The sequence below is a fragment of the Psychrobacillus sp. OK028 genome, from assembly GCF_900103605.1.
Classification (GTDB): Bacteria; Bacillota; Bacilli; order Bacillales_A; family Planococcaceae; genus Psychrobacillus.
The window spans coordinates 230,685-288,355 of record NZ_FNHY01000002.1; the positions used below are offsets into that span (position 1 = coordinate 230,685).

Below are 57,671 nucleotides of genomic sequence, written 5' to 3' on the forward strand. Positions count from 1 at the left end.
GGAGAGGGTATTAGAGTACCTGGCTGTAAGGCAGTTAACGAAATCCTTGAGAGGTCCGATACTATGTTTAGCAGGTCCTCCTGGTGTTGGTAAAACTTCCTTGGCTAAATCTATTGCTGAGTCTTTAGGACGCAATTTTGTTCGTATTTCACTTGGAGGAGTCCGTGATGAATCCGAAATTCGCGGTCATCGTAGAACTTATGTGGGTTCGATGCCTGGGCGTATCATTCAAGGGATGAAGAAAGCTGGAACGATCAATCCGTTGTTTTTACTAGATGAAATTGATAAAATGTCAAATGATTTCAGAGGGGATCCATCTGCAGCAATGCTAGAGGTGTTAGATCCTGAGCAAAATAATTCATTTAGTGATCATTATATTGAGGAGACTTATGATTTATCTAATGTCCTATTCATCGCTACAGCAAATGATTTAAGCACTATTCCAGGACCATTACGTGACCGTATGGAGATTATCTCAATTGCTGGCTACACGGAATTAGAGAAGCTTTCTATTGCAAAAAATCATCTGTTACCAAAACAGTTGAAAGAGCATGGTTTAACGAAAAGTCAGCTGCAGCTGAAAGATGATGCGTTACTAGATGTAATCCGTCATTATACGAGAGAAGCTGGAGTACGTAGCTTAGAGCGCGTTATAGCCAATCTTTGTCGTAAAGCTGCACTTCAAATTGTATCTGGTGATAAAAAACGAGTATCCATTACGACAAAAAGTCTAGAAAATATTATTGGTAAACGTAAATTCAGGTATGGACAGGCTGAAACCGAAAATCAAATAGGAGTGGCAACAGGTCTTGCTTATACTTCTGTAGGTGGAGATACGCTTCAAATCGAAGTGTCATTATCTGCAGGTAAAGGCAAACTCCAATTGACTGGTAAGCTCGGAGATGTGATGAAGGAATCCGCACAAACGGCATTGTCTTATGTACGATCCAAGGCGGAGGATTTTGGAATTGATCCATCTTTTTACGAAAACAAGGATATTCATATTCATGTTCCAGAAGGTGCTGTTCCAAAAGATGGTCCTTCAGCAGGGGTTACGATAGTTACAGCCCTCGTTTCGGCGCTTGCTAGGCGTCCAATAAAACGGGAAGTCGGTATGACGGGTGAAGTTACTTTAAGAGGTCGAGTTTTACCAATAGGTGGTTTAAAAGAAAAGACACTAAGTGCACATCGTGCAGGTTTGACGACAATTATTTGTCCGGCAGACAACGAGCGCGATATTGAAGATATACCAGAAAGTGTTCGCGAAGTATTAACATTCCATTTTGTTTCCGATGCTGAAGAGGTGCTTCAACTGGCTCTAGAGGAGGCAAAATAATGAAAATCCATAATGTAGAATTACTAATCAGTGCCGTAAGACCAGCTCAATATCCAGAAGGTGATTTACCTGAAATAGCATTGGCAGGACGTTCCAATGTCGGGAAATCATCGTTCATCAATAAAATGATTGGTCGAAAAAGCATGGCTAGGATTTCATCTAAACCAGGTAAGACGCAAACATTGAACTTTTATCAACTAGAGGAAGCTTTAATATTTGTTGATGTACCTGGTTACGGATACGCAAAAGTTTCTAAAACAGAACGAGCTGCTTGGGGTAAAATGATTGAAACTTATTTTACCTCTCGCAACATCTTAAAAGCAGTTGTGCTAATCGTTGATCTAAGACATCCACCAACAGGTGATGATTGTATGATGTATGATTTCCTGAAGCACTATAATATCCCTTGTATCGTTATTGCTACAAAAGCAGACAAAATCCCTAAAGGGAAATGGGATAAGCATAAAAAGATAGTAAGAGAAGAATTACAAATGGACAAAGAAGATCCATTAATCGTTTTTTCGTCTGAAACAGGATTAGGGATCGATGCAGCCTGGAAAGAAATCGAAAGTAGAATATAATTCTCCTTTGATATGAATAGAATAATATGAACAATTCTTGGTGAGCTCTTGTGCGATAAATCGTTCAAGAGCTCGTTTTTTTAATGATTTCCCTATAAGTTAGTGCTTTATAAAATTGCTCGTTAGACAAGGTTAAAAACATATTCATCAGGGAATAACAACCTTATGCTCAATTTTTATTTTTTGAATAATTCTACTTTTATTAATTCAACCAGAATGTTTGAAATCGACAATGTTGTTTGGTATTATTATTTTATAATCATTCTAAATAATATTTCATATGTTGTTCACAAATAAGCAAGGTACTAGCGTAAAGCTATGATATAATTGGACTTATGAAATGAACGTGAAGGGGAGACATATTCCATGCATACAATCGTGGTTGGTGTCAATTATCGTACTGCTCCTGTCGAAATTCGTGAAAAACTGTCGTTTGTGGAAACAGAGCTTCCGAATGCGATGCAAGCACTACAAGACCAAAAAAGTATATTAGAAAATGTCATCGTATCTACATGTAACCGTACAGAGATCTACGCTACTGTAGACCAGCTACATACAGGTAGATACTATGTGAAGCAATTTTTAGCAAATTGGTTTGATATACCATTAGAAAACTTATCTAACTACTTATTTGTTCACGAAGATGACCAAGCGAATAATCATTTGTTCCGTGTAACAGCGGGAATCGATTCGATGGTACTTGGTGAAACACAAATATTAGGGCAAGTGAAGAAAAGCTTTCTAAATGGACAAGAAAATGGTACGACAGGTACTGTATTCAATCAATTATTCAAACAGGCAGTTACATTTGCAAAAAGAGCACATGCGGAAACTGCAATCGGTGAAAATGCTGTATCGGTTTCATACGCGGCAGTAGAGTTAGGGAAGAAAATATTCGGCTCCTTGAAGCATAAGCACGTTGTTATTTTAGGTGCTGGTAAGATGGGTGAGTTAGCAATTCAAAATCTACATGGTAGTGGAGCTGAAAAGGTTACGGTTATCAATCGTACTTTTGAAAAAGCAAAAGAGCTTGCTGCTAAGTTCGATGGCGATGCTAAACCAATGGACGAGCTTCAATGTGCATTGTTAGAGGCAGATATACTTATTAGTTCAACGGGCGCAACAGAGTTTGTTATAGATTTTGAATTGATGCAGTTTGTAGAACGCCTACGTAAGGGTAAACCATTGTTTATGGTGGATATAGCTGTGCCACGTGATTTAGATCCGCGTATCGGCGATCTCCCGAATATCTTCCTGTACGATATTGATGATTTACAAGGAATCGTGGAAGCTAACTTAGCGGAAAGAGAACGTGCGGCTAATCAAATCAATCAAATGATTGAAACAGAAATAGAGCAGTTTAATGATTGGGTGACGACACTTGGTGTGGTACCTATTATTACAGCACTTCGTCAAAAGGCGAATACGATCCAAGCTGAAACAATGGCCTCAATTGAAAATAAAATGCCTAATTTAACAGATCGTGAACGCAAAATTTTAAATAAGCATACAAAATCGATTGTCAATCAGCTTTTAAAAGAGCCGATTTTACAAGTAAAAGAGTTATCTGCAGCTAAAGATCCTGCAACTCAGCTTCAACTATTCCAGCAAATATTTGGAATAGAAGAGGATGTACAAAAGGAAGTAGCATTACAAGCAGAAAAAACTAAAATCAATTTAAAGCAAACATTGATTGAATCACAGAATTTAAAAGAAAATTTGTTATTTAACTAAGTAAAGGAGGCGTTTTTATATCTGTATGGAAACAAATAGATATAATGAACGCCTTTTTACTATGTAAAGGGAGAATGTTATGACTGATCTGACGATGACAAGGCTTCATGAGATTATGGTCATTCTTCAAGCTATAAGCCTTGTCTTTTATTTTATCGATTACTTACAGAAGGATCGACGAGCACATCGACTAGCTGTGTGGCTACTTTTTACCGTTGGTACTTTGCAAACAATTTTTTTAATCATGTCTATGTTGGAGATGAAGCGATTTCCAATACTCTCGTTGTTTGAGGGTATATATTTTTATGCTTGGTTGATCATTATGCTTTCTCTTGTTTTACAGCTAGTATTTAAATTGGATCTTCCTGCATTCTTTTTGAACTTGATTGGATTTATTTTTATGTCAATTCATACGTTTGCACCAAATCCAATGGCGCAGTCACTGGTAGGGGAAAACCTTAAATCAGAGTTACTATTCATTCATATTATGTTCGCGCTACTCGCTTATACAGCTTTTGCTTTATCATTTGTTTTTTCGACCTTATATTTAATCTTGTATAAAGTTTTAAAAAAGAAAAAGTGGACGAAACAATTCACTAGATTACCGTCTTTACAACAAGCTGAAAACGGAATGAGCCTATCCATTCTTACGGGTATTCCGTTATTGTTTGTAAGTTTAGTTCTTGGGTTAGAATGGGCATATATAGCTTTAGATGCCTTTTCACTCTATGATATAAAGATAGTCAATTCTTTTATAGTATTAGTGATTTATATTCTTGTATTATTGATCAGAAAATCGGCAAAGATTAAAGGAACAAATTATGCATGGATACACATTTATGCGTTCCTTTTTGTACTGATTAATTTCTTATTAGGTAGTCAATTATCTCAATTCCATATTTGGTATTAAAGAAAGGACGCGGTCATGTTATGCGTAAAATTATTGTAGGATCTAGAAGAAGTAAGTTAGCTTTAACTCAAACAAATTGGTTTATTCAACAAATGAAAGATATGGGAGCACCCTTTGAGTTCGAAGTAAAAGAAATTGTAACAAAGGGTGACCAGATTTTAGATGTTACACTTTCCAAAGTTGGCGGAAAGGGTCTTTTTGTTAAAGAAATAGAACAAGCCCTTTACGATAAAGAAATCGACTTTGCTGTGCATAGTATGAAGGATATGCCATCTGTATTACCAGAGGGCTTAGTAATGGGATGTACACCTAAACGTGTAGATGAGCGTGATGCATTTATATCGACTGGTCATGTGAAGTTTACTGATCTTCCAAAAGGTGCAGTAGTGGGGACTAGTAGCTTGAGAAGAAGTGCTCAGTTATTATTGTTACGTCCAGACATTGAGATAAAATGGATTCGTGGGAATGTAGACACTCGTCTACAAAAATTGCAAGACGGTGAGTATGATGCGATTATTTTAGCAGCAGCAGGTTTAAAACGCTTGGGCTGGAGTGAAGAAGTCGTAACGGAATACTTATCTCCTGAGGATTGCGTACCAGCAGTTGGACAAGGGGCTCTAGCGATTGAGTGTCGTGCAGATGACCAAGAACTGATTGATGAGCTAGCCAAACTATCTGATCATGATACTTGGGTTGCAGTAGAAGCAGAACGTTCATTTTTAGCTGCTATGGATGGTGGATGTCAGGTGCCGATTGCTGGACATGCAACAATTAGCGGAGATAAAATTACAATGACTGGATTAGTTGCAGCGCCAGACGCATCAGTCGTTTATAAAGAAATAGTAACTGGTACAGATGCGGACGCTCTAGGTAAGGAACTAGCACGTATTGTGACGGAACAAGGAGCATACGATTTAATCCAACAAGTGAAGGCAGATTTGAATGTTTAATAATGCTCCTTTGTCAGGAGAGAATGTCATTTTCACAGGCATTCTAAGGTCACCGGAAGCACCAGAACTTGTTAAAAAACTTGGTGGAAATATGGTAATTGCTCCGATGATTGCTACAAAGGAGATAGTCAGTTCTGATGATTTACATCAACTACAAAGCTGTAACTTATATGAATGGCTTATCTTTACAAGTCAAAGTAGCGTGAAGGCATTTCATTCGAAGATGGTAAAATATCAGCTGGATGCAAGTTTTTTTACAGCTAAAATTGCAGTTGTAGGAATAAAAACAGCACATGCCATTGAAAGCTTAGGATTCTCAGTAAATTTTACCCCAACAATATTTAGTGCGGACATATTCGTTCAGGAATTTCCGAAAGTTGCATTATCTACGGATCGTTGTTTATTTGTAAAAGGAAATCTTGCAAAAGATACAATAACAGACGGCCTGTCTAATGATGTGAAGGAATGGACTATTTACGAAACTGTGGAATTAGAAGAAAACAAGGAAAATGTGAAGGAGATATTGAAGAGCGGAGAAAGATGTTCTATTATCTTCACAAGTCCCTCTACAGCCGAGGTTTATCATAGAAGTATTGGGATTTGCTTCGGATATGAACATGTCACAGTATGTGCAATTGGACATATAACCAAGAACTTTTTAGAATCTATGAATGTTCCTGTGCAAGTTATGCCAGATATTTATACACTAAAAGATGTGATTGTTAAATTAGCGGAATGGAAAGGAAGAGTGCAATGACTGAATTATTTTTTCAACGTCATCGTCGTTTAAGACAATCAGCAGGAATTAGAGCAATGGTAAAGGAAACTTATTTACATAAAGAAGATTTAATCTATCCTATATTCGTGATGGAAGGCGACAACATTAAAAACGAGGTTTCTTCCATGCCAGGCGTTTTCCAATTCTCTCTTGACCGTTTAAATGAGGAAGTAGATGAAGTAGTGGATTTAGGAATTCCATCTGTTATCTTATTCGGACTTCCGGCTGAAAAAGATGCAGTTGGAACTGGTGCATACCATAATCACGGAATTGTACAAAAAGCAATTCGTCAAATTAAAGCACGTCATCCCTATTTAGTTGTAATAGCGGATACTTGCCTTTGTGAATTTACGGACCATGGTCATTGTGGTGTCGTGGATGAAAATGAACGTATTTTAAATGATCCTTCCCTTGATTTGTTGGCAAAAACAGCGATAAGTCAAGCTGAAGCTGGAGCAGATATTATTGCACCTTCTAATATGATGGATGGATTTGTAGCTGCAATTCGTCTTGGTTTAGATGAAGCAGGGTATAAGGATATACCAATCATGTCATACGCAGTAAAATATGCTTCTGCGTACTATGGACCTTTCCGTGAAGCAGCAGACGGAGCGCCAAAATTCGGTGACCGCAAAACATATCAAATGGATTATTCCAATCGTATGGAAGCAATACGTGAAGCTTCATCAGATGTACAAGAGGGAGCAGACTTCCTGATCGTAAAACCAGCATTATCTTACCTAGATATTATTCGCGATGTTAAGAACACATTTGCTACACCTATTGTTGCTTACAATGTGAGCGGTGAATATGCAATGGTAAAAGCAGCAGCGATTAATGGTTGGATCAACGAAAAAGAAATAGTACTTGAATCACTAACAGGAATGAAACGTGCAGGTGCAGATATGATCTTAACATATCATGCTAAAGATGTTGCCCGTTGGTTGGAGGAGAAATAATGACAAAATCATATGAGCAGTCCAAACAAGCATTTACAGAAGCGAAAGAGTTAATGCCAGGTGGCGTTAACAGTCCTGTTCGTGCATTTAAATCAGTTGATATGGATCCTATTTTCATGGAGAGTGGAAAAGGCGCAATTTTAACTGACATCGATGGTAACGAGTACATTGACTACGTTTTATCATGGGGTCCTCTAATTTTAGGGCATACAGAACCAAACGTTGTGAAAGCAATTCAACAGGTTGCTGAAACAGGTACAAGCTTCGGTGCTTCTACTTTAATCGAAAATAAATTAGCTAAACTTGTGGTGGACCGCGTTCCTTCTATTGAGATGGTTCGTATGGTTTCTTCTGGTACAGAGGCAACAATGAGTGCACTTCGTTTAGCTCGTGGTTATACAGGACGCAACAAAATATTGAAATTCGAAGGTAGCTATCATGGACACGGCGACAGCCTGCTTATCAAAGCTGGATCTGGTGTTGCAACACTTGGTTTGCCAGATAGCCCAGGTGTACCTGAATCTATTGCTAAAAACACGATAGCTGTACCCTACAATGATATTGAAAGCGTTCGCCATGTATTTGAGAACTTTGGAGAAGATTTAGCAGCAGTTATCGTTGAACCTGTAGCGGGTAATATGGGTGTTGTTCCTCCAGTTGAAGGATTCCTTGAAGGATTACGTGAGTTAACTGAGAAAAATGGAACATTGTTAATATTTGATGAGGTAATGACAGGTTTCCGTGTAGGCTATAATTGTGCACAAGGATATTACGGAATTACACCAGACTTAACTTGTCTAGGAAAAGTAATAGGTGGAGGACTACCTGTAGGTGCCTTTGGTGGTAAACGTGAAATTATGGAAATGATTGCACCTGCCGGGCCTGTATACCAAGCTGGTACACTTTCAGGTAACCCTTTAGCCATGACAGCAGGGTATGAAACATTAACTCGTTTAAACGAGAAATCATATGATTACTTTATCGAGCTAGGGGATATACTGGAAAAAGGTTTCCGAGAAGCAGCAACAAAATATAATATTCCACATACTGTGAATCGTGCTGGATCAATGATTGGTTTCTTCTTAACTAACGAAGATGTGATTAACTTCGATACAGCGAAAACATCTGATTTGGAATTATTCGCAAAGTATTTCCGTCTTATGGCAGAGGAAGGAATTTATCTACCACCTTCGCAATTTGAGGGGTTATTCCTGTCAAGCGCACATACTGTAGAGCATATTGAGAAAACAATTCAAGCATTCCATACAGTTTTTGAAAAATTATCGAATAACTAAATAATAGTGGAGCCTTGCATTAAATGCAGGGCTCTTTTAATCTAAGATAATTGACATTAATTGATTACTAAAATATAATTACTTACGAAAAGTAATCTAAGTGGAATAATATAGATACATTATTATGTATTAGAGAAATGAGGATTTAGTATGCCAAATGTTAAGGAAATATCAAATGATGTAGTGAATGTATTAAAAGATAAAATAAAGGTAATTAAAACCGAAGAAAGTTCGATTTATCTAGTGGGACCAATTCGACTGCCAGTAAATTTACATGGGGATACAGTGATATTTCAATGGTATAGCTGGTTAAATAGCGATGATTACACAGAAGACATCAATCAAATAATAAATAATTTGTCTTCCACTAACCTAGCGGAATATCAACAGTCCAGTGTGTTAGTTTATGGTGACTTTAAAGAAACAGAGGAGTCCCTTATACGGATGCACTCTATTTGTCATACGGGTGATATTTTTGGCAGTAAGCGTTGTGACTGTGGTTTCCAACTTAAACAGTCAATGCAAATGATAGTTAATAATGGAGCTGGTGCATTATTCTATTTAGCTAACCATGAAGGTAGAGGGATTGGTCTATTTAGTAAAGCGATGGCCTATATTCTTCAAGAAAATGGTGCAGATACTGTAGAGGCCAATGAAAAACTTGGTTTTGTCGATGATTCTAGAAATTACAGTGATGCAATTGAAGTGTTAAAAGTATTGCGCACGAAACCAGTTACATTAATAACGAATAATCCTAAGAAAGTAAAAGCATTAAAGGATGCAGGCTTAGCTGTAGCGGGGCGTACACCATTATGGGGGGACGTTTCGGAATTCAATGAGAAGTACTTACACACGAAAATAAATCGCTCAGGTCATATGGAGGAAGAAGGTACTTTTCAAAATGACTAGTCACGCATTTTACATGGATCTTGCCTTGCAAAATGCTTGGGCGATGAAAGGGCAAACAGATCCGAATCCATTAGTAGGAGCAGTTATCGTAAATGCTAATCGCATTGTTGGTATTGGTGCACATATGAAACCAGGTGAGCCTCATGCAGAAATCCATGCTATAAGAATGGCTGGGGAACATGCAAAAGGTGCTACGATTTATGTGACACTTGAACCATGCTCGCATTACGGTAGAACAGGTCCTTGTGCAGAAGCAATTGTAGAGGCTGGAATTGAAACGGTCGTTATTGCAACGCTCGATCCGAATCCACTCGTTTCTGGTAGAGGAGTTAAAATTTTAGAAGATGCTGGGATTAAAGTAATCTCAGGAATTCAAGAAGAAGCTTCTCAAAAGATGAATGAAGTATTTAATAAGTTTATCGTAACGAAAAAGCCTTTTGTCACGTTAAAGTCAGGGATTACGTTAGATGGAAAAATTGCTTCTCATACCGCTCATAGTAAATGGATTACATCTGCAGATGCACGAGAGGATGTTCATCATCTCAGAAACGAGCATTTGGCAATTTTAGTTGGTGTCAATACGGTTATCGAGGATAATCCTGAACTAACTACTCGTATTGAAAATGGACGTAACCCCATTCGTATCGTTTTGGACTCGACACTAAAAATTCCGTTAGATGCAAAGTTGGTGACGGACCAGTTAGCAGAAACATGGATTTTTACTAGTGGAAATTATGATCAGGCTAAAAAAGAGAAACTTATTGATCTTGGAGTTCGCATTTTCCATACAACCAGTTCGAATCATGTTAACGTACAAGAGGTCGTTCAAGTATTGGGAGAAAATCAGATCTCCTCTTTACTAATCGAGGGTGGGGGTACGATTAACGCAGCATTTTTAGAAAATAAATTAATAGACAAAGCAGTAATTTATATTGCACCAAAGCTCATAGGTGGTAAAAATGCTCCCACATTTATGGAGGGTACTGGTATTGATTTCATGAGTGATGCTGTAGAGCTAGTTAATACAGATATTCAAAAAATAGGGCAAGACTTTAAGTTTGTTGGCTATCCAACATACAAATAAGTTGCATTTAATGAGGGGTAAAAAATGAAATTTGGTTTTGATATTGACGATACATTGATTAATTTAAGAGAGCATGCTTTTCATATTTATAATGAGAAGCTTGGGCAGCAAGTGGCATTAGATAAATTTCATGCCTTAGACAGAGTAGAAATACATGAATTATTCGGTTTATCGGATGAAGAAGGTTCAAAAATGTGGAATGATACATTGGAACAAATTTATTATACAAATTGTCCGACGTATCCCGATGCGGTAGAAATGATAAATGATTTACATGAACAAGGGCATGAGATTTACTATATTACCGCTAGACCTGCCGAACATCGTGAAAGAACAATGGAATGGCTTATTGAACAGGGTTTTCCGGTCGATGGAGAACGGTTTTATTGTGGTATGAAGGACCATGCCAAGGTGGAAATTATTCAAGAATTGCAGCTGGATTATTATTTTGACGATAAGCCAGAAGTATTAAATACCTTAATAGATGATACATTACAAGTTTACGTAAAAACACAATCATATAACCAACATCTAACAATTCCAAGATTAACGAATTGGTCTGAACTAAAACAAATTATCGAAAAATATATACAAGAAAAGCATTTGTAAGCAGAATTATGTTCTATCCCTTTTGTTCCATTCATAAGTTGTCCTATAAGAAGGAGGATGACTTATGACTACAAGAACATGGGATGTAAAAGAACAATTTCGATTTCCGCAAAGCTTTGGAGTTCCAATGGAGATTAAAAATGTTGCAGTAACTCCACAATGTGAAATCGCTGAGAAGGAAGATATTGTCCAAGTCGTTGGAATATACCACATCACCTGCCACGTTAAGTTTGAGGAAGGTGAACACGAGCATCATGCTACTAGCGAATTTACAGAAATTGAAGATTTAGATTTGCAAGGTGAGGTAGGCTATTTTGAATATGCTGTACCGATGAGTATTGAGATTGGTAAAGACAAAATAAAAGAAGGTTCCAAGCCTATAGTCCATGTGAACCATATTCACTCGAAACCAACACAGCAAATGGCTATTGAAATTGGGTGGACCGTACACTGTGATTACGATGAAGCTATAGAACCTGCACCAATTGAATCTTTTGTAGAATTAGAAAGTCCAAATCCCGCCGAACCAATGGAAGTTAAAAATCCAAACGGTGAAGAATTTGAACTTCAATTTATTTTGGATTTGGATGATGGGTATTCGAAGGTTTCATACCCCTCAAATAATGTTTTTGTAAAACAAAAAGCAGATGAGTAGTAATAGTACCAATAAGAGGAAATCCCACGTGGTGGGCACAATTAGTACTCGTATTAATTGAAAACAACAAATTGGGATACTTACATGCTTGCAGTAGAAACGTGTTTTACGTAACCAATCAGGCAGCAAATAGGGATTATATCCTTTTCTCATTGTATTTCTCCTTTCACCATACTAGACTTGACGACATATAATAATATCCTTTACAATAGGAACAACTGAATAGAGATGCAATGAATGGGAAGAGTAAAATGATTTGGTTTTCAAAAGAAAGGAAACAATTTGCTGAAATGTTTCTGTCAACCACCATTTGAAGGTAGCCCACGAGCAGTATTTGTGAACGAAAAGTAGCAAATGCCGGTTTGAAGCCGTTATCGAATTGAGAGCGTGATGCGTTTTTTTAGCATTCGCGAATAAAGGTGGTACCGCGAACAAACTCCTTCGTCCTTTAATGACGATAGGAGTTTTTTTATATTCTTTTTTAGGAGGAACAGAAAATGACAAACGAAACAACAATGTCCACAAAGTATGATCCGCAGTCGATTGAAAAAGGACGGTATGAATGGTGGCTTGAAGGGAAATACTTCGAAGCTCATCCGGAAAGCGATAAAAAACCTTATACCATCGTAATTCCACCACCAAATGTAACGGGTAAACTACATTTAGGTCATGCGTGGGATACTACATTACAAGATATTATTGTTCGCATGAAGCGTATGCAAGGATACGATGCATTATGGCTTCCAGGTATGGACCATGCAGGAATCGCAACACAAGCAAAAGTGGAAGAAAAGCTGCGCTCTGAAAACATTTCAAGATATGATTTAGGTCGAGAAAAGTTTGTAGAAGAAACATGGAAATGGAAAGAAGAATACGCTAGTCATATCCGTGCACAATGGGCAAAACTTGGACTTGGTTTAGATTATTCACGTGAACGCTTCACTTTAGATGAAGGATTATCACATGCAGTTAAAGAAGTATTTGTAAAGCTGTATAACAAAGGGTTAATCTACCGTGGTGAATACATTATCAACTGGGATCCCGCAACTAAAACGGCATTATCAGATATTGAAGTAATCCACAAAGATGTACAGGGTGCATTCTATCATATGCATTACCCCCTAACGGATGGTACTGGATCAATCGATGTTGCGACAACAAGACCAGAAACAATGCTAGGGGATACCGCAGTTGCAGTTCATCCAGAAGATGAACGTTATAAGCATTTAATCGGTAAAACAGTAAAACTTCCGATTATTGGTCGCGAAATTCCGATTGTTGGAGATGACTATGTTGATATGGAATTTGGAAGTGGAGCAGTTAAAATTACACCTGCCCATGATCCTAATGACTTTGAAATTGGTAACCGTCATAACCTACAACGTATTTTAGTGATGAATGAAGATGGAACGATGAATGAAAACGCTGCTTCTTATAATGGAATGGACCGTTTTGCTTGCCGTAAACAAATCGTAAAAGACTTACAAGATGCAGGTGTTCTATTTAAAATTGAAGAGCATGCGCATTCAGTAGGGCATTCTGAGCGTAGTGGAGCTGTAGTTGAGCCATATTTATCTACACAATGGTTTGTTAAAATGCAACCACTTGCAGAAGAGGCGATTAAACTGCAAGAAGCAGAAGGAAAAGTGAATTTTGTTCCGGATCGTTTCGAAAAAACTTACCTACGTTGGATGGAAAATATCCATGACTGGTGTATTTCTCGCCAATTATGGTGGGGACATCGAATTCCGGCTTGGTATCACAAAGAAACTGGAGAAGTATATGTTGGTCATGAGGCGCCAGCGGATGCGGAAAACTGGAATCAGGATAACGATGTATTAGATACTTGGTTCTCCTCTGCATTATGGCCATTTTCTACATTAGGCTGGCCAGATACGAAAAACGAAGAGTTCAAAAAGTATTATCCAACGAATGCACTTGTAACTGGTTATGATATTATATTCTTCTGGGTTTCACGTATGATTTTCCAAGGTATAGAATTTACCGGTACTCGACCATTTGATGATGTATTAATTCACGGTCTTGTTCGTGCTGAAGACGGACGCAAAATGTCTAAATCGCTAGGTAATGGAATCGATCCAATGGACATTATTGATCAATACGGTGCAGATTCACTTCGTTACTTCTTAAGTACTGGTTCGTCTCCAGGGCAGGATTTACGTTTCTCTACTGAAAAAGTAGAAGCTGTATGGAATTTTGCCAACAAAATTTGGAATGCATCCCGCTTTGCATTAATGAATATGGATGGCTTAAAGTTCGAAGAGATTAATTTGGATGGGAAAAAATCAGTTGCAGATGCATGGATTCTAACTCGTTTAAATGAAACAATTGAGCAAGTAACAAGACTTTCCGATCGCTATGAATTTGGTGAGGTTGGTCGTGCACTGTATAACTTCATCTGGGATGATTTCTGTGACTGGTATATTGAAATGGCGAAACTTCCACTTAACGGAGAAGATGAAGAAGCAAAAAATATGACACGTTCTGTGCTAGCTTATGTTTTAGACAATACTATGCGTCTATTACATCCATTTATGCCATTCATCACAGAGGAAATTTGGCAAAACCTTCCGCATGAAGGGGATTCAATTACAGTAGCCGCTTGGCCGACTGTAAACGATGCACTTTCGAACAAAGAAGAAGCGGACAATATGAAATTGCTTGCTGAAATTATCCGCTCCGTTCGTAATATTCGTTCGGAAGTACAAACGCCAATGAGCAAGAAAGTTCCTTTATATGTTTCGGCGAAGGATGCAAATACATTAGCAGTGTTAGAAGCAAACGCTAAGTATTTAGAGCGTTTCTGTAATCCAGAACCACTTGTAATTGGTTTAAACCTAGAAGCTCCAAGTCAATCGATGTCTGCAGTGGTAACAGGAGCGGTACTTTACCTTCCGCTACAAGGGTTAATTGATATTGATGCTGAGAAAGCTCGTTTGACAAAAGAGCTTGAAAAATGGGCAAAAGAAGTGAAGCTAGTTCAAGGGAAACTATCCAATGAGCGCTTCGTTTCAAAAGCACCAGAAGCAGTGGTTGCAGAGGAACGTGCAAAAGAAGCGGACTATCTAGAAAAACACGCATCTGTATTGAAGCGTATGGAAGAATTGAATAATCTATAAGATTTGAGCGTGCATCCATTGAATTTGGGTGTACGCTTTTTTGTTGCGGAAACTAAGGTTTCGTATTCCTGTTATTTTTCACAACATTCCGGTGATCTTTCTTTTCATTCAGGTGATTCTCATGTTTATTCATATGATATTTATCTTCATTCCTGTGATTCCCTTCAAATGAAAAAAAAGAGAGACGATTAAATTTCGTCTCTCTCATTTTTAGTAAGTTTCTTATGAATGTATTCCATAATAGGTAATGCTATATCTTTTTTAGTCGTTTCAAAATAAGATCTTGCACCAACAGGATCTTCTGTTTCGTTGAAAAGCCAGTTTCCATCAGGTAAGAGGAGGAAGTCGATGCCAATGTAATCACTCTTTAAAGCTTTGGCTATTTTCTCTACTGCTTCGCGCTGTTGGTTGTCTAAGGTGTATTTTTCAACAGTTCCACCTAATGTAAAATTAGACTTGAAGCTGTCTTGTGGACCAGTTCTTTTGACGGCACCAAGCACCTCCTCACCGAGCATAAAGACACGAACATCAGTAGCATTAGTTTCTATATATTTTTGTGCAATTATCGTATACTCAGAAAATGTATTTAGAAAAGTAGTTGCTTCTTTTTCTGTGTGTACTAATTCAACTTGTTTTCCACCGTGGCCATTGATAGTTTTTAGCACAACAGGATATTCGTTTATTTCTGAAACTGTCTTTATTTTTATTGTAGGAACAGTTGCAATTCCCAAAAGCTGTACAAGCTGTATTGCTTTTAATTTGTCATTGGCAACAACATTCACTTCTGCACGATTGAACATTGGAATATTTCGTTGTTCTAATTCCTTTGCTAATTGTGGGTTTCTTGACCGGAAGAATATGAAATCGGTTTTAGGAATCGAACTTTGATCGTCTACTACAGTTAAGTTATGTCCATGAGTACTTGCAGCATTTATTAATCGGTCTATAAAGCTTTGATTGCGTTCTATTTCGGCTTTTTCATATATGAGTAATCCCTTCATACAACAGCCGCTCCTACTTTTGAGAGGATATATTCGATCATTGCATCACCGACATTAATGCCGGTTACATTATAAATGTTGCGGATATGGGCTACGCCATTTACTTCACAAACAAGTGGCTCTTCATCGTCACCAAACAATAAATCCACACCCGCGAATTCTGCTTGTAAAGCTTCTGCTGCTTGAATTGCTACATCTATTTGTCTCTGTGTGAGAATAATAGGTGAAGCAGTGCCGCCATTCGTAATATTGGCACGAAAATCTGTCTGCGATTCACGAAGCATACACGCCACAACTTTCCCGCCAACTACATTTACGCGAATATCGCGTCCTCTACTACCTTCGATAAACTGTTGAAAGACATACTCTACACCTGCTAGTTCTTCCACCTTAGCAAAGAATTGCTCTCTTGTTTCTATTAAATAGACTTTCATACCAAAGGAGCCATGTGCTTCTTTTATAATCATCGGTAATGGAATTGTCTGCAGCACCTGCTCAAAATAACCGGACTCTTGGATAGAAAAGCCAGGATATACTTTTGGTGCGATAATCGTTGTAGGCATAGGTACACCAGCACTAGCTAGCTTCAAATACTGCCTTGCTTTATTATCACAAATTTCAATAACATTCGGATCATTAAATACTTGTATACCTTCATTTTTAAGATACTGAGCAAGCAAAATATCCTTATCTAGAAACACGACAAAATCTGGTTTGGCATGTAAATTTTCTTGGACATTCATCAGCACTTCATAATTTTTCACTAGAATGGCATGAATATCATGTCGGTCCGCAGCTTCCTTCACTAGAAGTGCTTGATCGATAAATTTATCATGTGTAAGACTACCGTTATAAACGATCCAACATGTTTGCATAATGAATGACCTCCACTAGTACGTGTTATAATGTGTTCACAAGAAGTTTAGCACGAAATTTAATCAGACGGAATAGGGTGAACTACGTGGAAATAAAAAATTTTAATAAATACAAAATAAAATGGAATTTAAAAAGTGAAACAGATATAAAACCTGGGCTTGAAAATATTCAAGCTGCACTAGAAAAACTAGGAAATCCGCAAGAAAAGCACAAAGTAATTCATGTAGCTGGAACAAATGGGAAGGGTTCCACAATTGCCTTTTTAACAGCGTTAGCAAAAGAACACGGCTTGGCATATGCCTCTTTTACTAGCCCAAGTATTGTCGATGTCCATGATCAAATACAGATCAATAGTATTCCTGTTACAGAAAAACAAATGGATAAAGCCTTTTCTTTTATGCATCAAAGAGGTATAAGTGGTATGTTAACAGATTTTGAATTACTAACAGTGACAGCCTTTGTAGTTTTTGAAACAATGGAATTAGATATCGTTTTCATCGAAGCGGGAATGGGGGGACGATTAGATAGTACAAACGTCATGAAGTCTTCAGTGGCAGTTATCCCTAGCATATCTATTGATCACACATATTTCTTAGGAGATACACTCGAAAAAATTAGCTGGCATAAAGCAGGAATTTTAAAGCATAATAGCCAATTAGTTATAGGGTTCTTAGTAGAACCAGCAAAAACAATCGTATATAATGAAGCGAAAGAAAAAAATGCAAAAGTTCTAGAATATAATAAAGACTTTCAAATGGATAAGGATCAATATACATATGAAGAATTTACATTTTCAAACTTAAATCCCCAAATGATTGGACAGCACCAACAATCTAACATGGCTTTAGCGATAACTGCGCTATTAATAAGTGGCTTTGTTTTAGAGGAATCTAGCGTTCAAATTGCTGTGAAGGACGCAAGATTGCCAGGAAGAATGGAGAAAATAAGAGAAAATCTTTATATGGATGGAGCACACAATCAAGCGAGTACTGATGCTTTAGTGGAAACTTTGCAAGAACAGTTTCCAAACCGACCAATACATTTTGTAGTAGGGATACTTAAAGATAAGGATTATGTCTATATGTTAAGGAAGTTAGAGGAAATAGCTAGTTCTTTTGAATTTGTTAATTTCCAACACGAAAGAGCGTTAAATGCAAATATTTTGTATAAACACTGCTTGGGTAGTGCGAAGAGTATAACTTTAGATGCATCTCAACTTGATTTGGAAAAAAAATCTGAAAATACCATTACTATTGTCACTGGTTCCTTTTACTTCATCACAGAGGTTAAAGAAAAAACAGGAATTAAGTAATTGAAACTTTCTGAGAACTTAGTGATATAATTACTTTTAAGTTAATGTGTATTTAGTAGTGGTTATTTAGACTGAAAGGAGATTAATAGTCAGATGGATATTTCACAAAAAGCTAAGAAGATTATTTTCCTCATGTGGCTATTAGTTGTACCTGTTGGTATTTGCCTCGTATATTTGTTATCCCCTACGAAACCAAGTGATTGGGATCATTATATCTATTTTCTTATACTCGCATTACTCACTACAATCTTCCCATTTTTTATTGGTGGAGCATTAATGGTACTCGTTCAATGGGTGAATCTAGCTATCTTTTTAAAGTTTGGGATTCTTGCAGAACTAATTGCCATGCAATTATGTATGATACCAATCGTATACCATATGAAATTAAGCAAAGAAACAAGGTATAAGTTATATTATAATTCGTTTATGTTTTTTTTAATTTCCATCATCTGCGGCGCAGTAGTATTATGGACGGGTTATGAAATAGGCACTTTAGTAATTAATGATATTATTTTGTATAGTACTATATATACAGTTCTAGGTATAATGTTGAATCATATTTTCTTGTATTTTAGAGAAGTATTTACGGGGTTAAAACCAAAATTCTTCACAAATGATTTTGGTGGGGATTTTATTTGTTTAATTATTACACTGCCTTTTGGGATTAGTATATATTTATTAGAAGGTTATGTAGGACCGATAGCGTTTATTTTACTAGGAGTACCATTCTTAGCTATCACACTTTTAATACGCATGTACAGTGATTCAGAGAAGGTAAATGCCGATTTAAACAAGGCTAGTGAATTTGGTCATCAGCTTGCGGAGCGCATGACCACAACTGAGATATTGGATATGTTTTTGAAAAGTTTGTCTGACATTTTCCCGTTTGATGCGGGTTACATTGTAGATAATATAGACGACGAATTTTTTATATTGAGAGCTCGAGAAGATGGAGATAAAAAAGAATTTGAATTTGCTCATGAGGATATAAAATATAGCCTTGCAGGTAAAGTGTATGAAAAAGGAGAGCCAATTCTATATAACAAACAGACAGACTGGACTCATATGAAACCACCGTTTTTGGCAGATGATATGAAAAGCGTCATGTGTGTACCTATTTATAGAAATAAAAAAATTGAAGGGGTGCTAGTTTTAGCAGCTAGAGAAAAATTTGCATTTGAAACGTATCAGCTTAAAATTGTTCATCTACTCTGCTCTTATTTTGCTGTTTCACTAGAAAAAGCAAGGTATGTAAGAGAAGCAGTTGAGAAAAGTGAAGTTTGCGAGTTAACGAAAATTAATAATTACCGATACTTAGACAAGCATTTGAAGGTTGAGATGGAAAGACTGACAAGTGGATTTTATAAGACGGTTTCGTTAATCATGATGGACATCGATAAATTTAAAGGTGTCAATGATACGTATGGTCACCATGCTGGAAATATTATTTTACAGGAATTTGCAAAAATTATTAAAGAAGAAATTGGTCCTAATGGGACAGTTGCTAGATATGGAGGAGAAGAATTCGTTATTCTCTTACCAAATTACTCAAAGTTACAAGCAAAGAATATTGCCGAACAGCTTCGACGGAAGATCGAACAAACACCATTTATCGTGCCATTTGATCTAGGAGAAATAGCTCGTGAAGAAATAGTATTTATTACTGCGAGTATTGGGGTTTCTACAGCACCAGAGGATAGCGACGAAGGAATGACCTTACTGCGAAATGCAGACCGCGCATTGTATATTGGAGCGAAGCAAGCTGGTAGAAATCGGGTTGCGGAGTATGTGAAATAATAGAAATAGAAAGAGGGAATCCTGTAATAGGATTCCCTCTAATTCTATTTATTTTAGAAAATATGACCTTTTTGAGAAATATTAATGATATATAACACTATCCATAATGTCAAAATTTACGTCAGTTGGTGTTATTGTATAACTATCTTCAGATGGTTTTTTCATAAAGTTACAATTAATATCAAACTCTTCTTGCTTAACAAAATTTATTGCGTTTTCGATTCTAAAATTCTTAGTTGCTAATATATAAACTTTACCGCCATTTGTATTTAATTTCTTCGCATCGTTTTCTGAAATCTGTCTTATGCAAAGTTTTGCATCTTTACCAATTTTAATGCTATTAGGACTCCCATTCTCTTTTCCTGTGTTGATAATTAACTGATCCATATAAATGTTAGTGTTTGTGAGTTCTCCTATATTCTTTTTTGTAAGTGTTACTGCTCTATTGAACTGTACTAAGCCACCAGAAATTACAAATGGGGTAGAAAATACAACATTGGAATCAACCTTACAGGGTTTATTTGAATATTGTATATCACATCTTGGATAAATAGGAGTGTTTTGATTTCCATCTCCTTTAACATTTTCGTCATTACTTATTAAAGTAACAGTTAGCAAGTTATTTGGTAAATTGTAAATTGCAGATATTTCATAATCTTTATTTGGTATAGAACCTTTAACTAGTACTTTAAGTTGAGATTTACTATTAGTTATTAATTTTGAGTCTAATAAGGTGAATTTAATAGAGTTCAATCTATCAATATCTTTTTCCTTTGAAATACTAAGTGTTTCAAGAGGAGTACATGGTTTACTTGTACTATTATTGTAACCATCTAAACAATCTAATCCATTTGTTAAGTTTGTACGAGTTGTTAACTCCAAAGATTTAATTGCATTTACTTTTTCAGAGACTGTTAGATTAGAGTTGTTTTGAATTAATGAAATCTCACTGTCTAGTTTTGATCTTACAGTAGTAATTAAATTCATTATCTCTGCTTGATAATATTCAATTCCCATCTCTGCGACTGCAGTAACTTCATATTTACTATCCGTGTGCTCAACTTGTTTATGTTGATTTATGGCACTTAAAGCGAATGAGGAGGAGAAGATAATAATCATTAAAATGATTATTAATGTAAGCAATAAAGTATATCCTTTTTCATTTTTAAATACTTTCATATTAGGTCTTCTCCTATCGTTAGTTGTTACTAGCAAGTTTACTGAACGTTGTTTTCGTTTGGTACTTTACATTAGCATCTTTTTTAGAAGTTAATGTTAAAGATAGATCAAATTCCGTCACTGGATTTTTAAATGAGTTTTTAAAGGTTTCTCCAGAAGGCTTAATAATGGTGACTGATATACCATATTCAATCTGATCTTTATTAAAAGTTTCTACTACATATATTTCTTGACCTTTTTCATCTAACTTCTTTCCTTTTATGGCTAAAGAAGAAGTAGTTGAAAATTCAGTAATCGTATACTTTGTATGTATTTCTTGTATAGTATTCACAATTAAATTTGCTTCTTGTTGGAGTTGATTTTGTGTAATTGCTCGCTCATTATTATTTAAGCCTTGAAAAAAGAAATTCCACATAAGAACTGAGATAACTCCAAATATTGCAAGAGAAGCTAGTAATTCTACTAGTGTTAATCCACTTTGATTAAATTTCCACTTCACATTATCACCTCAATTTTCAACTACCTAATATAACCGTATGTTGTTGCTAGTGCATTCGTATTTTCATGACTGTTTTTCACTTTAATTTTGACTTGGTATAGATTGTCAATTGTAGAGTTTGAAATAGCACCTGTTTTGTTAATCTCCAGCTCTATGAAAAATTTTTTATTGCTTAATGTATCATAAGTGCCTTTTACAATGAGGGAGTTCGAATTGTTTTCAGCAATAGTGAAATTTAAAATACTTCCTTCAAGATTTAAAGTGGAATTATCAATCGAATAATTTTCTTTCACTAATACGAGTACTTCCTTTGCCACATTTGCCGAATCCAAGTTCTCTCCATTTCTATTATTCATATTCGACATTTGAGGGAAAATAGAAAGAAAAAATGAAATAACAACAGTTAATAATATGACGGACGCTAGAATCTCTACGAGAGTAAATCCAGAAGTATTTTTAATTTTACTGAACATGAAATAATCATCCTTTTGACTGTGAGATTTCTATTATTTATATTTTTTGGAATATATTATCTCATATACTATGCTAAGATAGAGTAATATTTTGGTATGAATCTATAGAAGAAGAAATTATTTACCAAATTACTTTTATTTTCTTTTCACCTATTATACTCTTGTAAATGGTAGCTTAATAATATATAAATAAGTATAAAGAATCAATGTATATTACATTAAAATAACAAATTACATATTTATTATATCAAAAGTAGTGAGTTGTAACAGTATAAGGAGTAAAAATACCTATTTGTTGTAGGGTGTATATTTTTGTTAGTTTAGGGGGATTAAAAAAAATGAAAATTATTTGGAAATCAGTTGTTTTAGCATTATTAACATATTTACTTGTATATTTGTGGACCAATAATTTCAACCCTTTGCAACAACAAGTAAGTGCTGAAAGTGAAGATTCTGGTTCTAGTATTGGTGGGCAACAAGTGGAATCTCTTGATAGAGAGGAGATTATATCTCTATTAGATTCAAAAATATTGGAATGGAAGCAGAATCCTATTCTATTAACTGGAAATAATACAGACATAACATTAAATCCAGAATGGTTTCTTTTCGATGTAGAGGCATCAGTGGAGCAATTTGAAAATCAAACTAGTACATCTTGGTTCTCGTTTTGGGAGTCTGAACCGACCGTTCATCTTCCTTTACAAGTTGTAATGAGTCCAGAGCTAACTACTTTAATTGAAGCAAATGGACATTTAGACACAGAAGCTACTTTAGAGGTTATTAAGAATCAAGTAGCAATGTTATCATCCGAACCAATTGTTTCTGTAGCATTGGACCTGTCATTATTTCAAACAGAACGTATAGCTTTTGATATAGAAACTATTACGATCAATACGAATAGTTTGAACGATATTATTTCTGCTTTAAATGATCAGATAATTGGAAATGGGGAAATGTTCTCTGTAAATGAACATATAGAAGGCATTAACTTAGGAAATTCTGATGAAACGATAAATTTTGTTGCTTCCTTAATGTATAGTGCAGTTCTTCAAACGAATTTCGAAGTGGTAGAACGTCATTCTCAAGGAAGTATTCCAAATTATTTACAACCAGGTATTGAGGCGAAAATCAGTAAAACGAAAGATTTGAAATTTGTAAATACAAATAACTCACCTGCAAGCATAAAAATTAGCATAAAAGGCTCTGAGCTTATAGTGGAAATCTACTCAGTACCTTCAGAGACAGTTGCAGAATATCAGGTCAGTGAGAATGAAATCACTCCAAGAACCATTTATAGATATTCGTCGAAACTAAAACCGAATGAAGAAGAGCTGATCCAAGAAGGCGAACCTGGTTTGAGAGTATTGGTATATCGGACTATCTCAGACAAAGCAGGTCCATATGAAAAAGAAGATTTAGTGAGTCAAGATTATTATCCACCAGTTAATAGAATTGTGCTTAAGTCTTCTGTAGTACCGGAAACTGCCATTACACAGAATCCTGATTTAGAAGTTGATCTGAATGGTGATGGATTTGCAGATATAAACACTAATCCTTCCACTATAACAAATACTAACCAGACTCAGGATAGTGAAAAAGAACAATCCAATAATCCTCCAAATACTACATCACCAGCAAGCGGCGAAGAGGATTCAGACGGATTGCCAGAGGGCAGTTACTATGACAAAGCTGGTAACATCATAGACGGATCAAAATAAGTATTACTGGGGTGATGAGTGATGAAGAATAACGCTCGCAAAAGACTAGGGGATTTATTAGTAGAGTCATATGTAATTACGAATGAGCAGCTAGATTATGCATTGAAGAATAAAAGTCGAGAGGAAAAACTTGGAGACTTTTTAATAAGAGAGAATCTACTGACGGAGCAACAATTAATAGAAGTACTGGAGTTTCAGTTGGGGATTCCACATGTAAGTCTAAATCAATTTTCAATTGACCCAGAACTTATTCAATTAGTCCCAAAAGAGTTAGTTAAGCGAACAAATATTATGCCAATCCGTAAAGATAAAAATAAGTTATTAATTGCGATGGCTGATCCGATGGACTATTTTGCAATTGAGGAAGTTCGTATGGCTACGGGCTGTCAAATTGAGACAAGTATTGCGGCTAAAGATGACGTTTTCCGTACGATAACGAAGTATTATGACCTGCAGGAATCGATGGATCAAGCTTTGTTAGATATGACACCAACTGAGCTTGAAAATGATACGCAAATTACGGATGAGGATTCACCTATCGTTCGGTTAGTAAACCAAATTATTGCCAATGGTGTTGCGCAAAGAGCGAGCGATGTTCACTTTGATCCACAGGAAACAGAATTACGAGTTCGTTACCGAGTAGATGGTGTGTTGAAGCTGGAAAGAGCACTTCCAAAGCATATGCAAAATGTTATATTGGCTCGTATTAAAATTATGGGAAATTTAAATATTACCGAAAATCGTTTACCACAAGATGGGCGTATTAAAGCTTCCGTCAATATGAAACCAATAGATATTCGCGTTTCTACACTTCCAACTATATATGGTGAAAAAGTAGTAATGCGTATTTTAGATATTAGCGGTGCTATGAATAGCATAGATAAGCTAGGATTCAATAAGAAAAACTTTGAGACCTTTAGCAAAATGATTGAAAAACCTAACGGCATTGTACTAATTACGGGTCCAACTGGATCAGGTAAATCCTCTACATTATATGCTGCACTGAATCAGCTAAATGGAGAAGACGTTAATATTATTACGGTTGAAGATCCAGTCGAATATCAGTTACAGGGAATCAATCAAATTCAAGTTCGTGAAGAAGTGGGATTAACGTTTGCGACAGGTCTAAGATCCATTTTGCGTCAGGACCCTGATATTGTAATGGTCGGAGAAATTCGAGACTTAGAAACTGCTCAGATAGCGGTACGAGCTTCGTTAACTGGTCACCTTGTATTGAGTACACTACATACAAATAGCGCTGTAGAGTCAGTATCACGTATGAAGGATATGGGTGTAGAGCCATTTTTACTTTCCTCATCGTTGGTTGGTGTAGTAGCGCAGCGTCTAATTCGAAAAGTTTGTCGTGATTGTAAAGCAACACATATACCAACTGATCGAGAAAAAGTTATTTTTGCCGAACATGGAATGGATATTAAGGAAATCGTTCGAGGAAGAGGATGTCCATCGTGCAATAACACGGGTTATCGTGGGCGAATAGCTATTCATGAAATTCTAGCAGTAGACGAATTTGTTAAAAATGTCATTTTGACTGGCAAGAGCACATTAGTCCTGCGGGATTATATGAAAGAATCCGGGTATTGCAGTTTATTAGAGGATGGATTATTGAAAGTACAAGAAGGGTTGACAACGACGGAGGAAGTTCTGCGTGTTGCAACAACGGATTGAGGTGGGATGGGATGAAGATTTCAATAATTGACCTATTAGAAAAATCTTTTCATGACAGAGCCTCTGATCTGCATATTTCTGTTGGAATCGCACCGGTATTTAGAATTCATGGAGCCCTTCAATCATTTGGTGAATCAATTCTAAGAAAATCAGATACAAAAGATATGCTTCGTGAAATTCTACCCGAATCTCAACAACAAGTGTTTGATGAGAAAGGTGAGCTGGACTTTAGTTTTGAATTACCAGGTCGTTGCCGATTCCGTATCAATGCTTATCAACAGCAAGGAAATGTGTCAATAGCAGCTCGTATGATTGATTCGGAAATACCAGCAATTGAAACACTTGGTATGCCAAATGTACTTTATACATTAGCGGACAAGCCGCAAGGACTGATTTTAGTTACTGGTCCCACAGGTTCTGGTAAATCTACGACGCTTGCATCGATGATTGACTATATTAATTCAACAAAATCGAAGCATATTATTACGCTAGAAGATCCAATTGAGTATGTGCATACGCATAAGAAATCTATTATTAACCAGCGAGAAGTAGGGGAAGATACGCAAAGCTTTGCGAATGGGTTGAGAGCTGCACTTCGTCAGGATCCAGATGTCATTTTGGTTGGAGAAATGCGTGATTTAGAAACCATTTCTACTGCCATTACTGCAGCAGAAACAGGTCATTTAGTTATGGCAACGTTACATACAAGTAGTGCTCCTACAACTATTGACCGAATTATTGATGTTTTTCCTCCGCATCAGCAGGGACAAATACGTATTCAGCTTGCAAATGTTCTGCAGGGGATTATTTCTCAAAGACTATTTGTCCGTAAAGATGCAAAAGGTCGTATTGCGGCTACAGAAATTTTGATGCAAACACCGTCCGTCGCAAACTTAATACGTAATGAAAAAGTACATCAAATCCAAAACGTTATGCAAACAAGTCGAGCAATGGGCATGCATACGCTCGAGTCGTCTATTCAACAATTAGTTACATCAGGGAAAATATCAATCGAAACTGCTAAACCTTTTTTGAATGTAGGTGAGTATTAGTGGTTGTATTTAAATACAATGGCAGAACTGCACAAGGTAGCTTAAAAAAGGGAACTGTCGATGCATTAAACAAACAAGCGGCTATTTCAAAGCTTCGGTCACAGGGGATAAATCCTAGGGAATTAGAGGAATCAACTAGTATTCTTCATAAAGAGATTTCAATTGGTGCAAAGGTTAAAAATGAAGACTTCGTTATTTATAGCAGACAGTTTGCTACGTTAATTCGAGCTGGAGTTTCGATTTTAGAATCTACTAGAATATTAGCCGAGCAAACTTCTAGCAAACCATTGAAAAAAGCATTGCAATCGGTTGAAGAGGATGTTCGAACCGGCTTGTCCTTTTCAGATGCAACGGAACGATACCCAAAAGTATTTCCACAGTTGTTTGTAAATATGATTCGCGCTGGAGAAGCTACAGGGAACCTAGATGAATCATTAGAGAGATTAGCATTTTCCTATGAAAAGCAGTTCAAGCTGAAAAAGAAAGTGCAATCTACGATGGCTTATCCAATAATATTACTTATTATGACTGTATTTGTAGCAGGCTTTTTGATGCTTACAATCGTGCCTCAATTTGTTACAATGTTCGACGATATGGGAGCAGAGCTTCCTACCATTACAAAAGTAGTAATGAGCTTTAGTGAAATGCTTCAGTCATCTTGGTATATTTTCATAGTACTTATATTGATTGTGGTTTTTGGATTCAACTACTTCTATAAGAACAATAAGGAATTCAACTACTCTGTTAACATTTTGTTACTGAAAATTCCGATTTTCGGTAAAGTGCTTCAGAAGTCAGCCATTGCTCAAATGACTCGAACACTTTCATCTCTATTTAGTAGTTCCGTGCCTATCTTACAAGCACTAACTATAGTAGAAAAAGTAGTAGGTAATCCCGTTATTGCAAAAGTAGTTAGAGAATCACGGACAAGCTTAGAACAAGGAAGTACATTAACAGCGCCACTTGAAAAAAGTTGGATTTTCCCACCTTTAGTAACTCAAATGACGGCAATTGGTGAGTCTACTGGCTCACTTGATTATATGTTAGAAAAAATTGCAGTGTTTTACGAAGATGATGTAGACCGTACAGTGGATACGCTGAAGTCACTGATCGAACCACTTATGATTGTGATTTTAGCAGCAGTTGTCGGGACAATCGTTATGGCCATTATGGTCCCTATGTTTAGTATGTATGAACAAATGTAATCATTGTTCTAGTAAAGGGGGTGTTGTGAAAAACTAGAGGAGACGTAAAATTAACGAAATTATATATAAACTTTTAGGAGGAAAATAAAAATGAAAAAATTCAAGAAAATAATTAAAAACCAAAAAGGTTTAACTCTTATTGAGCTTTTGGCGGTAATCGTTATTTTAGCGATTGTAGCTGCGATTGCTGTACCTGCAATTGGGAATGTAATTAATAATTCTAGAGATAAAGCAATCTTAGCAGACGCTTCAAGTATTATATCAGGGGCGAAGTTAGCAATGACAGATGGAGCTTGTAAAGGAGTTAAAGGAGTCGGTACGTCTGCAGCGGGTGATAATATTTGCGATAAAACAGAATTAGCTAAGTATGTAGATGGAATTACATTAGCAGAAGGAGATCAAGTAGCTAAAAGTGAAACTGAGTGGACTTTAACTTGGGCTGGTTTAACTGGATTCTCTTCAACTGATAGTAAATACTATTTAACAGGTGCTCAGACAGAAAGAGCAATCTTAGCTAAGTTAGATCAATAATTTATTTGTTTTAAAAAACTACAGTAGTTATAAACTACTGTAGTACTTTAATTTTAAGTTTGAGCAAACGACTTATTCGTTTATTGAAACTTAAAACTAAGTACAAAAAATAGAAGTACATTGGGGGTACTAGCTATGTTCAAAACCAAAAGGAACCGATTTGTTGCATTAGAACTAAATGAATATGTCATCCGGGTAATCGTTATGAATAACCAGGATGTGAACCAAGCAGTAGTATATGAGCAGCCTTTAAGTCCGGGCATCATTGAAGGTGATTCTATTCGCGATGAAATGGCTTTGTTTGATGAATTTAAAAAAATGGTGGAAGTATGGGGTATCAAACGTCATGATGTTCGCTTCTTTGTTCAGGATAGTTCAGTTATGATGAAAACTTTTGAGCATCCATCTGATGTTGTTGCAGGCAAGTTAAAGGCTTATGTAGAAATGGAGCTTGGACAAACTATTCATTTACCTTTTACAAATCCGCTAATTGACGTCTATGACGCAAAGCTGAATGACGGAGAGGCGACTCTTTTTGCTGCTCCATCTGAAGAAGTAAATAAGATGGCTAGTTTATTAGACGATGTTTCGTTAACTCCAACAGTTGCAGATGTTCGCTCCTTGTCAACGATTCGATTGTTAGAAAAACTAAATTTGTTTACTCCACAAAAAAGTTATCTCATTACAGACTGGTCTATTTCCGGTCTATCCATCAGTATTTACACTCCTGGAAAGCTAGAGTTTCTTCGCTATCAAGCGATTGAAACGTCGATGAAGTCATGGGAGAGCCGTGTGGTAAATGAGCATGAAGTGACTTTTACTTACGATGGAGAAATAGAAGAATATCGTATGCTGCTAATCGACCAAATTGCTGAAATTGATCGGATTTTAAACTTTTATCGTTTTTCTCTTTATAAAGGGGAAAAAGCAGTAGATGAGATAATTATTTTAGGAGACTCTCCCGAAATGGATTATATTGTGAATGAAATGCGCGCTACTTACGAAACGCCTATTCAATTTATAGATGATAGTAAAGTTCAAACAGTCTATCCTAATCTCAATGCAAAATATATCCCGCTCATTGGTCTAGTATTGAAGGAGGCATTATAGTGGTTCCAGAAATAAATTTATTGCCTCAATTTGAAAGACGGAAATCCAGTAATCTATTATTGATCATTGGAGCGATTTTAATTGGATTATTACTCATTGTTCTTTGTTTGCAATTTTTTACTCTAAAGAAAGAAATTAAAGTGCTTGAGGCACAAGAAACTCAGCTAGTTATTGAAAGAGAAGTACTAAGCGCAGAGGTTACTTCAGAAAGTACTGTACAGCAAGGAACTCACTCTACTGCGGTCGAGTTTGTGGAGTCGGTTTCCTATCCAGTTAGTCCATTAATAGATGAAATATATTCTTTAATTGAAGCTAACACGTATTTGCGCTCTTATCAGTTTAATGAGACTGGAATTCTATTATCAGCTGATTTTGAAACGATGAATGAAATTTCTTCCTTTATCGAAAGGCTTTTAAATAGTGCTTATTTTAGTGATGTTAAAGTAGAAACTGTAGCTTCGTTTGAGCCTGTTCAAGAACAGGATTCAGCATCTGATAAGGTTAACTTTGATTTACAGTGGCGCTATTCAGCGACAATCCAATTAGACATTAATGAGTCTTATTTAAGTGAAGGGGGTACCCAGGATGAATGATTTAGTAAGCAACAAACGAACGGGGTACCTTTTGATCATCGCATTAGTGATAGTTCTTTTGGGTGCAATCTATTATTTTCTAATTTATCCACTGAATGAAGAAAAAACGTCAAAAGAAACAACGATTAGTATAGTAGAAAATGAGATTGCATTGCTGGATGCAGAGTCTGTAGCGCCAGTGGAGGTAGAAGAGAAATCCGTACTTCTAGAAAGAAAAGTCCCTATCGCTCGTGAATTGGATACATTATTACAGTCAATTGAAGAGGTTGAGCTAGTTAGTGAGGCAAAAATAGAGTCTATCGAATTTAATAATTATGATGAAATTGTTGCAGATTCATCGCTGGTTACTAGTGAAGAGCAAGCTTCTACTGAATCAGAAGATGTCGTAGAAGGAGAGCAACCTACTGAAACCCCAGTTTCTCCAGTTGCCGGTACTCCATTACCACCTCAATTAAAGCTAATTACCTTTAATATCTCTGTATTAACAAAGGATTACGATCATATTAATACATTCATAAAAGAGCTAGAGTCTATTGAGCGTATAAAGCGTATTGACCAAGTAGAATTTTCGATGCCAGGTGAGGAACAGGGTTATGACGATGAAACAGAGGAAGCAATTTCCGCTATAATTCAAGTAACTACGTTTTATTATGATAAAAAATAAGAATGGATAGGAAGAATACTTTTGTCTATTTCTCAATTATGTATTTATTTAGCCGTATATATACTACCGGCTCTCTTTATGTTTGGTTTAGCATGCGTGGTCATTTCACAGCATGCTAAAAGACTGGAAAATAGGTTAATCGCTACTATTCTCTTTATCTATAGTTTTATATTTATGGGAGAATTATTTCGTCACTTACTACCAATCAGCTATAGTTCAGCAATAGTGGAGATTATGTTAGGCAGTTTAGGTACATTAATAGTTGGAGTAGCTTTCCATCTATATGCGTATGTTGCTGACTTGCATAAGCATATGAAGAAGATAATCTATCCATTCGTATTTTATTTTCCATTTATCTGTATTATTATTGTTCAGCTTTTCGGATTTAATGTCCTTTCATCGATAACGTATAGTTTAGAAGGAATTTGGCATAAACCTGTTGCAAATGGAACTTATTATTTTACAGTGCTGATAGCTATTCTGTTAAATGTATTGCTGTTATTCATTCTTGCGATGGGCAATAGAAAAGTGTTTGATAGAAAACGAAAAAAGTTACTCCGTTTTTTGATGTTGTATAGCATGGTGACTTTAGTAACGAAAATTGTCTTTGGTTATCCTAACTTGGGTGATAGCTTCCCTCCATATTCTATAATTTTTGAAGGTCTTATTTTTGCTGTTTTCATATCTTTTTCCTATTTACATAATGATTTACTGCCTAATATCACTAAGCGCTACCAGACTTTATTCGATATTAGTCCTATCTCCATGATGATTGTAAATGGAAATTTAGATATTGTTGAAGTTAATAATCCGGGAATGGTACTACTTGGGATTGAAGATAGTTCAGATCTTAATTTAATGACCTTTGCACAAACCAAACATAATAAAAATCAATTACATAAGTTTCTCCATGATATTGAAAGAGAAGGAATTGTTCAAGATTACCCGATCACATTAGAAAATATATTTAATGATGGCATTTTACATTTTTCAGTTTCTGCGAAGATGGTTGCCACAGGTGAAGACATAACTTATTATGCAATGTTGAGAGATGTGTCAAGTGAAGTAGAAAAAGAAAAGATTATTTTGCATATGGCCTATCATGATGTACTTACAGATTTGCACAATCGAGCATATTTTGTGACGCAGCTTAGGAAAAGACTAGTAGAAACTTCAAAAGATTCAACAACCCAAGCGGTGTTAGTGTTAATTGATTTGAACGATTTTAAATCGATTAATGATAGCTTTGGTCATCATATCGGAGATCAAGTACTCCAGCATACCGCCTCCATTTTGAAACAATCTGTTAGTGCAAATGATCTTGTGGCGCGTTTGGGTGGAGATGAATTCGTGCTGTTTCTCCAAGATTTTAACTCTAAAGAGGAAATCAATGAATGGCTAAATCATTTGCGTCTCACATTTGAAAAAAGTAGTTTCTCATATAATGATTTAGAGATTAACATTGAACCAAGTATCGGGATAAGCAATTATCCAAAGCAAGGCACAACCTTTGAAGATTTGTTTAACCAAGCTGATATGAACATGTATGTAGATAAAGAAAATTTAAAAAGCATGAAATTAGGTGTTTAAATGGAAATAATAATCACTGTATTCTTTTTTCTATACGGTTTAATTTTCGGTTCCTTCTTCAATGTAGTTGGTTTGCGGATTCCAAAAGGGGAGTCGATTGTTAGCCCACCTTCACATTGCACGGTTTGCAATCGAAATTTAACATTTAAAGATTTAGTACCTCTTTTTTCCTACGTATTTTTAAAAGGTAAGTGTCGCGGGTGTGGGACGAAGATTCATTGGGTGTACCCGGTAATGGAGGTAGTTACTGGTCTTCTCTTTGCTTTTGCTTATTCTCAGCTAGGTTTTACGATGGAGCTAGTAGTTGCTCTATTATTTATTTCCCTATTAGTCATCATTACAGTGTCGGATATTGCATATATGCTTATACCTGATAAAATTCTGTTGTTCTTTTTAGTACCATTAATCGTGTTAAGGGTATTAGAACCACTTAGTCCTTGGTGGGATAGTTTAATCGGGGCATTTGTTGGATTTGGTCTATTATTCCTCATCGCGGTTGTGTCTAAGGGGGGCATGGGTGGAGGGGATATCAAGCTATTCTTTGTAATAGGATTAGTTTTGGGCTGGATTCCGACTCTACTCACACTGTTTTTAGCTTCCGTTACTGGGACTGTTGTTGGTGCTATTTCGTTAAAAAGAACGAAACAAGGTAGAAAAACACCAATTCCATTTGGTCCGTCGATTGCAATGGCAGCAATCATCGCTTATTTTTATGGGGAACGGCTTGTCGATTGGTATGTGAATTTGTTTTTTTAACTCGATAACTTTTTTGGACGAGCCGACATAGGTCTCGTCTTTTTTTATAATCTTCGTGATAAGGTTATGAAAAAGAGGTGATTCTATGCCAATTGGAAGGCGCAATAATATAAGAAAAAAAGTTATATTAGCGGGCATACAAGGATTGATTATTGGAGTGGTTGGCGTATTATTGTTCGGCCTAATATTAAATTTAGCAAATGAAAAGAAAGCCGAAAGTGAAGAACCAGCAATTACAGTTCCTAAAGAAGCAGATGAAAAGGTAGAGGTTACAGGAGAAGTGGAAGGGAAGTCTCTTCCTTTCCAAGCAAAACAATATGGCATGTTCACTTCCAAGGAAAGCGCACTTGCTTTTATAGGGTCTCAGCCATCTCTCGCAAAAGCGAGTATTTTCCAAGTGGACAACCAGTTTTTTGTTTGGAGTGATTTATACGTAACAACGATTCCGACTCAAGAAGCAGAGGCACTACCAACTTTTATAAAAAGCTTGTATGTTACGACGAATAGTTGTAAAGACCCTAAAGTCGTAAAAGTTATGGAATTAATACAGGAAGAGAATTTGAGCAAAAATTATTTTGAGTCTATCAAAAATAAAGAAGAATATCCCGAAGATCTAATGGGGATAGTTCAAGCTATATCAGCGTTTTCCGATGTACCTTCTGTTATGAGGTCGCATATTTTTTCTCATTATGTAGCGACGAATAGTTGTCTAAAATTGAATTTTTGATAGCTTTTTGCGGGCAAAATTGAATTGTTGCTTTTTATACACAATTTCCATTTTTTCAATTGTTTTGTATGCTATTGAAAAGGGGGAATAAGAATTGAAAATTACAACGAATAAGCAGTTTATATTAGCCAGTGAATCACCAAGAAGGAAGGAATTATTCGGAAAGCTGGGTATTCCATTTGAAGTAAAAGCATCAGGAGCAGCAGAAATAGTGAAACGAAATCTCTCTGTTGAAGAGATTGCTATGCATATTGCGATTGATAAAACAGTTTCTATTTTAGAGGAGAATCCTTCCGCAATTGTAATTGCTGCGGATACAATTGTAAGCCTGAACGATGAATTATTAATGAAACCAAAAAATAATGAGGAAGCAAAAGCTTTTCTTCAAAAGCTATCCGGAAATACGCATCAAGTAACGACAGGGGTTGCTATTTACGGGGAGGGTACTTCTATTAGTTTTGCAGAAACAACTCTCGTTAAGTTTTTTGACCTTTCAGATGAGCATATAGATGCATACATAGCGACTGGGGATTCTTTAGATAAAGCAGGGGCTTATGGAATTCAGACTATGGGTGGATTATTCGTCGAGAGAATCCAAGGAGATTATAATAATGTCATTGGTCTTCCAATCAGTCGTTTGTTTAAAGCGTTATTGTCACTTCGTTTAATAGAAATTGAGCGGGTGGTAAATGCATGAACACGAAGCTGCCGCCTTCGCTAATGATTCGTGATGTTCATATATCAGATCGCCCACGAGAACGACTTATGAGACAAGGTGCATCTAGTTTGTCTAACCAGGAACTGATTGCCATCTTGCTTCGAACAGGTACAAAGCAAGAGTCCGTTCTGCACCTAGCAAATCGTGTCCTCAATTATTTTGAGCAAATACAAGAACTAAAAAATGCATCTATCGAAGAAATTACTGCCGTTAAAGGTATTGGACAAGCGAAAGCTGTCCAACTCCTTGCGGCAGTTGAACTTGGGAAGAGACTTTCTCAACAAAAGACAGATGACAAATTTACTATTCGCTCTCCGAAAGATGCTGCTACTTACCTCATGCACGATATGACCTCGTTGAACCAAGAGCATTTCGTAACACTTTTTTTAAACGTAAAGAATCAAATCCTTCATAAACAAACTATTTTTATTGGCTCCCTAAATGCTTCAATCGTCCATCCTAGAGAAATTTTCCGCGAAGCTGTAAAACGTTCAGCTGCCTCGATAATTTGTGCTCATAATCATCCATCAGGAAATCCTGCCCCCTCAACCGAGGATATTGACGTGACTAAAAGACTATATGAAGCGGGTCTTCTTATGGGCATAGAACTGCTTGATCACGTAATTATTGGCGATCATCAATTTATTAGCCTCAAAGAAAAAGGGTATATGTGACACTGTGCATTTTTCGATCTATCAGTTATAATGATAGTTATGACTTTATAACAACGAACGAAGTGAAACTTGTTTGAGATAGAAAGGGAGTAAATAATAGTGTTTGGATTTGGATCAAGAGATTTGGGTATAGATTTAGGAACGGCGAATACGCTCGTTTTCATAAAAGGAAAAGGGATTGTGCTTAGAGAGCCATCTGTTGTAGCAAAAAATGTACAAAATGGTGCGATTGTAGCGGTAGGAAACGATGCAAAAAATATGATTGGTCGTACACCAGGTTCAATAGTTGCGATTCGTCCGATGAAGGATGGCGTTATCGCTGACTTTGATATAACTTCTGCGATGATTGAATATTATTTAAAAAATGCAATGAAAGCATCTGGAATGTCCTGGAGCAAGCCGAATGTTATGATTTGTGTACCTTTTGGTATTACTTCTGTGGAGCAACGTGCAGTAATCGATGCTGCTAAACAAGCTGGTGCACGCGATGCCCTTACAATTGAAGAGCCATTTGCAGCTGCAATCGGTGCAAATTTACCTGTTTGGGAACCTACCGGAAGTATGGTCGTTGATATAGGTGGAGGAACTACAGAAGTTGCGGTTATCTCATTGGGAGGAATTGTAACTAGTGAATCCGTTCGTGTTGCAGGAGATTCGATGGACCATGCAATTACTGCATATATTCGTAAAACGTATAATTTGACGATTGGTGAACGTACGGCAGAAGCGATTAAAATTGAAATTGGCTCTGCAAGAGTAACTGAAAATGAAGAAAAAATGGATATTCGCGGTCGTGATTTAGTGACTGGATTGCCAAAAACAATTGAAATTACGTCTAAAGAAATTTCAAATGCGTTACGTGAGTCAATTTCATCTATTATAGATGGGGTGAAAAAGACATTGGAACAAACACCTCCAGAATTATCAGCGGACGTAACGGAACGCGGCATCATGTTAACCGGCGGTGGTGCATTATTGAAAAACTTAGACAAAGTTATTAGTGATCAAACGAATATGCCTGTATTCATCGCAGAGGATCCTCTAGATTGTGTTGCTATTGGTACAGGTAAAGCATTAGATCATATGAATGTACTAAAACGTCAACAAACAAAACACTAAGGAGAAGTGTGATATGCCACAGTTTTTTTCGAATAAGCGATTAATATTGCTGCTTGTAGGGATGATTTTTCTTGTGGCGCTCATCAGCTTTTCTTTACGAGATCGAAATCATGCATCCTTGCCTGAACAGTTGATAAAAGATGTGGTCGGTTTTGGACAATCTATGTTTTCCAAACCGACCCAATATATTACGGGTGTTTTTGATAATGTAGAATCTTTACTTAATACATATGATGAAAATAAACGATTAAAAGTAAGATTAGAAGATTATGTAACACTTCAAGCTTCTGTAAATGATCTACGTCTTGAAAATGATGAGCTGCGCAAAATTGTCGAAAAAGAAGAGGATTTGCGTGACTATAATCCAATCCAGTCGACAGTAATTGCTAGAAATCCCGACCAATGGGAAGAAAAGATAATAATAGATAAAGGCGAGATACACGGTATTGAAATCAATATGGCAGTGATGACTGCTCAAGGGTTAATAGGGAAAGTAATATTAACTACCCCATACACTTCTACAGTGGAGCTTTTATCTACCCAGAATCCAAACTATCGAGTTTCTGCTGTTATTGCAGAAGGTAAAGAAGTTTTTGGGCTAATTGAAGGATATGACGACAAGCGTAAAGAATTAATATTAAAAAGAATCGATTCTGAATATGAAGTGAAAGTCGGTCAAAAAGTAACAACTTCTGGATTGGGTGGAATATTTCCAAAAGGTATCCTGATAGGAGAAGTTACAGAAGTCACAACGGATGATTATGGCTTAACTAAATTAGCGTATGTGAAACCTGCAGCTAGTTTCTCTATTTTAGATCATGTAATTATTTCTAAACGTACGATTACCCCGGTGGATGGTACAGATGGAGAAAATACGGAAGCTGATCTAAAAAAAGGTGAAGGAGACGGCTCATGATTCGTATTCTAGTAATTGCTATTTCGGTTCTATTATTCTACTTAGAACCGATTTTTGGTCTTTTTTCGCCTATTGAACTAAATAACGATTTTTATGTATTAGTTCCACGTTTTCTTATCATTTATTTGATTTTTGTTGCTATTTATTATGACAGAAAACGTGCGATGCTTTACGGTTTGTTGTTTGGGCTCTTGTATGATGTCTTTTTCATTGATATTATTGGATTATATTCTTTTATCTATCCTTTAATGTGTTTAGTTGCGAGTTTTACGGTTAAATATATTCATCAGCATTTAATCGTTTCTACTATTCTCACCTTGCTCCTTGTAGCAACTGTAGAGTTATTATTATTCTTGTTTTATACGTTCATCGGTATTAAAACGATGACATTTACTTATTTTTATCAACACAATCTCATTCCTACAATGATGGCAAATGTAGTATTTTTATTGATGTTCGGATGGGCATTTAAATATATTCTTCTAAATCGATTTAATCAAAGAGCTTTACTGCTTCAAAAATAGCTTAATGATTTAACCGTAGATCTGAGGTGACTTGATTGACAAAAAAGCAGTTAATATTTATCAAAGGAACGAAAGAGGGCCTTGTATTACGCCTAGACGATCAGTGTTCATATGCAGAGCTTTTAGATGAATTAGCAAAAAAGGTTTCTGATGAAGGGTTTGAAGGTCAAGCGGAAGTACTTTTACATTTAGGTTATCGTTATTGTAACGATGAACAGACGAAAGAGATTATTTCTTGTGTCCAACAAACGGAACATCTTCGTGTCACTAAAATTCAAAGCGATGTTATGACAGTGGAAGATTGTAATAGAAGATTACTAGAAAACCAGTCAGAGACTTATGTCGGGATCGTTCGATCAGGGCAAGTCATTACTGCCTTGGGAGACTTAGTAGTTGTCGGTGATGTGAATCCAAATGGAAGAGTCGTTGCCGGTGGAAATATTTTCGTTCTCGGTCGACTAAAGGGAATTGCTCATGCAGGGTCAACTGGAAACAGGGATGCGGTTATTGCGGCTTCCTGGCTCGAGGCAACTCATCTAATCATTGATAGTGTAGTAGAAACGATGACAGATGAGCTGACTGTTCTCTCAGAGCAACCCGAAATGGAATGTGCTTATTTACATACAAATGGTTCAATCGCAATTGATCGTTTACAGGATCTTCGTCTGTTAAGACCTAATTTATCAACATTTAAAGGAGGAAGCTAATGTGGGAGAAGCAATCGTTATAACTTCAGGTAAAGGTGGGGTCGGTAAAACGACAACAACAGCTAACCTTGGAACTGCATTGGCCCTGCAAGGGAAGAAAGTTTGTTTAATGGATACGGATATCGGGCTACGTAACTTGGACGTGGTGCTTGGTCTTGAAAACAGAATTATCTACGATTTAGTAGACGTTATAGAAGGTCGCTGTAAGGTTCATCAAGCGTTAGTTAAAGATAAACGCTTTGAGGATAAACTTTACTTACTACCAGCAGCGCAAACTGTGGATAAAAACGCTGTAAATCCAGAGCAAATGAAAGAACTTGTTTTAGAGTTAAAACGTGAATACGATTATGTTTTGATTGATTGTCCTGCTGGAATTGAACAAGGCTATAAAAATGCAATTGCAGGAGCAGATAAAGCCATTGTTGTTACAACACCAGAAATTTCTGCTGTACGTGATGCCGACCGAATTATTGGGTTATTGGAGCAAGAAGAAACTATTGATCCACCTAAGCTAATCATTAATCGGATTCGTCAGCATTTGATGAATAAAGGTGATGCGCTAGATATTAATGAGATTACGACTCATTTGTCAATTGATTTGCTAGGAATTATAGCGGATGATGAAAGTGTTATTACTTCTTCGAACAAAGGTGAGCCTGTCGTGATGAATCCTGCGAATAGAGCTGCACTTGGCTACCGAAATATCGCTCGTCGTATTTTAGGAGAGTCTGTGCCGCTAATGTCTATGGAAACTCCTAAAACAGGTGTTTTTTCAAAAATCAAATCTATTTTTTCTAAATAATACAAAACACCGACTCCCGATACTTGAGGCAGTCGGTGTTTTTTTACTATGAAAGCATGTAAATATATTACCTTAACATTAATTTCAAGGGACATGTAAGAGTGAATAATCCTATGATTTCCGTTTTAGGTGGACGCGTTTCGCGGGGTGAGCGATGAGCTATCACCGTCGCTATCGCGCCGCTGTGATATCTCATCTGTCCCACTCATCCCGCAGAAGTCGCCACCTTACACTGCAATCAATGAATGTGAAGCACTTACACGAAGACATTTTACTGGCCAAATTTTAATAAACAAACAAATCATTAAAATTACAGGTAATCATTATTAATTAGGAATGTAGTCCATTAATAGATACAAAAGGTAGACTTTTATTAATTGGGATATTGTATGTAACTTTTCTTATATAGTAGAGGTTATTGTTGATTTTAGCGCAGGTCGGCGACTCCTGTGGGAAAGCACGAGGGAGAGACTACAGGCTCGAGCCGTGCCCACGGAAAGCGGCCGACCTGTGCTAAAATCAGCTGCATATCGTTTTTTTGTATGTAAAGGATCTTGCGTCTTTTTGCTCGATTTTTTTTAGATTTAAAATCTCATTAAAAAACAAGGACGCATTCATTAAATAACAGCTACCCTCATATATTCATTTTAGGGGGAATGTTATGCTTTCAAAAAGAAAATGGGTTCTTTCATTTATATTTGTATTTTCATTTATTTTATTAGCAAAGCTAGAAGGAAATGATATGCTATCCACCAATTATGCTACCACTCTGTTAGAGCCGCAAAAACCAGCAGAAATATATAAACAAGTTGTTGCTTGGGTTAATCGTTCTGATGAAGTGATCAGTGTAAGTGCACCAGTTTCTAATCCTCCATTAATCGAATATAAATCGATTCAGCCTTTAGAAGATGGTGCAATTTTGTCCATTGAGAAATCTCAAGAGCTGTATGCTTCCGAGGATGGACTAATTATTTATACAGGTTATCGAAAGAAGACTGGTAAAACATTGTCTATTTTATACGATACGGGAGAAACTGCTACTTATGGTTTTGTAGATGAGTTTCGTCAATTACCTTATACGACTATAAATGCGGGTGATATATTTGGCACAGTAGCAAATGAACTTCTTTATGTGCAGGTGGAAAGAGAAGGAGAGTTGTTGGGAACGGATGAGCTTATCGAGTGGCTTGCCGTAACCTATGAATAAACAGGTATTTCGAGTACATCCTATTATGATTCCTTTTTTTCTTTTCTTTTATTTATCCGGTGAAATAGCATTGTATGCACTTGTATTTGGCTCCTTGTTGGTTCATGAGCTTGGTCATCTTATCGTTGCAATCAGTATGGGTGCAAAAATTCAATCCTGCACTATTTTACCGTATGGTGGCGAGATTAAGATGGAGCAATTCTCTAGACTTTCAAAATTGATGCAAGTGTGTGTAATCTTAGGTGGACCATTTTGTACGATTCTTTTGCTTCTTTTTGGTATGCTCGTAGATTTTCCTCAGGCGAATATATTTATCATGATTCAGTTACTAATTTTAAGTTTAAATCTATTGCCAATCTTCCCTTTAGATGGGGGACGGATTTTACATTCTATCTTTCCAGGGAGATATGAGGGGCTGATCGGCTTTTCTGGATGTGTTTGTGTGTTTATTTTTACGATAAGCTGTTTTTATTTTCCTGAAGGCTTGGCTATTTCGCTTATTTTTTTATTTCTGGCCTTTCAAAACTTATCTTACTGGAGATTTCGAAAGTACAAGCTTGCGTTTGATTGGGTAACGAAAAGCGCTTGACTCGGAATATTATGTGTGATAATATTTTAATGTTATTGTTTGTAGCAGCACCCGTTGCTACAACCGCTCTGAAAAGGTTCAAGTATTCGAAATTCGAATCACCTTTTGGAAGGCGAGTCTTAGTCTAAGAGGAGGTGCAAGTATGTACGCAATTATTGAAACTGGTGGTAAACAAATCAAGGTTGAACAAGGGCAAGAAATCTACATTGAAAAATTAGATGCAAATGCTGATGAAGTTGTAACTTTTGAAAAAGTTTTATTCGTAGGTGGAGAAGATGTTAAAGTTGGCGCTCCATTCGTGGAAGGTGCTACAGTTACAGCGAAAGTTGTAAAAAATGGCAAAGCTAAAAAAATTACAGTCTTCAAATACAAAGCGAAAAAGAACTATCACAAAAAACAAGGTCACAGACAGCCATACACTAAATTAGTAGTAGAATCTATTAGTTTATAAGATGATTAGAGTGATTATAACAAAAGACCAATCTGGTCATATTCATTCTTTCGAGATGAAAGGCCATGCTGATTTTGCGGAACATGGAAAAGATTTAGTATGTGCAGGAGCTTCTGCTGTATCCTTTGGTGCAGTTAATGCTGTGATCGCACTTACAGGAATCACACCCATAATTGCGCAAAAAGGGGACGGAGGCTATTTATACGTCGAAGTACCTAGCATATCAAATCTAGAAAAGGCTGCTCAAATACAGCTGATTTTGGAAGCGATGATTGTTTCTTTACAAACAATTGAGCAAGATTATGCCAAGTATATAAAAATAACCTTCAAAAAGTAGGAGGTGGAACATATGTTAAAATTAAATCTTCAGTTTTTCGCATCCAAAAAGGGAGTAGGTTCGACTCGTAACGGTCGTGACTCTCAATCGAAACGTCTAGGCGCTAAACGTGCTGACGGACAATTCGTATCAGGTGGATCAATTTTATACCGTCAACGCGGGACTAAAATTCATCCAGGTGAAAACGTTGGACGTGGTGGAGATGACACACTTTTTGCGAAAGTTGACGGTGTAGTGCGCTTTGAGCGTTTCGGCCGTGACAAGAAAAAAGTAAGTGTATATCCTGCAGCTCAAGAAGCTTAATGAATAATAAAAGGACTGCATTTATGCAGTCCTTTTTGATTTCAAAAATTTCAATAAAGTATTGTATACTCTAAAAGCATTATAGAACTATTCCTGTTATACTAGATAAGATAGTAAAAGTTGGGGTGAGTCTAAAATGGATTATAACAAGATTACTTTAAATGAAGTACTTCGTCATACCATGCATGATTTTTTAAATAACATGCACCTATTACAGATGAACTTAGATATGGGAAAGCCTGAGGAAGTTAGGGCTTTAATACAAAAATATTCCCAAAAATGCAACCAATTTTTTGATATAAATAATATTGGTCTATATAAAACAAATGAATGGCTACAAACATTTAGTATAAAATATAATCAATTAACTTTAGATGTTCAAACATCTCTTCTAAATAAAAAAGCAGATAAGTACGATGAAGCATTAATAGATTATCTAAATAGATTCGTGCAAGCAATATACCCAAATTTTAGAGGATATCAAGAGCAGTTACTGAAACTTCATATCATTTCAGACGAATTTTTGGAAATACTAATAGATATTCGTGGAGATTGGTCTACTAATAAATGGCAGGATGAATGTGTAGGAGAATTATTTCAGCTGCAAATATTAGAAGCAACCAACAATTCGATAAAAGTAAAACTAACAGCAAGTGGAAGATTGGAGTGAAGTAAATGTTTGTTGATCACGTGAAAGTATATGTCAAGGGTGGCGACGGCGGAGATGGAATGGTTGGATTCCGTCGTGAGAAGTATGTTCCTTTAGGAGGTCCTGCTGGTGGGGACGGAGGAAATGGTGGCGACGTTATCTTCCAAGTAGAAGAAGGTCTTCGTACTTTAATGGATTTCCGCTATAAGCGAATTTTTAAAGCAGATAGAGGAGTCCATGGTGGCAGTAAGAATATGCATGGTGCCAATGCCGATGATTTAATCATTAAAGTTCCGCCCGGTACTGTAGTTAAAAATGAAGAAACAGGCGAAGTAATTGCCGATTTAGTTGAGCATGGTCAAAAAGCTATAATTGCAAGAGGTGGCCGTGGTGGTAGAGGGAACTCACGTTTCGCAACACCTGCAAATCCAGCTCCAGAGCTTTCCGAAAAAGGAGAGCCAGGTTTCGAGTTAAACGTGGAGCTTGAGTTAAAAGTATTAGCTGACGTTGGTTTAGTTGGATTCCCAAGTGTCGGAAAATCCACACTTTTATCCGTTGTATCAGCTGCTAAACCGAAAATTGCCCCATACCATTTTACGACAATCGTACCAAACCTAGGAATGGTAGAAACAGAAGATCATCGAAGCTTTGCGATGGCTGATTTACCAGGACTAATCGAGGGTGCGCATGAAGGAGTAGGGCTAGGTCATCAGTTCCTACGTCATATTGAACGTACGCGTGTAATCGTGCATGTAATCGATATGTCTGGTATGGAAGGACGCGATCCTTACGAGGACTATTTAACAATTAATGAGGAACTAAAACAATATAATCTTCGTTTAACAGAAAGGCCACAAATTGTAGTAGCCAATAAAATGGACATGCCAGATTCGGAAGAAAATTTAAAAGTATTTAAGGAAAAAGTTGGGTCGGACATTAAAGTATTTCCAATCTCAGCAATTTCACGTCAAGGCTTACAGGAGTTATTATTTGCGGTAGCAGACATGCTTGAGGTTGCCCCAGAATTCCCATTAGAGGAACTAGTGGAAGAAGAAACAGAAACGTCTGTAATGTATAAGTATCAAGCTAAACAAGACGACTTCACTATTTCTAGGGACGATGATGGAGCGTTCGTGCTTTCCGGTGGATCAGTGGAGAGATTATTTAAAATGACGGACTTCAGCAGAGAGGATTCTATCCGTAGATTCTCTAGACAGCTACGTGGAATGGGAATCGATGATGCTCTTCGTGAACGTGGAGCTAAAGATGGAGATACCGTACGATTATTGAAATTTGAATTTGAATTTATCGAATAAAGGAAAGTAGGGAACCGCGTGAAGGATGTAACAAGCCAGAGATTTTTTTTAGTACGGGAGGATGTACTGACGGAGGCGATGCAAAAAACGCTGGAAGCAAAACACCTCCTTCAATCTGGGAAGGCATCTTCGATATGGGATGCTGTAAAAGAGGTAGACTTATCTCGAAGTGCCTTTTATAAATATCGTGATGCGGTTTTTCCATTCCATTCGATCGTTCAAGAACGAATTTTAACTGTCTTTCTACAATTAGAGGATCGAGAGGGTACGCTTGCTAGGCTATTGCAATTGGTGGCAGACTCTACATGTAATGTATTGACAATTCATCAAACCATACCGATTCAAGGAAGAGCTAGTGTCACATTATCACTTGACGTTACAGCGATGAATAAGGAATTAGAAGAATTTATAAATGAAATGAAGCGACTAGATTTTGTAGAAACTGCAGAAGTAATTAGCTCCGGCGCTTTATAAGAAAACGCTCTAGCTAAATAAAGAGGGAGGCTTTTTAAATGACAACCAAACAAGTTGCTTTTCTAGGGCCAGAAGCTTCTTTTACCCATTTAGCAACGCAATCATTATTTCGGCAAGAGGTATTAGTGCCAATTCGTACGATACCTGAATGTATTGAAGCTGTTGCAAATGGAGACGTGGATATAGCGGTAGTTCCTCTGGAAAATGCGTTAGAGGGAACAGTTCCATTAACAATAGATTATTTGTTCCATGAAGCAGACGTATACGTGATAGCAGAACTTTTATCTCCGATCGAGCAACATTTAATGGTACATCCAAATAATACAGATAGGTGGGAAGAAATAACGACTATTTACTCGCATCCACATGCTTTGGCACAATGTCATAAATATCTATCTTATCGATTTGGAAAAGTTCCATTAGAACAGTCAACTTCTACTGCAGCAGCAGCAAAATATGTTTCTGAAAACGAACATTCATGTATCGCTGCAATTGGAAATACTTCCGCTGCATCAGAATATGGCTTGAAAATTGTGGAGCAAAATATACATGATTTCCATTTTAATCACACAAGATTTTTTGTGATTTCTAAAAACAATCATTGTATTGAGCGAGATGGACATACAGAACAGGTTAAAACGACGGTGATGATTACCTTACCGAAAGACGACCGTTCCGGAGCGTTACATCAGGTGTTATCCGTATTTGCGTGGAGACAGCTCAATTTAAGTAAAATTGAATCTAGACCATTAAAAACAGGATTAGGACATTATTTCTTTATCATAGATGTACTAGAACACGAGAACAAGCCAATGATGATCGGTGCCCTTGAAGAGTTAAATGCACTAGGCTGTGGTGTAAAATCATTAGGCTCGTATTATACATACGAAACAAAAAACGAAGCAATCCGGTCATAACTGGATTTCGCTTCGTTTTTTTATTTGGTGCAATAATGTGCCAAGCATTCAAAGACGATCAGCAGTAAAGAAACACCTGAAATTTACATGGAATTACCTGAATACTTTAGAGAAACACCCGAATGTAGAAGAGAATCACCTGAATAAACGTAAGAATCACCATATAGTGCAGACAAATCTTCAGAATGGAATTATTTCTAGGTCAAAAATCTAGTGTTATTCTTCCATCAAATAACCTTTTTCCCTAATTGCACTAATCCCTCTATTTAAAATTTCTTCAGTTGGCGCGGACAATAAATGCAAATGAATTCCAGCAGTAAGCTCTAATAAAAATGGAGCATCCGTATCCCGAACTTTCTTTAAAAACATTTCTACATCGTGTCTATTGGAAACCATGATAGAGGATGTGATTTCTCCATAAACAGGGTGTTCAACGGTAACGTTTTCAACTGTGACACCTGCATCCACTAAAGCTAAGAGCTCATCCTCTGAATGTATTGACTGATGATTGCACGCTACTCGTTGCTGAACGTATGGAGTACCTTCTTTATCGGGCATTACAATATAGCCTTGGCTAGTAGACACAATTGGAGCATTTGTCGCTTTTAACAGTGTTATATCATTAACAATCACCTGTCTGCTGACATTAGTAAGTTTTGCTAACTCAGTGCCAGTGACAGGAGCCTGTTGTTCCTTTAAATAGGAAAAAATCCAATTCCTACGTTCCCCACCTTTTAACTTTTTCATGTTTAACCCCTCCGAACTTGCATAATAACTTGGTTCATATTCATAAGTTTATCATGAAGGGGTGGTTGTTTGTTTAAAATCTGTGACCAATTTAAGGTGTTACACATAATTTAAAGAAGAAGGAAGGAGGAAGACTGTGCAAACTCATGTTGTTGTTAAAGGGGACACTCTGTGGAAAATTTCCAGAAATTACGGGGTTTCTTTTGAGGAATTAAAGAAAGTAAATGCCCATTTAGCTAATCCGGAATATATCGTGCCTGGTATGAAAATTTTTATTCCGAATTCGAAAAAAATGGAATCAACGACTCATCCATACAGTGATCATCGACCAGTAAAGAAAGAAATGGTCAAAAAAGAAATGAAAAAGGAGGAAGTGAAAATCTCGGAACATAATAAAGCGAAGATGCGCCCAGTACCGCCAGTACCACCAGCAGTTCCAGTAATGCCGATGCCACAGCCGATGCCCAAACAGATGCAACAAGTGGCACCTACGTATCAAATGCCACAAATACCACAACTACCACAAATGCCACAACAACCACAACAACCGCAGCAACCACAGCAACCACAGACACCTTATACATTCCCATTTCATATGATGCCTGTCCCTGATATTGATATGACCCCGTCTCCACAAGGTTGGAGATTGATGGAGTCTACGTCTATTCACATTCATAACCATATCGAAAACAATAATATAGAGGTTGAGAGAACGCCAGTATCAGAACCAACACCGCCACCTGTCCAACCAATGCCTATTCATCCAACACCACAGCTAACAAGCCCGATATCAGAAGAAGCTTCACCTACATTCCCGACATTGTATCCTTGCCCACCATTTCAGCATTTTCCATACATGCATCATCAAGCAGATTTCGGGGGATGTCCTTGTATGCAGGTATGCTATGTTCCTGTATATCCATGCCCTCCCTATCCCTATCATCATTATTAAAACGTGAGTACGTATATACGGCAGATCAAGAAAAATGTATGGAAATGGAAAAATGAAAACGGCGTATTTTCCGTAAAAAAATATCCGACGATTGAACAGGCAGAAAAAATTCGTCTAATTCATAAAGAGCTAGAATCCATCGACAAACCATTTATACTTCCGATTATTGAGTCGTCACCAGATGATTTTATTATTCAACCTTGGTATAAAGGCACGCACACTGTTTCCTATCGTTTTAAAGAAGACAGAAAGGCAGTCTATTCTCTTTTAAATCAAATACATGAAACAAATAAAATAGTAGATTGGGAATATAGTAATTTACTTTATTCATTTAATCTTCTTTCTAAATGGCAGAATCGGAAATGGAAAATGGATGAAATCTCCTTTTTCATCGAGTCACATATTGGGTGTAATCAGACAAAATTATTACTACTTTTTGGAGAAGTTGCATTAAGGAATATGAAGCCATTTAATATGGAAAAGCGCACGTTATTACATGGAGATGTTGTTCATCATAACTTTTTATCGGACAGTTCGGATTATAAAATAATTGATTTTGATTTGGCGGTAATCGGTCCAAGAGAAATGGAGAATATATTATGGATGCATCGGGTGCTTCCAGAAATCGACTATGATATACTATCCCTAATCCAAGAATTTCCGCAGCTAGAAAAAGTAGTTCGGCGTTATAAGGAAGCGATGATGTATCCAAACGAGCTATACCGAGAATGGTTATATGCTTATTCTTTACCAAAAGAGCGGAGACAGAAATTTATTGAACAGTTAATTCCCTATACGAATAAAGCGTTAACAGAATGGCCCGGTTTATGCTATACTTTAAGTAAACTATAATCATTCTATTTAGGAGTTGGTCGCTCGAGCTTTGAGCGGCCTTCTTTGTTTGTGACTTAGGAAATTCTAAATGGTGGGTGGATGACTACCATCCAGACTCCAGCACCTAGCCCACCTGAGTCGCTTCAGATTTGTAATAAGGCAAAGAGCGTTTTGATGACAACTCTTCTTGCGATTTTCAGGGGGAACATACGCACTTAGGCTTTTGTTCTTATGCTATAATTACAGTATGAATTGTGAGGGATTTAAACGATGTATGATTACATAAAAGGACAAGTAACTCGGGTCACTCCGGAATATGTAGTAGTAGAGCAGCAAGGAATTGGTTATCAACTGTTTACACCCAATCCATTTGCTTTTAGAAAAAGTGAGGAAACGGTCCAAGTATTTACGCATTTTCATGTGCGGGAGGATGCACAACAGTTAATGGGATTTCCAACCCTTGCACAGAGGGAACTATTTCGTAAGCTTATTTTAGTTTCGGGGATTGGTCCCAAGGGTGCATTGGCTATATTAGCTAGTGGAGAGCCAACCCACGTCATTCAAGCAATTGAAAGAGAAGATGAAACATTTTTGGTGAAATTTCCTGGAGTAGGAAAGAAAACAGCGCGCCAAATGATATTAGATTTAAAAGGCAAGTTAAATGATTTAATAGATTTCGAACAGCTAGAATTTGAAGATGATGAACCTAATTTATTTGAAAACGGTGAAGCTGATCATGAACTAGAAGAAGCGATGCTTGCATTAACAGCATTAGGTTATTCCGAACGAGAATTAGCTAAAATTCGACCACTACTTAAAGCGGAAGCAGAACTTCAAACAACCGATCAATTTATGAAAAAAGCTTTACAGTTATTATTTTCAGGTAAATAAACAAAAGAAAGGAGGTTTTATGTATGGATGAACGTGTCATTTCAAGCGAAATCTCCAATTTTGACGAGCCTTTTGAGCAATCGCTTCGTCCGCAGTTTCTACAGCAATATATTGGGCAACATAAGATTAAACACAATTTAGAAATTTTTATCGAAGCAGCTAAAATGAGAAGTGAAAGCTTAGACCATTGTCTTTTATACGGACCTCCTGGACTAGGTAAGACAACACTTGCTGCTGTAATAGCCAATGAAATGGACGTACAAATTCGGATGACAAGCGGTCCTGCAATCGAGCGTCCTGGTGATTTGGCTGCTATTGTTAGTTCTTTAGAGCCCGGAGATGTATTATTTATAGACGAAATTCATCGGTTGAATCGATCTATAGAGGAAGTGCTTTACCCTGCTATGGAAGACTTTTGCTTGGATATCGTAGTAGGAAAAGGACCTGCTGCTAGAAGTGTTCGTCTCGACCTACCACCATTTACGTTAATCGGTGCGACTACTAGAGCGGGAGCATTATCGGCACCACTGCGAGATCGCTTTGGTGTGCTGTTACGTCTAGATTATTATGACGAAGATTCATTAACGTCTATAGTGACCCGGAGTTCAGAGCTATTTAACGCCTCCATAGATCATGAATCAGCAGGAGAAATCGCTAGAAGATCTCGAGGTACTCCGCGAATTGCTAACCGTTTGCTAAAAAGAGTGCGAGACTACGCACAGGTCCGTGGGAATGGACATATTTCTCTTGATATTGCCAGAGAAGCATTGGAGTTATTACAAGTAGATCCTCGTGGATTAGATCATATTGACCACAAGCTAATTATGTCGATGATTGAAAGATTTAGAGGTGGTCCAGTAGGGTTGGACACCATTGCAGCTAGTATTGGAGAAGAATCTACAACGATTGAAGATGTATACGAACCATATCTATTGCAGATTGGGTTTATCCAGCGTTCTCCTAGAGGAAGAATTGTTACACCACTTGCGTATGAACATTTCGGAATTCCGTTGCCGGTGGAAAGAAAAGAATAATAAAGGATGTCCTATAATGAGAGTAGAAGATTTTGATTTTGAATTACCGGAAGAACTAATTGCCCAAACACCACTTTTGGACAGAACGAGTAGTAAGCTATTGATAGCTGATTTTGAAAAACAGTCGTATACACATACTCATTTCAAGGAAATACTAGACGAATTAAATGAAGGAGATTGCCTCGTGTTAAACGATACGAAGGTAATGCCTGCCCGTCTAATGGGTATGAAAGAAGAAACTGGAGCAAATGTAGAAGTTCTTTTATTGACACAAATTGAAGGAGATCATTGGGAAACACTTGTGAAACCTGCAAAAAGAGTCAAAATAGGAACTGAAATAACATTTGGTGAAGGATTGTTGAAAGCTGTTTGTACAGATATTAAAGACCATGGCGGACGAATTTTCCGTTTTGAATACACGGGTGTGTTTTTTGAAGTATTAGACCAATTAGGTGAAATGCCACTTCCCCCTTATATTCATGAAAAACTGGAAAACAAGGATCGCTATCAAACGGTTTATGCAAAAGAGCAGGGTTCTGCAGCAGCGCCAACAGCTGGATTACATTTTACCGATGCATTATTAAATGACATTCGCTCAAAAGGTGTTAAGATAGCGTTTGTAACATTACACGTCGGACTTGGAACTTTTCGCCCTGTAAGCGTAGATTCCATAGATGATCATGAGATGCATTCGGAATTTTATCGAATTTCGAAGGAAACAGCAGATGTTATTAACGAAATAAAAGCATCAGGTGGTAAGATTGTTGCAGTAGGAACAACATCCACGAGAACATTGGAAACAGTGGCAACTAAATTTGATGGACACCTTCAAGCAGATAGTGGTTGGACTTCGATCTTTATTTATCCAGGGTATGAATTTAAGTGTATCGATGGGATGATTACGAATTTCCACTTGCCTAAATCTACTTTAGTAATGCTTGTTAGTGCACTTACTTCTAGAGAATTTATACTCCGTGCCTATAAAGAAGCGGTGGACTTAAAGTATCGCTTTTTCAGTTTTGGAGATGCCATGTTTATAAAAGGAAGGAATTATTAAATGACAGCAGTTACGTATGAACTTATAAAAAAAGACAAGCAAACAGGTGCTCGATTAGGTGTAGTACATACACCCCACGGATCATTTGAAACACCTGCATTTATGCCAGTAGGGACACAAGCAACAGTAAAAACAATGGCACCAGAAGAAATCAAAGAGATGAAGGCTGGTATTATTCTTAGTAATACTTATCATCTATGGCTTCGTCCAGGGAATGAAATTATTAAAGAAGCAGGCGGACTCCATAAATTTATGAACTGGGATCGAGCAATTCTTACAGATTCCGGGGGATTCCAAGTATTTAGTTTGAGTGATATGCGTAAAATTGAAGAGGAAGGTGTTCATTTTCGTAATCACCTCAATGGAGATAAATTATTCCTAAGTCCTGAAAAATCAATGGAAATTCAAAATGATTTAGGCTCTGATATTATGATGGCATTTGATGAATGTCCACCATATCCAGCATCTTTTGAATATATGAAAGCATCTGTAGAGCGTACATCACGTTGGGCTGAGCGTTGTTTAACGGCCCATACGAATACAGACAAGCAAGGATTATTTGGAATCATCCAAGGCGGAGAATATGAAGAGTTACGCCGTCAATCTGCCCAGGATTTAGTTTCTCTAGATTTCCCTGGTTATGCGATTGGGGGATTATCTGTTGGTGAACCAAAAGATGTGATGAACCGTGTACTTGAATTTACAACACCAATGATGCCTGAAAACAAGCCTCGCTATTTAATGGGAGTTGGTTCACCTGATTCTTTAATTGATGGATCTATTCATGGTGTAGATATGTTTGACTGTGTATTACCAACTCGTATTGCACGCAATGGTACATTCTTTACTCATCAAGGACGTCTAGTTATTAAAGGTGCTAAATTCGCTCGCGATTTTGGACCAATTGATGAAAAATGTGATTGTTACACGTGTAAAAATTATTCACGTGCTTATATTCGCCATTTATTTAAAGCGGATGAAACATTTGGTTTACGTCTAGCATCTTATCATAACTTGCATTTCCTAATGAAATTAATGGAAAATGTGAGACAAGCAATACGTGAAGATCGTCTGCTTGATTTTAAAGAAGAATTTTTTGAAGAATATGGGTATAACAAACCAAATGCAAAAAACTTCTGATTCTTGTATACTAGGTAAAGAGATAAAAGGGGGGAAATAAATACATGGATACATTAGTAGGTTTGTTGCCAATTATTGCTATGTTCGCAGTAATGTGGTTCTTCATCATTCGACCAGCACAGAAGCGTCAAAAAACAACAGCACAAATGCAAAACAATCTTAAACGTGGTGACCAAATCATCACAGTTGGTGGGTTACACGCCACGGTAGATGCAGTAGATGATCAAACGATTTTCGTAACTGTTGCAGATGGTACTCGTTTACAATTCGAGCGCGTAGCAGTTGGAAGAGTAGTAACAGAAACTAAGTAATATAGAAAAGCGAAGTGTGCCGTATAGTCACGACAACAGCTTGTGTACTGGAAGGATTTTAAGTTAAAGTGAGTTTTTACTTAAAATCCTAAAGCACCATACTGATTAATGGTGGGACAAGTACAGAACTGCTAAGTATGCTAGATTTGATATTAATATTAAATACATAAGAAAAAGAACTTATTCATTTTTATGAGTAAGTTCTTTTTCTTTGGGCAAAGTAATTATGAGGTGATTTTGTGAACGACATAATCATAATTATAATTCGTACATTTATTTTGTATTGGTTTATTTTGTTGATACTTCGTCTGATGGGGAAAAGAGAAGTAGGCGAACTTAGTATTTTTGATTTAGTTGTCTTTTTGTTAATTGCCGAAGTCGCTGCATTCTCTTTAGATGACCCTCATAGTAATTTTATCCATGCAATAGTGCCAACTATTGTTTTATTTCTCATTCAAATTAGTGTATCCTATTTTTCTTTAAAGAGTAAAAAATTTCGAGATGTGATGGAAGGGGAGCCTTCTATTCTTATGAGAGATGGAATCATCGTCGAAAAAGAGATGAGAAAACAACGTTATAACCTAGATGACCTGCTTCAACAATTAAGAGAGCAGCAGATTGGTTCAATCCAGTCAGTTTCTTATGCTTTTTTAGAGCCATCTGGGAATTTATCTGTCTTTAAAAAAGAGGAAGAACAATATATATTTCCTCTCATCATTGATGGAGAAATACAGCAAAGACATTTAGAACATATAGGTAAAAACGAAAAATGGTTAATACAAGAATTAGAACAAAAGCAGATCATGAGTTATAAAAAAATATTTTACTGTAGTTATGAAAACGAAGAGCTCTATATTCAGCTTAAAATTTCATCTTCGTAGCGATTTATCAAAATCTGTTTTTAGAGGTTTTAGCAATCTTGAAAATGACACTTAACTCTTTTCGTTTAATCTGTCTAAAAAGTATTAAAGCGACTGTTAAATACAGCATAGTTAAAAGACAATCGTATAGTAATGAGTAACTTCCAATGGAAATAATTAATGGTCTTGAAATAATGGTTAACAAAAATACTGCATACGGTATGACAAAAAAGGAGAAGCCAATTTGTGCTTCTTTTTTTTCTTTCAAAGAAGCGATATGTAAGAATGAAGTAATCAATACTCCAAATCCAATCGCAACGATTGCACCTTTTTCTTGGATAGTAACTTGAGAAGCAAGGAAAAATAGTAATAATAGTTTTCCTACTCCACCATATAAGGAATTGAGAAAGGCGGCTTTTGAATTATTTAGAGCCTGCAAAATTGAGAACAAAGGACTTTGAATATAATAAAAGAAAAAAATAGGTGAAAGTATTTTCATATATACTGTTGCATTATCAACATGGAACAGCGCCTCTACTAACTCTCCTCCGTGGAGGTAAAACAGTGTAGCAGCATAACAGCCGGTCAATGTAGAGAATTTTAAGGAAAGATGGATTCTCTCTTTTAAAAGCTTAAAATTTTTCCGTGCAAATGCATCACTAACTGCGGGTATTAGGACTATAGAAAGCGCATATGGGATAAAGGAAGGGAATAATAATAAAGGAACTAAAACTCCTGATATAACCCCGTAAAGTGTTGTGGCTGCAACTGCAGTAATACCAGTAATAGCTAAAGCTTTAATGAAAATAATTGGCTCCAAAAACCAGGTGAAAGAGCCGAATAGACGACTTCCGGAAGATGGTAATGCAATCGCAAAAAGTGGAGATAATGGGTAAGTTTTAGATGTTTTGTTATACGTTTGTTTAGTTTTCCATTTGTCATACTTCCATTTTAAATAGAGCAATGCAATAAGTTCTGCAATTAATGCTAAAACCATCGCATAAGCAGCAGCTTCTTGTGGAGTTGCAGCGGTTAAAAAGAAAGGCAATAAAAAACTGATTAAAATAATGCGTACGATTTGTTCCATTAGTTGGGCAACTGCTGTTTCTTCTAAGCGGGCTATTCCTTGGAAAAATCCTTTCAATATTCCTCCAGCAGCTGCGATTGGGACGATTGCGATCGATACATATAATGTCATTGTAATAGCATCATTTTTTAATAGAGTACCCGAAATATAAGGCGTTACAAAGATAAATAGTGGAGTAAAAAGTAAGATGGATATAACTGTAACGATGACAGATGTTCGCATAACCGAGAAATAGTCTGTGGTGGCATTCCTTGCACGTAATTCTGCTATGATTTTAGCCATTGCAATTGGAATACCAAGTTGTACCAAGGAAAGAAAAAATATAAAAGCTGGATAGGCAGTCATATAAATGCCAACTGTTTCTTCGCCAGTTAACCGAACAAACTGCATACGATAAACAAATCCTAAAAACTTGGACAAAAAAATGGAGATCATTAACAAAATAGAACCTTTTAAAAATGTAGACAATTAAACACTTCCTTCTCAAATACAGGAACTTCGTATACAATAACAATATGCATATTGCTTAGTACATTATTCTTTAAAAGAGGTGCGACATTATGGAAAATAATTATGAAGATATTTTTACGCACGTACTACCAGCTTTAGAAAGTAAGAGAAATGAGTTTGTCGTTTATCAATATGATACGGTTACAGAAAAAGATATTTGGAAATATTGTGTGACAAAAAAGTGGAAGAAACAACATATTCTTTCCTTGCCCTTATATCAAATCATTAATGATATACTCACTATTTCTCCCGCAGAATATATGACGTTTGAACAAATTGAAAATCAAAGAACATCTAACTGGTTTTCTGAGATTAATCAAGATGAATTGCAAATGTTATTAAATCCGAGTATTGAAGAAAAATAGGGGTATGACTATTTGACAGTGAGCGCAACGTGTTTCATAATTAACTTGTTGCTTTTTTTTGAGGAGGAAATCTATATATGAAAACTAGAGGACGCATAGTTGCGTTTTTATTGCTACTCGTTATTTTTGCTGGGACAATCAGTCCTACAGTTACAGGAGTCTTAAATAATATTAAACTGGGTTTAGATCTTCAAGGTGGTTTTGAGGTTCTTTATCAAGTAAATGAACTAAAAGATGGACAAGAAATAACGGAAGATGTTGTTGCTGATACGGCTTCAGCGCTTACTAGTCGAATTGATGTATTAGGGGTAAGTGAGCCTAGTATTCAAATTGAAAATGGCAACCGAATTCGTGTTCAACTTGCTGGTGTAGATGATCAGAACTCTGCCAGAGAGTTGCTTTCAACTCAAGCGAATCTAACATTCCGAGATTCTGATGATAATATAATGCTAGACGGGATGGACTTGAAGGAAGGTGGAGCTAAAGCTGCATTTGATCAACAAGGACAACCTATCGTCACTTTAGAATTAAAAGATGCAAATAAATTTGCAGAGATTACGTCTGAAATTGCGGCAAAACCTGCCCCAGACAATGTTCTAGTAATTTGGTTAGACTTTGAAGAAGGCGTGGATTCTTATAAAGAGGAAGCTTTGAAGCCTGAAGGAGAACAAAAATTCACTTCAGCTCCACGAGTTTCTCAACGTATCAACTCGGATAGCGTGGAAATTTCCGGTGCTTTTACGGTAGATGAAACAAAACATCTATCCGGAATTTTAAATGCTGGTGCTCTTCCAGTAGAATTAGAAGAAATTTATTCTACTTCAGTAGGTGCACAATTTGGGGAAGAAGCTTTAAACAGTACTATTTTAGCTAGTATTATAGGTATTGCGGCAATTTTCATCTTTATGATTGGATATTACCGTTTACCTGGGATTATTGCAGTTATTTCATTAGTTGTATATATTTTCTTAATTTTAGTTATTTTTGATTGGATTAATGGAGTATTAACACTACCAGGAATCGCCGCAATTGTTCTAGGGGTAGGGATGGCAGTCGATGCGAATATCCTAACCTATGAGCGAATAAGGGAAGAATTACGTGTTGGTAAATCGGTGAAGAAAGCATTTGATGCGGGAGCAAAAGAATCCTTTACTGCAATTTTCGATGCAAATATTACAACATTATTAGCTGCGGCGGTATTATTCTTCTTCGGTACAAGTTCTGTAAAAGGATTTGCTACACTGTTAATCATTAGTATATTAGTTATTTTCATCACAGCCGTATGGGCTTCACGTGTGTTACTAGGATTACTAGTTCATAGTGGTTACTTTGATAATAAGCCTGGTTGGTTTGGAATTCCGAAGAAAAGAATGCACGCTCCCGAAGAAGAAGTAGATACGTTAGACTTAACAACAAAATTTGATCGTTTTGATTTTGTTCATAGTCGTAAAATCTTCTATATTGCTTCAATAACACTTACGATTGCTGGAATTATTATCTTGAGTGTGTTCAAGTTAAATCTTGGAATAGATTTTTCTTCTGGTACACGTGTTCAAATTGAGTCTACTCAGCCTTTAACTCAAGCAATTGTTACGGAGAAAATTGAAAGTATTGGTATGCCTTCAGATGATATTGTAATTTCTGGAGAAAACGGGGATAGTGCAGTAGTTAGATACAAAGATGAATTTACACAAGAAGAAGTTAAAACACTAAAAATAGAAATGACTGAGCAGTTTGGTGCTGAACCTCAAGTAAGCACAGTTTCTGATACGGTTGGACGAGAACTTGTGAAAAATGCTTTAAAAGCATTAGCGTTTGCTGCTATTGGAATAATCATTTATGTTGCTTTCCGTTTTGAGTGGAGAATGGGTGTTGCATCGATTGTTTCGCTACTCCATGATGCATTCTTAATGGTTGCCATATTTAGTATTCTTCGTTTAGAGGTAGATATTACGTTTATCGCAGCAGTGTTAACGATAGTCGGTTATTCTATAAATGATACGATTGTAACATTTGACCGTATTCGAGAAAACTTACAACGCAGTGCTAAAATCACATCAGAAGACGAGCTTGCAACGATTGTAAATAAATCACTAAGACAAACACTTGGCCGTTCTGTCAATACAGTTCTTACTGTTATTTTAGTAGTTGTAGCCTTAATGTTATTTGGTGCAGAAGGAATTCGTAACTTCTCTATCGCTCTATTAATCGGGTTATTAGCTGGAACGTATTCTTCTATTTACATTGCAGCACAAATTTGGTTTGATTTGAAAGTGAAAGAAATGCGTAAAACTGGTGGTATAGAAGTTAAAAAAGAAGAGAAAAAATGGGGTTCTGATGAGCCTGTCGTTTAATGTTTAAGTGTAAGATGGAGCAGGGTATAACTTTTATATACTCTGTTCCATTTTTTTCTATACTAAAAAGAAAAGGAGGATCAATATGAAATTTCAATGGTCATTATTATTCGGTTT

At 36.6% G+C, this 57,671-nt stretch carries 60 protein-coding genes and 2 other annotated features (2 of these 62 cut by a window edge); of the genes, 53 read left to right on the forward strand and 7 right to left on the reverse strand.

The window, feature by feature from the left end:
• From lon to BLR36_RS04375, 13 genes are all read left to right on the forward strand, one after another.
• Nucleotides 1–1,336, forward strand: partial view of an endopeptidase La gene (gene lon, locus BLR36_RS04310; protein WP_093060492.1) — the 3' portion only. The gene continues 986 nt to the left of window position 1, outside the view; the window shows 1,336 of its 2,322 coding nt (coding positions 987–2,322); its start codon lies beyond the left edge, outside the window; the stop codon is at nucleotides 1,334–1,336.
• Complete coding sequence (gene yihA, locus BLR36_RS04315; RefSeq protein WP_093060493.1) at nucleotides 1,336–1,917, forward strand: ribosome biogenesis GTP-binding protein YihA/YsxC; 582 nt, start codon at nucleotides 1,336–1,338, stop codon at nucleotides 1,915–1,917. Before lon ends, yihA begins: the two co-directional genes overlap by 1 nt.
• A 366-nt stretch (nucleotides 1,918–2,283) precedes the next feature.
• On the forward strand, nucleotides 2,284–3,651 hold the full coding sequence (hemA, locus tag BLR36_RS04320; protein ID WP_093060494.1) for a glutamyl-tRNA reductase: 1,368 nt from the start codon (nucleotides 2,284–2,286) through the stop codon (nucleotides 3,649–3,651).
• A gap of 79 nt (nucleotides 3,652–3,730) precedes the next feature.
• Nucleotides 3,731–4,561 (forward strand): cytochrome c biogenesis protein, encoded by an 831-nt coding sequence (locus BLR36_RS04325; RefSeq protein WP_093060495.1) that lies wholly within the window; start codon nucleotides 3,731–3,733, stop codon nucleotides 4,559–4,561.
• Nucleotides 4,562–4,581: 20 nt separating this feature from the next.
• Nucleotides 4,582–5,511: a hydroxymethylbilane synthase gene (hemC, locus tag BLR36_RS04330; protein WP_093060496.1), complete on the forward strand. Its 930-nt coding sequence runs from the start codon at nucleotides 4,582–4,584 to the stop codon at nucleotides 5,509–5,511.
• Complete coding sequence (locus BLR36_RS04335) at nucleotides 5,504–6,268, forward strand: uroporphyrinogen-III synthase (protein WP_093060497.1); 765 nt, start codon at nucleotides 5,504–5,506, stop codon at nucleotides 6,266–6,268. Before hemC ends, BLR36_RS04335 begins: the two co-directional genes overlap by 8 nt.
• Nucleotides 6,265–7,248, forward strand: coding sequence for a porphobilinogen synthase (gene hemB / locus BLR36_RS04340; protein WP_093060498.1), 984 nt, complete (start codon nucleotides 6,265–6,267; stop codon nucleotides 7,246–7,248). Before BLR36_RS04335 ends, hemB begins: the two co-directional genes overlap by 4 nt.
• On the forward strand, nucleotides 7,248–8,543 hold the full coding sequence (hemL, locus tag BLR36_RS04345) for a glutamate-1-semialdehyde 2,1-aminomutase (protein WP_093060499.1): 1,296 nt from the start codon (nucleotides 7,248–7,250) through the stop codon (nucleotides 8,541–8,543). Before hemB ends, hemL begins: the two co-directional genes overlap by 1 nt.
• Nucleotides 8,544–8,693: 150 nt before the next feature.
• A complete protein-coding gene (locus BLR36_RS04350; protein WP_093060500.1) occupies nucleotides 8,694–9,452 on the forward strand; it encodes a GTP cyclohydrolase II in 759 nt (252 codons plus the stop codon).
• A complete protein-coding gene (gene ribD, locus BLR36_RS04355; RefSeq protein WP_093060501.1) occupies nucleotides 9,445–10,536 on the forward strand; it encodes a bifunctional diaminohydroxyphosphoribosylaminopyrimidine deaminase/5-amino-6-(5-phosphoribosylamino)uracil reductase RibD in 1,092 nt (363 codons plus the stop codon). Before BLR36_RS04350 ends, ribD begins: the two co-directional genes overlap by 8 nt.
• Before the next feature lie 24 nt (nucleotides 10,537–10,560).
• On the forward strand, nucleotides 10,561–11,145 hold the full coding sequence (locus BLR36_RS04360) for a 5' nucleotidase, NT5C type (RefSeq protein WP_093060502.1): 585 nt from the start codon (nucleotides 10,561–10,563) through the stop codon (nucleotides 11,143–11,145).
• Between the two features lie 64 nt (nucleotides 11,146–11,209).
• The gene (locus tag BLR36_RS04365; RefSeq protein ID WP_093060503.1) at nucleotides 11,210–11,800 is read left to right on the forward strand and encodes a hypothetical protein; all 591 of its coding nucleotides are present in this window, start codon (nucleotides 11,210–11,212) and stop codon (nucleotides 11,798–11,800) included.
• Between the two features lie 224 nt (nucleotides 11,801–12,024).
• Nucleotides 12,025–12,252: a binding site (T-box leader), on the forward strand.
• A gap of 45 nt (nucleotides 12,253–12,297) precedes the next feature.
• Nucleotides 12,298–14,940, forward strand: a complete 2,643-nt coding sequence (locus BLR36_RS04375; RefSeq protein ID WP_093060505.1) for a valine--tRNA ligase — start codon at nucleotides 12,298–12,300, stop codon at nucleotides 14,938–14,940.
• 188 nt (nucleotides 14,941–15,128) lie between these two features.
• Here the strand turns inward: BLR36_RS04375 and BLR36_RS04380 are convergent, their stop codons facing one another.
• Nucleotides 15,129–15,941 carry an ATP-grasp domain-containing protein gene (locus BLR36_RS04380; RefSeq protein ID WP_093060506.1) on the reverse strand — a complete coding sequence of 271 codons (813 nt, stop codon included), beginning with the start codon at nucleotides 15,939–15,941 and terminating at the stop codon, nucleotides 15,129–15,131.
• Nucleotides 15,938–16,816, reverse strand: a complete 879-nt coding sequence (locus BLR36_RS04385) for an ATP-grasp domain-containing protein (protein ID WP_093060507.1) — start codon at nucleotides 16,814–16,816, stop codon at nucleotides 15,938–15,940. The genes BLR36_RS04380 and BLR36_RS04385 overlap by 4 nt, the downstream gene beginning before the upstream one ends.
• 86 nt (nucleotides 16,817–16,902) lie before the next feature.
• On the opposite strand from BLR36_RS04385, the gene BLR36_RS04390 reads away from it, so the two are divergent.
• Together BLR36_RS04390 and BLR36_RS04395 are read left to right on the forward strand one after the other, a co-directional pair.
• Entirely contained in the window at nucleotides 16,903–18,129 is a 1,227-nt protein-coding gene (locus BLR36_RS04390; RefSeq protein WP_254771328.1) for a bifunctional folylpolyglutamate synthase/dihydrofolate synthase, read from the forward strand.
• Between the two features lie 93 nt (nucleotides 18,130–18,222).
• A complete protein-coding gene (locus BLR36_RS04395; RefSeq protein WP_093060509.1) occupies nucleotides 18,223–19,926 on the forward strand; it encodes a sensor domain-containing diguanylate cyclase in 1,704 nt (567 codons plus the stop codon).
• 81 nt (nucleotides 19,927–20,007) lie between these two features.
• Here BLR36_RS04395 and BLR36_RS04400 read toward each other — a convergent pair whose 3' ends face one another.
• From BLR36_RS04400 to BLR36_RS04410, 3 genes are read right to left on the reverse strand one after another with little or no spacing between them, the layout of a single operon-like run.
• The gene (locus BLR36_RS04400; protein WP_093060510.1) at nucleotides 20,008–21,105 is read right to left on the reverse strand and encodes a hypothetical protein; all 1,098 of its coding nucleotides are present in this window, start codon (nucleotides 21,103–21,105) and stop codon (nucleotides 20,008–20,010) included.
• A 19-nt stretch (nucleotides 21,106–21,124) separates the two neighbouring features.
• Nucleotides 21,125–21,604 (reverse strand): PulJ/GspJ family protein, encoded by a 480-nt coding sequence (locus BLR36_RS04405; RefSeq protein WP_093060511.1) that lies wholly within the window; start codon nucleotides 21,602–21,604, stop codon nucleotides 21,125–21,127.
• A gap of 20 nt (nucleotides 21,605–21,624) precedes the next feature.
• Complete coding sequence (locus tag BLR36_RS04410; RefSeq protein ID WP_093060512.1) at nucleotides 21,625–22,077, reverse strand: type II secretion system protein; 453 nt, start codon at nucleotides 22,075–22,077, stop codon at nucleotides 21,625–21,627.
• Between the two features lie 338 nt (nucleotides 22,078–22,415).
• Between BLR36_RS04410 and BLR36_RS04415 the strand changes: the two genes are divergently transcribed.
• From BLR36_RS04415 to pheA, 27 genes are all read left to right on the forward strand, one after another.
• A complete protein-coding gene (locus BLR36_RS04415; protein WP_093060513.1) occupies nucleotides 22,416–23,795 on the forward strand; it encodes a VanW family protein in 1,380 nt (459 codons plus the stop codon).
• A 21-nt stretch (nucleotides 23,796–23,816) separates the two neighbouring features.
• Nucleotides 23,817–25,481 (forward strand): GspE/PulE family protein, encoded by a 1,665-nt coding sequence (locus tag BLR36_RS04420; protein ID WP_093060514.1) that lies wholly within the window; start codon nucleotides 23,817–23,819, stop codon nucleotides 25,479–25,481.
• Between the two features lie 11 nt (nucleotides 25,482–25,492).
• Nucleotides 25,493–26,533: a type IV pilus twitching motility protein PilT gene (locus BLR36_RS04425; protein ID WP_093060515.1), complete on the forward strand. Its 1,041-nt coding sequence runs from the start codon at nucleotides 25,493–25,495 to the stop codon at nucleotides 26,531–26,533.
• Entirely contained in the window at nucleotides 26,533–27,738 is a 1,206-nt protein-coding gene (locus tag BLR36_RS04430; protein ID WP_093060516.1) for a type II secretion system F family protein, read from the forward strand. Before BLR36_RS04425 ends, BLR36_RS04430 begins: the two co-directional genes overlap by 1 nt.
• Nucleotides 27,739–27,828: 90 nt before the next feature.
• Nucleotides 27,829–28,269 carry a prepilin-type N-terminal cleavage/methylation domain-containing protein gene (locus tag BLR36_RS04435; RefSeq protein ID WP_093060517.1) on the forward strand — a complete coding sequence of 147 codons (441 nt, stop codon included), beginning with the start codon at nucleotides 27,829–27,831 and terminating at the stop codon, nucleotides 28,267–28,269.
• Nucleotides 28,270–28,404: 135 nt separating this feature from the next.
• Nucleotides 28,405–29,379, forward strand: coding sequence for a type IV pilus biogenesis protein PilM (gene pilM, locus BLR36_RS04440; RefSeq protein WP_093060518.1), 975 nt, complete (start codon nucleotides 28,405–28,407; stop codon nucleotides 29,377–29,379).
• Nucleotides 29,379–29,972 (forward strand): PilN domain-containing protein, encoded by a 594-nt coding sequence (locus tag BLR36_RS04445; RefSeq protein WP_093060519.1) that lies wholly within the window; start codon nucleotides 29,379–29,381, stop codon nucleotides 29,970–29,972. Before pilM ends, BLR36_RS04445 begins: the two co-directional genes overlap by 1 nt.
• Nucleotides 29,965–30,636, forward strand: coding sequence for a hypothetical protein (locus BLR36_RS04450; RefSeq protein WP_093060520.1), 672 nt, complete (start codon nucleotides 29,965–29,967; stop codon nucleotides 30,634–30,636). The genes BLR36_RS04445 and BLR36_RS04450 overlap by 8 nt, the downstream gene beginning before the upstream one ends.
• 21 nt (nucleotides 30,637–30,657) lie before the next feature.
• Nucleotides 30,658–32,226, forward strand: a complete 1,569-nt coding sequence (locus BLR36_RS04455) for a sensor domain-containing diguanylate cyclase (RefSeq protein ID WP_093060521.1) — start codon at nucleotides 30,658–30,660, stop codon at nucleotides 32,224–32,226.
• On the forward strand, nucleotides 32,227–32,982 hold the full coding sequence (locus BLR36_RS04460) for a prepilin peptidase (RefSeq protein WP_093060522.1): 756 nt from the start codon (nucleotides 32,227–32,229) through the stop codon (nucleotides 32,980–32,982).
• Between the two features lie 85 nt (nucleotides 32,983–33,067).
• A complete protein-coding gene (locus BLR36_RS04465; RefSeq protein WP_093060523.1) occupies nucleotides 33,068–33,709 on the forward strand; it encodes a hypothetical protein in 642 nt (213 codons plus the stop codon).
• A 94-nt stretch (nucleotides 33,710–33,803) separates the two neighbouring features.
• Nucleotides 33,804–34,406 (forward strand): Maf family protein, encoded by a 603-nt coding sequence (locus BLR36_RS04470; protein WP_093060524.1) that lies wholly within the window; start codon nucleotides 33,804–33,806, stop codon nucleotides 34,404–34,406.
• Nucleotides 34,403–35,101, forward strand: a complete 699-nt coding sequence (gene radC, locus BLR36_RS04475; RefSeq protein WP_093060525.1) for a RadC family protein — start codon at nucleotides 34,403–34,405, stop codon at nucleotides 35,099–35,101. Before BLR36_RS04470 ends, radC begins: the two co-directional genes overlap by 4 nt.
• A 99-nt stretch (nucleotides 35,102–35,200) precedes the next feature.
• Nucleotides 35,201–36,220, forward strand: a complete 1,020-nt coding sequence (locus tag BLR36_RS04480; protein ID WP_093060526.1) for a rod shape-determining protein — start codon at nucleotides 35,201–35,203, stop codon at nucleotides 36,218–36,220.
• Between the two features lie 13 nt (nucleotides 36,221–36,233).
• On the forward strand, nucleotides 36,234–37,136 hold the full coding sequence (gene mreC, locus BLR36_RS04485; protein WP_093060527.1) for a rod shape-determining protein MreC: 903 nt from the start codon (nucleotides 36,234–36,236) through the stop codon (nucleotides 37,134–37,136).
• Nucleotides 37,133–37,660 (forward strand): rod shape-determining protein MreD, encoded by a 528-nt coding sequence (gene mreD, locus BLR36_RS04490; protein ID WP_093060528.1) that lies wholly within the window; start codon nucleotides 37,133–37,135, stop codon nucleotides 37,658–37,660. Before mreC ends, mreD begins: the two co-directional genes overlap by 4 nt.
• A 35-nt stretch (nucleotides 37,661–37,695) precedes the next feature.
• Nucleotides 37,696–38,367: a septum site-determining protein MinC gene (gene minC, locus BLR36_RS04495; protein WP_093060529.1), complete on the forward strand. Its 672-nt coding sequence runs from the start codon at nucleotides 37,696–37,698 to the stop codon at nucleotides 38,365–38,367.
• A gap of 1 nt (nucleotide 38,368) precedes the next feature.
• Nucleotides 38,369–39,169, forward strand: coding sequence for a septum site-determining protein MinD (gene minD, locus BLR36_RS04500; protein WP_093060530.1), 801 nt, complete (start codon nucleotides 38,369–38,371; stop codon nucleotides 39,167–39,169).
• 661 nt (nucleotides 39,170–39,830) lie between these two features.
• Entirely contained in the window at nucleotides 39,831–40,376 is a 546-nt protein-coding gene (locus BLR36_RS04505; RefSeq protein WP_093060531.1) for a M23 family metallopeptidase, read from the forward strand.
• Nucleotides 40,369–40,965, forward strand: a complete 597-nt coding sequence (locus BLR36_RS04510) for a site-2 protease family protein (protein WP_093060532.1) — start codon at nucleotides 40,369–40,371, stop codon at nucleotides 40,963–40,965. Before BLR36_RS04505 ends, BLR36_RS04510 begins: the two co-directional genes overlap by 8 nt.
• A 51-nt stretch (nucleotides 40,966–41,016) precedes the next feature.
• Nucleotides 41,017–41,095, forward strand: a sequence feature (ribosomal protein L21 leader region).
• Nucleotides 41,096–41,107: 12 nt separating this feature from the next.
• The gene (gene rplU, locus BLR36_RS04515; protein WP_093060533.1) at nucleotides 41,108–41,416 is read left to right on the forward strand and encodes a 50S ribosomal protein L21; all 309 of its coding nucleotides are present in this window, start codon (nucleotides 41,108–41,110) and stop codon (nucleotides 41,414–41,416) included.
• Nucleotide 41,417: 1 nt separating this feature from the next.
• On the forward strand, nucleotides 41,418–41,753 hold the full coding sequence (locus BLR36_RS04520) for a ribosomal-processing cysteine protease Prp (protein ID WP_093060534.1): 336 nt from the start codon (nucleotides 41,418–41,420) through the stop codon (nucleotides 41,751–41,753).
• Nucleotides 41,754–41,765: 12 nt separating this feature from the next.
• A complete protein-coding gene (rpmA, locus tag BLR36_RS04525; RefSeq protein WP_093060535.1) occupies nucleotides 41,766–42,056 on the forward strand; it encodes a 50S ribosomal protein L27 in 291 nt (96 codons plus the stop codon).
• A 136-nt stretch (nucleotides 42,057–42,192) separates the two neighbouring features.
• Complete coding sequence (locus tag BLR36_RS04530) at nucleotides 42,193–42,726, forward strand: Spo0B domain-containing protein (protein WP_093060536.1); 534 nt, start codon at nucleotides 42,193–42,195, stop codon at nucleotides 42,724–42,726.
• A 5-nt stretch (nucleotides 42,727–42,731) separates the two neighbouring features.
• Complete coding sequence (gene obgE / locus BLR36_RS04535; RefSeq protein WP_093060537.1) at nucleotides 42,732–44,021, forward strand: GTPase ObgE; 1,290 nt, start codon at nucleotides 42,732–42,734, stop codon at nucleotides 44,019–44,021.
• A gap of 18 nt (nucleotides 44,022–44,039) precedes the next feature.
• The gene (locus tag BLR36_RS04540; protein WP_093060538.1) at nucleotides 44,040–44,495 is read left to right on the forward strand and encodes an ACT domain-containing protein; all 456 of its coding nucleotides are present in this window, start codon (nucleotides 44,040–44,042) and stop codon (nucleotides 44,493–44,495) included.
• Between the two features lie 38 nt (nucleotides 44,496–44,533).
• The gene (gene pheA, locus BLR36_RS04545) at nucleotides 44,534–45,412 is read left to right on the forward strand and encodes a prephenate dehydratase (RefSeq protein WP_093060539.1); all 879 of its coding nucleotides are present in this window, start codon (nucleotides 44,534–44,536) and stop codon (nucleotides 45,410–45,412) included.
• Between the two features lie 216 nt (nucleotides 45,413–45,628).
• Here pheA and BLR36_RS04550 read toward each other — a convergent pair whose 3' ends face one another.
• A complete protein-coding gene (locus BLR36_RS04550; protein ID WP_093060540.1) occupies nucleotides 45,629–46,159 on the reverse strand; it encodes a transcription repressor NadR in 531 nt (176 codons plus the stop codon).
• A gap of 136 nt (nucleotides 46,160–46,295) precedes the next feature.
• Between BLR36_RS04550 and safA the strand changes: the two genes are divergently transcribed.
• The 8 genes from safA (at nucleotide 46,296) to BLR36_RS04590 (ending at nucleotide 53,259) form a co-directional block, all read left to right on the forward strand.
• A complete protein-coding gene (gene safA, locus BLR36_RS04555) occupies nucleotides 46,296–47,111 on the forward strand; it encodes a SafA/ExsA family spore coat assembly protein (protein ID WP_093060541.1) in 816 nt (271 codons plus the stop codon).
• Nucleotides 47,112–47,114: 3 nt separating this feature from the next.
• Complete coding sequence (locus BLR36_RS04560; protein WP_093060542.1) at nucleotides 47,115–47,963, forward strand: phosphotransferase; 849 nt, start codon at nucleotides 47,115–47,117, stop codon at nucleotides 47,961–47,963.
• A gap of 252 nt (nucleotides 47,964–48,215) precedes the next feature.
• Nucleotides 48,216–48,836: a Holliday junction branch migration protein RuvA gene (ruvA, locus tag BLR36_RS04565; protein ID WP_093060543.1), complete on the forward strand. Its 621-nt coding sequence runs from the start codon at nucleotides 48,216–48,218 to the stop codon at nucleotides 48,834–48,836.
• A gap of 23 nt (nucleotides 48,837–48,859) precedes the next feature.
• Nucleotides 48,860–49,870, forward strand: a complete 1,011-nt coding sequence (gene ruvB / locus BLR36_RS04570) for a Holliday junction branch migration DNA helicase RuvB (protein WP_093060544.1) — start codon at nucleotides 48,860–48,862, stop codon at nucleotides 49,868–49,870.
• A gap of 16 nt (nucleotides 49,871–49,886) precedes the next feature.
• Complete coding sequence (queA, locus tag BLR36_RS04575; protein WP_093060545.1) at nucleotides 49,887–50,927, forward strand: tRNA preQ1(34) S-adenosylmethionine ribosyltransferase-isomerase QueA; 1,041 nt, start codon at nucleotides 49,887–49,889, stop codon at nucleotides 50,925–50,927.
• Nucleotides 50,928–52,067 carry a tRNA guanosine(34) transglycosylase Tgt gene (tgt, locus tag BLR36_RS04580; RefSeq protein WP_093060546.1) on the forward strand — a complete coding sequence of 380 codons (1,140 nt, stop codon included), beginning with the start codon at nucleotides 50,928–50,930 and terminating at the stop codon, nucleotides 52,065–52,067.
• A gap of 44 nt (nucleotides 52,068–52,111) precedes the next feature.
• Nucleotides 52,112–52,378: a preprotein translocase subunit YajC gene (gene yajC, locus BLR36_RS04585; protein ID WP_093060547.1), complete on the forward strand. Its 267-nt coding sequence runs from the start codon at nucleotides 52,112–52,114 to the stop codon at nucleotides 52,376–52,378.
• Nucleotides 52,379–52,617: 239 nt separating this feature from the next.
• Nucleotides 52,618–53,259, forward strand: coding sequence for a DUF421 domain-containing protein (locus BLR36_RS04590; protein WP_093060548.1), 642 nt, complete (start codon nucleotides 52,618–52,620; stop codon nucleotides 53,257–53,259).
• A gap of 7 nt (nucleotides 53,260–53,266) precedes the next feature.
• Here BLR36_RS04590 and BLR36_RS04595 read toward each other — a convergent pair whose 3' ends face one another.
• Complete coding sequence (locus BLR36_RS04595) at nucleotides 53,267–54,793, reverse strand: putative polysaccharide biosynthesis protein (protein ID WP_093060549.1); 1,527 nt, start codon at nucleotides 54,791–54,793, stop codon at nucleotides 53,267–53,269.
• A gap of 92 nt (nucleotides 54,794–54,885) precedes the next feature.
• Between BLR36_RS04595 and BLR36_RS04600 the strand changes: the two genes are divergently transcribed.
• The 3 genes from BLR36_RS04600 to BLR36_RS04610 all read left to right on the forward strand — a co-directional run.
• Nucleotides 54,886–55,200: a post-transcriptional regulator gene (locus tag BLR36_RS04600; protein ID WP_093060550.1), complete on the forward strand. Its 315-nt coding sequence runs from the start codon at nucleotides 54,886–54,888 to the stop codon at nucleotides 55,198–55,200.
• 77 nt (nucleotides 55,201–55,277) lie between these two features.
• Nucleotides 55,278–57,554 carry a protein translocase subunit SecDF gene (secDF, locus tag BLR36_RS04605; RefSeq protein ID WP_093060551.1) on the forward strand — a complete coding sequence of 759 codons (2,277 nt, stop codon included), beginning with the start codon at nucleotides 55,278–55,280 and terminating at the stop codon, nucleotides 57,552–57,554.
• A gap of 85 nt (nucleotides 57,555–57,639) precedes the next feature.
• A protein-coding gene (locus BLR36_RS04610; RefSeq protein ID WP_093060552.1) for a LapA family protein crosses the window boundary here: on the forward strand, nucleotides 57,640–57,671 show its 5' end (the start). 319 nt of this gene lie beyond the right edge of the window; the window shows 32 of its 351 coding nt (coding positions 1–32); it begins with the start codon at nucleotides 57,640–57,642; its stop codon lies beyond the right edge, outside the window.

Coding starts and splice junctions, on each gene's coding strand:
- BLR36_RS04420 (WP_093060514.1), top strand. CDS start 23,817: ATGAAGAATAACGCTCGCAAAAGACTAGGGGATTTATTAGTAGAGTCA.
- rpmA (WP_093060535.1), top strand. CDS start 41,766: ATGTTAAAATTAAATCTTCAGTTTTTCGCATCCAAAAAGGGAGTAGGT.
- BLR36_RS04465 (WP_093060523.1), top strand. CDS start 33,068: ATGCCAATTGGAAGGCGCAATAATATAAGAAAAAAAGTTATATTAGCG.
- hemL (WP_093060499.1), top strand. CDS start 7,248: ATGACAAAATCATATGAGCAGTCCAAACAAGCATTTACAGAAGCGAAA.
- BLR36_RS04360 (WP_093060502.1), top strand. CDS start 10,561: ATGAAATTTGGTTTTGATATTGACGATACATTGATTAATTTAAGAGAG.
- tgt (WP_093060546.1), top strand. CDS start 50,928: ATGACAGCAGTTACGTATGAACTTATAAAAAAAGACAAGCAAACAGGT.
- hemA (WP_093060494.1), top strand. CDS start 2,284: ATGCATACAATCGTGGTTGGTGTCAATTATCGTACTGCTCCTGTCGAA.
- BLR36_RS04380 (WP_093060506.1), bottom strand. CDS start 15,941: ATGAAGGGATTACTCATATATGAAAAAGCCGAAATAGAACGCAATCAA.
- BLR36_RS04600 (WP_093060550.1), top strand. CDS start 54,886: ATGGAAAATAATTATGAAGATATTTTTACGCACGTACTACCAGCTTTA.
- radC (WP_093060525.1), top strand. CDS start 34,403: ATGAACACGAAGCTGCCGCCTTCGCTAATGATTCGTGATGTTCATATA.
- secDF (WP_093060551.1), top strand. CDS start 55,278: ATGAAAACTAGAGGACGCATAGTTGCGTTTTTATTGCTACTCGTTATT.
- mreD (WP_093060528.1), top strand. CDS start 37,133: ATGATTCGTATTCTAGTAATTGCTATTTCGGTTCTATTATTCTACTTA.
- rplU (WP_093060533.1), top strand. CDS start 41,108: ATGTACGCAATTATTGAAACTGGTGGTAAACAAATCAAGGTTGAACAA.
- BLR36_RS04395 (WP_093060509.1), top strand. CDS start 18,223: ATGGATATTTCACAAAAAGCTAAGAAGATTATTTTCCTCATGTGGCTA.
- queA (WP_093060545.1), top strand. CDS start 49,887: ATGAGAGTAGAAGATTTTGATTTTGAATTACCGGAAGAACTAATTGCC.
- hemB (WP_093060498.1), top strand. CDS start 6,265: ATGACTGAATTATTTTTTCAACGTCATCGTCGTTTAAGACAATCAGCA.
- BLR36_RS04520 (WP_093060534.1), top strand. CDS start 41,418: ATGATTAGAGTGATTATAACAAAAGACCAATCTGGTCATATTCATTCT.
- obgE (WP_093060537.1), top strand. CDS start 42,732: ATGTTTGTTGATCACGTGAAAGTATATGTCAAGGGTGGCGACGGCGGA.
- BLR36_RS04415 (WP_093060513.1), top strand. CDS start 22,416: ATGAAAATTATTTGGAAATCAGTTGTTTTAGCATTATTAACATATTTA.
- hemC (WP_093060496.1), top strand. CDS start 4,582: ATGCGTAAAATTATTGTAGGATCTAGAAGAAGTAAGTTAGCTTTAACT.
- ruvA (WP_093060543.1), top strand. CDS start 48,216: ATGTATGATTACATAAAAGGACAAGTAACTCGGGTCACTCCGGAATAT.
- BLR36_RS04410 (WP_093060512.1), bottom strand. CDS start 22,077: ATGTTCAGTAAAATTAAAAATACTTCTGGATTTACTCTCGTAGAGATT.
- BLR36_RS04425 (WP_093060515.1), top strand. CDS start 25,493: ATGAAGATTTCAATAATTGACCTATTAGAAAAATCTTTTCATGACAGA.
- BLR36_RS04385 (WP_093060507.1), bottom strand. CDS start 16,816: ATGCAAACATGTTGGATCGTTTATAACGGTAGTCTTACACATGATAAA.
- yihA (WP_093060493.1), top strand. CDS start 1,336: ATGAAAATCCATAATGTAGAATTACTAATCAGTGCCGTAAGACCAGCT.
- yajC (WP_093060547.1), top strand. CDS start 52,112: ATGGATACATTAGTAGGTTTGTTGCCAATTATTGCTATGTTCGCAGTA.
- pheA (WP_093060539.1), top strand. CDS start 44,534: ATGACAACCAAACAAGTTGCTTTTCTAGGGCCAGAAGCTTCTTTTACC.
- ribD (WP_093060501.1), top strand. CDS start 9,445: ATGACTAGTCACGCATTTTACATGGATCTTGCCTTGCAAAATGCTTGG.
- BLR36_RS04350 (WP_093060500.1), top strand. CDS start 8,694: ATGCCAAATGTTAAGGAAATATCAAATGATGTAGTGAATGTATTAAAA.
- BLR36_RS04450 (WP_093060520.1), top strand. CDS start 29,965: ATGAATGATTTAGTAAGCAACAAACGAACGGGGTACCTTTTGATCATC.
- BLR36_RS04365 (WP_093060503.1), top strand. CDS start 11,210: ATGACTACAAGAACATGGGATGTAAAAGAACAATTTCGATTTCCGCAA.
- BLR36_RS04325 (WP_093060495.1), top strand. CDS start 3,731: ATGACTGATCTGACGATGACAAGGCTTCATGAGATTATGGTCATTCTT.
- ruvB (WP_093060544.1), top strand. CDS start 48,860: ATGGATGAACGTGTCATTTCAAGCGAAATCTCCAATTTTGACGAGCCT.
- BLR36_RS04550 (WP_093060540.1), bottom strand. CDS start 46,159: ATGAAAAAGTTAAAAGGTGGGGAACGTAGGAATTGGATTTTTTCCTAT.
- BLR36_RS04530 (WP_093060536.1), top strand. CDS start 42,193: ATGGATTATAACAAGATTACTTTAAATGAAGTACTTCGTCATACCATG.
- BLR36_RS04335 (WP_093060497.1), top strand. CDS start 5,504: ATGTTTAATAATGCTCCTTTGTCAGGAGAGAATGTCATTTTCACAGGC.
- BLR36_RS04505 (WP_093060531.1), top strand. CDS start 39,831: ATGCTTTCAAAAAGAAAATGGGTTCTTTCATTTATATTTGTATTTTCA.
- mreC (WP_093060527.1), top strand. CDS start 36,234: ATGCCACAGTTTTTTTCGAATAAGCGATTAATATTGCTGCTTGTAGGG.
- BLR36_RS04460 (WP_093060522.1), top strand. CDS start 32,227: ATGGAAATAATAATCACTGTATTCTTTTTTCTATACGGTTTAATTTTC.
- BLR36_RS04510 (WP_093060532.1), top strand. CDS start 40,369: ATGAATAAACAGGTATTTCGAGTACATCCTATTATGATTCCTTTTTTT.
- BLR36_RS04375 (WP_093060505.1), top strand. CDS start 12,298: ATGACAAACGAAACAACAATGTCCACAAAGTATGATCCGCAGTCGATT.
- BLR36_RS04435 (WP_093060517.1), top strand. CDS start 27,829: ATGAAAAAATTCAAGAAAATAATTAAAAACCAAAAAGGTTTAACTCTT.
- BLR36_RS04400 (WP_093060510.1), bottom strand. CDS start 21,105: ATGAAAGTATTTAAAAATGAAAAAGGATATACTTTATTGCTTACATTA.
- pilM (WP_093060518.1), top strand. CDS start 28,405: ATGTTCAAAACCAAAAGGAACCGATTTGTTGCATTAGAACTAAATGAA.